Origin of the sequence: Corynebacterium ureicelerivorans, assembly GCF_000747315.1 — a bacterium.
Lineage (GTDB): Bacteria > Actinomycetota > Actinomycetes > Mycobacteriales > Mycobacteriaceae > Corynebacterium > Corynebacterium mucifaciens.
The window spans coordinates 727,341-783,642 of record NZ_CP009215.1; the positions used below are offsets into that span (position 1 = coordinate 727,341).

At 66.7% G+C, this 56,302-nt stretch carries 51 protein-coding genes and 2 pseudogenes (1 of these 53 running past the window's edge); 26 read left to right on the forward strand and 27 right to left on the reverse strand.

The window, feature by feature from the left end; all coding sequences use genetic code 11:
- The first annotated feature begins 36 nt into the window (after positions 1-36).
- The 9 genes and pseudogenes from CUREI_RS03730 (at position 37) to CUREI_RS03770 (ending at position 9,530) form a co-directional block, all read left to right on the forward strand.
- A complete protein-coding gene (locus tag CUREI_RS03730) occupies positions 37-1,218 on the forward strand; it encodes a resuscitation-promoting factor (RefSeq protein ID WP_038610572.1) in 1,182 nt (393 codons plus the stop codon).
- The gene (rsmA, locus tag CUREI_RS03735; RefSeq protein WP_038610575.1) at positions 1,219-2,073 is read left to right on the forward strand and encodes a 16S rRNA (adenine(1518)-N(6)/adenine(1519)-N(6))-dimethyltransferase RsmA; all 855 of its coding nucleotides are present in this window, start codon (positions 1,219-1,221) and stop codon (positions 2,071-2,073) included.
- The gene (locus CUREI_RS03740; RefSeq protein ID WP_038610578.1) at positions 2,063-3,010 is read left to right on the forward strand and encodes a 4-(cytidine 5'-diphospho)-2-C-methyl-D-erythritol kinase; all 948 of its coding nucleotides are present in this window, start codon (positions 2,063-2,065) and stop codon (positions 3,008-3,010) included. The genes rsmA and CUREI_RS03740 overlap by 11 nt, the downstream gene beginning before the upstream one ends.
- Positions 3,011-3,052: 42 nt before the next feature.
- Positions 3,053-4,153, forward strand: coding sequence for an exonuclease domain-containing protein (locus CUREI_RS11920; protein WP_084768153.1), 1,101 nt, complete (start codon positions 3,053-3,055; stop codon positions 4,151-4,153).
- A gap of 14 nt (positions 4,154-4,167) precedes the next feature.
- A complete protein-coding gene (locus CUREI_RS03750) occupies positions 4,168-5,958 on the forward strand; it encodes an ABC-F family ATP-binding cassette domain-containing protein (RefSeq protein WP_038610581.1) in 1,791 nt (596 codons plus the stop codon).
- Between the two features lie 19 nt (positions 5,959-5,977).
- Positions 5,978-6,301: a putative quinol monooxygenase gene (locus CUREI_RS03755; RefSeq protein WP_038610584.1), complete on the forward strand. Its 324-nt coding sequence runs from the start codon at positions 5,978-5,980 to the stop codon at positions 6,299-6,301.
- 180 nt (positions 6,302-6,481) lie between these two features.
- Entirely contained in the window at positions 6,482-7,651 is a 1,170-nt protein-coding gene (locus CUREI_RS03760) for an NRAMP family divalent metal transporter (RefSeq protein ID WP_038613896.1), read from the forward strand.
- Between the two features lie 37 nt (positions 7,652-7,688).
- Positions 7,689-8,360, forward strand: a pseudogene (locus CUREI_RS03765) (putative hydro-lyase).
- Positions 8,361-8,462: 102 nt separating this feature from the next.
- Complete coding sequence (locus tag CUREI_RS03770) at positions 8,463-9,530, forward strand: HNH endonuclease signature motif containing protein (protein ID WP_051952186.1); 1,068 nt, start codon at positions 8,463-8,465, stop codon at positions 9,528-9,530.
- On the opposite strand, the gene CUREI_RS03775 is transcribed toward CUREI_RS03770, so the two are convergent.
- Genes CUREI_RS03775 through CUREI_RS03785 form a run of 3 tightly spaced genes read right to left on the reverse strand, consistent with a single transcriptional unit; the run spans position 9,527 to position 13,589 of the window.
- A complete protein-coding gene (locus CUREI_RS03775) occupies positions 9,527-11,281 on the reverse strand; it encodes an acetyl/propionyl/methylcrotonyl-CoA carboxylase subunit alpha (protein ID WP_038610587.1) in 1,755 nt (584 codons plus the stop codon). The two genes, CUREI_RS03770 and CUREI_RS03775, sit on opposite strands and share 4 nt — an antisense overlap.
- A 2-nt stretch (positions 11,282-11,283) precedes the next feature.
- Positions 11,284-12,837, reverse strand: a complete 1,554-nt coding sequence (locus tag CUREI_RS03780) for a 5-oxoprolinase subunit B/C family protein (RefSeq protein WP_038610590.1) — start codon at positions 12,835-12,837, stop codon at positions 11,284-11,286.
- Complete coding sequence (locus CUREI_RS03785; protein ID WP_038610593.1) at positions 12,834-13,589, reverse strand: LamB/YcsF family protein; 756 nt, start codon at positions 13,587-13,589, stop codon at positions 12,834-12,836. Before CUREI_RS03785 ends, CUREI_RS03780 begins: the two co-directional genes overlap by 4 nt.
- Before the next feature lie 93 nt (positions 13,590-13,682).
- On the opposite strand from CUREI_RS03785, the gene ppk2 reads away from it, so the two are divergent.
- Entirely contained in the window at positions 13,683-14,519 is an 837-nt protein-coding gene (gene ppk2, locus CUREI_RS03790) for a polyphosphate kinase 2 (RefSeq protein WP_038610596.1), read from the forward strand.
- 1 nt (position 14,520) lies between these two features.
- Here the strand turns inward: ppk2 and CUREI_RS03795 are convergent, their stop codons facing one another.
- Both CUREI_RS03795 and CUREI_RS03800 read right to left on the reverse strand, forming a co-directional pair.
- Positions 14,521-15,087, reverse strand: a complete 567-nt coding sequence (locus tag CUREI_RS03795; protein ID WP_038610599.1) for a DNA-3-methyladenine glycosylase — start codon at positions 15,085-15,087, stop codon at positions 14,521-14,523.
- The gene (locus CUREI_RS03800) at positions 15,084-15,860 is read right to left on the reverse strand and encodes an HAD family hydrolase (RefSeq protein WP_038610603.1); all 777 of its coding nucleotides are present in this window, start codon (positions 15,858-15,860) and stop codon (positions 15,084-15,086) included. Before CUREI_RS03800 ends, CUREI_RS03795 begins: the two co-directional genes overlap by 4 nt.
- Positions 15,861-15,878: 18 nt before the next feature.
- Here CUREI_RS03800 and CUREI_RS03805 point away from each other — a divergent pair, with 18 nt between their 5' ends.
- Positions 15,879-16,859, forward strand: a complete 981-nt coding sequence (locus CUREI_RS03805) for a 3-hydroxyisobutyryl-CoA hydrolase (RefSeq protein ID WP_038610606.1) — start codon at positions 15,879-15,881, stop codon at positions 16,857-16,859.
- Here CUREI_RS03805 and CUREI_RS03810 read toward each other — a convergent pair.
- On the reverse strand, positions 16,851-18,428 hold the full coding sequence (locus tag CUREI_RS03810) for a histidine-type phosphatase (RefSeq protein ID WP_051952187.1): 1,578 nt from the start codon (positions 18,426-18,428) through the stop codon (positions 16,851-16,853). The two genes, CUREI_RS03805 and CUREI_RS03810, sit on opposite strands and share 9 nt — an antisense overlap.
- 191 nt (positions 18,429-18,619) lie before the next feature.
- On the opposite strand from CUREI_RS03810, the gene CUREI_RS03815 reads away from it, so the two are divergent.
- A complete protein-coding gene (locus tag CUREI_RS03815) occupies positions 18,620-20,059 on the forward strand; it encodes a glyceraldehyde-3-phosphate dehydrogenase (protein ID WP_038610609.1) in 1,440 nt (479 codons plus the stop codon).
- 2 nt (positions 20,060-20,061) lie between these two features.
- Entirely contained in the window at positions 20,062-20,511 is a 450-nt protein-coding gene (locus tag CUREI_RS03820) for a hypothetical protein (protein ID WP_038610612.1), read from the forward strand.
- Here the strand turns inward: CUREI_RS03820 and CUREI_RS03825 are convergent.
- Both CUREI_RS03825 and CUREI_RS03830 read right to left on the reverse strand, forming a co-directional pair.
- The gene (locus CUREI_RS03825; RefSeq protein ID WP_038610617.1) at positions 20,489-21,619 is read right to left on the reverse strand and encodes a glycosyltransferase family 4 protein; all 1,131 of its coding nucleotides are present in this window, start codon (positions 21,617-21,619) and stop codon (positions 20,489-20,491) included. The genes CUREI_RS03820 and CUREI_RS03825 overlap by 23 nt on opposite strands.
- A complete protein-coding gene (locus CUREI_RS03830; protein WP_038610620.1) occupies positions 21,620-22,816 on the reverse strand; it encodes an NAD-dependent epimerase/dehydratase family protein in 1,197 nt (398 codons plus the stop codon). It lies immediately after the preceding gene.
- 217 nt (positions 22,817-23,033) lie between these two features.
- Here CUREI_RS03830 and CUREI_RS12215 point away from each other — a divergent pair.
- A pseudogene (locus CUREI_RS12215) lies at positions 23,034-23,153 on the forward strand (NAD(P)-dependent alcohol dehydrogenase); the annotation flags it as partial.
- Positions 23,154-23,215: 62 nt separating this feature from the next.
- Here the strand turns inward: CUREI_RS12215 and CUREI_RS03835 are convergent.
- Entirely contained in the window at positions 23,216-23,983 is a 768-nt protein-coding gene (locus CUREI_RS03835) for a hypothetical protein (RefSeq protein WP_038610624.1), read from the reverse strand.
- 149 nt (positions 23,984-24,132) lie between these two features.
- Here CUREI_RS03835 and CUREI_RS03840 point away from each other — a divergent pair, with 149 nt between their 5' ends.
- The gene (locus CUREI_RS03840; RefSeq protein ID WP_038610627.1) at positions 24,133-24,492 is read left to right on the forward strand and encodes a DUF2200 family protein; all 360 of its coding nucleotides are present in this window, start codon (positions 24,133-24,135) and stop codon (positions 24,490-24,492) included.
- Here CUREI_RS03840 and CUREI_RS03845 read toward each other — a convergent pair.
- From CUREI_RS03845 to CUREI_RS03855, 3 genes are all read right to left on the reverse strand, one after another.
- Entirely contained in the window at positions 24,489-25,076 is a 588-nt protein-coding gene (locus CUREI_RS03845; RefSeq protein WP_084768154.1) for a TetR/AcrR family transcriptional regulator, read from the reverse strand. The two genes, CUREI_RS03840 and CUREI_RS03845, sit on opposite strands and share 4 nt — an antisense overlap.
- 2 nt (positions 25,077-25,078) lie before the next feature.
- Positions 25,079-27,436, reverse strand: coding sequence for an MMPL family transporter (locus CUREI_RS03850; RefSeq protein WP_038610630.1), 2,358 nt, complete (start codon positions 27,434-27,436; stop codon positions 25,079-25,081).
- A 117-nt stretch (positions 27,437-27,553) separates the two neighbouring features.
- Entirely contained in the window at positions 27,554-27,739 is a 186-nt protein-coding gene (locus CUREI_RS03855) for a hypothetical protein (RefSeq protein WP_144242408.1), read from the reverse strand.
- Between the two features lie 123 nt (positions 27,740-27,862).
- Here CUREI_RS03855 and CUREI_RS03860 point away from each other — a divergent pair, with 123 nt between their 5' ends.
- The gene (locus tag CUREI_RS03860) at positions 27,863-29,368 is read left to right on the forward strand and encodes an SLC13 family permease (protein WP_144242409.1); all 1,506 of its coding nucleotides are present in this window, start codon (positions 27,863-27,865) and stop codon (positions 29,366-29,368) included.
- Here the strand turns inward: CUREI_RS03860 and CUREI_RS03865 are convergent.
- Positions 29,365-29,757, reverse strand: coding sequence for a hypothetical protein (locus CUREI_RS03865; RefSeq protein WP_038610648.1), 393 nt, complete (start codon positions 29,755-29,757; stop codon positions 29,365-29,367). The two genes, CUREI_RS03860 and CUREI_RS03865, sit on opposite strands and share 4 nt — an antisense overlap.
- Positions 29,758-29,784: 27 nt before the next feature.
- Here CUREI_RS03865 and CUREI_RS03870 point away from each other — a divergent pair, with 27 nt between their 5' ends.
- From CUREI_RS03870 to CUREI_RS03890, 5 genes are all read left to right on the forward strand, one after another.
- Positions 29,785-30,894: a YihY/virulence factor BrkB family protein gene (locus CUREI_RS03870; protein ID WP_038610651.1), complete on the forward strand. Its 1,110-nt coding sequence runs from the start codon at positions 29,785-29,787 to the stop codon at positions 30,892-30,894.
- A 27-nt stretch (positions 30,895-30,921) separates the two neighbouring features.
- Positions 30,922-31,806, forward strand: a complete 885-nt coding sequence (locus CUREI_RS03875) for an SDR family oxidoreductase (RefSeq protein ID WP_038610654.1) — start codon at positions 30,922-30,924, stop codon at positions 31,804-31,806.
- Positions 31,807-31,867: 61 nt separating this feature from the next.
- Positions 31,868-33,145, forward strand: coding sequence for an adenosylmethionine--8-amino-7-oxononanoate transaminase (locus tag CUREI_RS03880; RefSeq protein ID WP_038610657.1), 1,278 nt, complete (start codon positions 31,868-31,870; stop codon positions 33,143-33,145).
- The gene (bioD, locus tag CUREI_RS03885; RefSeq protein ID WP_038610660.1) at positions 33,142-33,825 is read left to right on the forward strand and encodes a dethiobiotin synthase; all 684 of its coding nucleotides are present in this window, start codon (positions 33,142-33,144) and stop codon (positions 33,823-33,825) included. Before CUREI_RS03880 ends, bioD begins: the two co-directional genes overlap by 4 nt.
- Entirely contained in the window at positions 33,822-34,700 is an 879-nt protein-coding gene (locus tag CUREI_RS03890; protein WP_038610663.1) for a patatin-like phospholipase family protein, read from the forward strand. Before bioD ends, CUREI_RS03890 begins: the two co-directional genes overlap by 4 nt.
- Here CUREI_RS03890 and CUREI_RS03895 read toward each other — a convergent pair.
- A complete protein-coding gene (locus tag CUREI_RS03895; protein ID WP_038610676.1) occupies positions 34,697-36,337 on the reverse strand; it encodes a peptide chain release factor 3 in 1,641 nt (546 codons plus the stop codon). The two genes, CUREI_RS03890 and CUREI_RS03895, sit on opposite strands and share 4 nt — an antisense overlap.
- Before the next feature lie 47 nt (positions 36,338-36,384).
- Between CUREI_RS03895 and CUREI_RS03900 the strand changes: the two genes are divergently transcribed.
- Positions 36,385-36,924 carry an NADPH-dependent FMN reductase gene (locus tag CUREI_RS03900; RefSeq protein WP_038610679.1) on the forward strand — a complete coding sequence of 180 codons (540 nt, stop codon included), beginning with the start codon at positions 36,385-36,387 and terminating at the stop codon, positions 36,922-36,924.
- On the opposite strand, the gene pth (CUREI_RS03905) is transcribed toward CUREI_RS03900, so the two are convergent.
- Entirely contained in the window at positions 36,921-37,499 is a 579-nt protein-coding gene (gene pth / locus CUREI_RS03905; RefSeq protein ID WP_144242410.1) for an aminoacyl-tRNA hydrolase, read from the reverse strand. The two genes, CUREI_RS03900 and pth (CUREI_RS03905), sit on opposite strands and share 4 nt — an antisense overlap.
- Here pth (CUREI_RS03905) and CUREI_RS03910 point away from each other — a divergent pair.
- A complete protein-coding gene (locus CUREI_RS03910; protein WP_038613908.1) occupies positions 37,498-38,388 on the forward strand; it encodes an NAD(P)H-dependent flavin oxidoreductase in 891 nt (296 codons plus the stop codon). The genes pth (CUREI_RS03905) and CUREI_RS03910 overlap by 2 nt on opposite strands.
- A 12-nt stretch (positions 38,389-38,400) precedes the next feature.
- Here CUREI_RS03910 and CUREI_RS03915 read toward each other — a convergent pair whose 3' ends face one another.
- The 10 genes from CUREI_RS03915 to CUREI_RS03960 all read right to left on the reverse strand — a co-directional run bounded on the left by CUREI_RS03915 (position 38,401) and on the right by CUREI_RS03960 (position 48,477).
- Positions 38,401-39,195, reverse strand: coding sequence for a fumarylacetoacetate hydrolase family protein (locus tag CUREI_RS03915; protein ID WP_038610682.1), 795 nt, complete (start codon positions 39,193-39,195; stop codon positions 38,401-38,403).
- A 5-nt stretch (positions 39,196-39,200) separates the two neighbouring features.
- The gene (pth, locus tag CUREI_RS03920) at positions 39,201-39,773 is read right to left on the reverse strand and encodes an aminoacyl-tRNA hydrolase (RefSeq protein WP_038610685.1); all 573 of its coding nucleotides are present in this window, start codon (positions 39,771-39,773) and stop codon (positions 39,201-39,203) included.
- Positions 39,774-39,825: 52 nt separating this feature from the next.
- Positions 39,826-40,497, reverse strand: coding sequence for a 50S ribosomal protein L25/general stress protein Ctc (locus CUREI_RS03925; RefSeq protein ID WP_038610687.1), 672 nt, complete (start codon positions 40,495-40,497; stop codon positions 39,826-39,828).
- Between the two features lie 132 nt (positions 40,498-40,629).
- On the reverse strand, positions 40,630-41,967 hold the full coding sequence (locus CUREI_RS03930) for an MFS transporter (protein ID WP_038610690.1): 1,338 nt from the start codon (positions 41,965-41,967) through the stop codon (positions 40,630-40,632).
- Positions 41,957-42,970, reverse strand: a complete 1,014-nt coding sequence (gene hisC / locus CUREI_RS03935) for a histidinol-phosphate transaminase (protein ID WP_038610693.1) — start codon at positions 42,968-42,970, stop codon at positions 41,957-41,959. The genes CUREI_RS03930 and hisC overlap by 11 nt, the downstream gene beginning before the upstream one ends.
- A complete protein-coding gene (locus CUREI_RS03940; protein WP_038610696.1) occupies positions 42,967-44,307 on the reverse strand; it encodes an amino acid permease in 1,341 nt (446 codons plus the stop codon). The genes hisC and CUREI_RS03940 overlap by 4 nt, the downstream gene beginning before the upstream one ends.
- 1 nt (position 44,308) lies before the next feature.
- Entirely contained in the window at positions 44,309-44,755 is a 447-nt protein-coding gene (locus CUREI_RS03945) for a hotdog fold thioesterase (RefSeq protein ID WP_051952189.1), read from the reverse strand.
- Between the two features lie 23 nt (positions 44,756-44,778).
- A complete protein-coding gene (locus CUREI_RS03950) occupies positions 44,779-45,756 on the reverse strand; it encodes a ribose-phosphate diphosphokinase (RefSeq protein WP_038610699.1) in 978 nt (325 codons plus the stop codon).
- 3 nt (positions 45,757-45,759) lie between these two features.
- The gene (gene glmU, locus CUREI_RS03955; protein WP_038610702.1) at positions 45,760-47,211 is read right to left on the reverse strand and encodes a bifunctional UDP-N-acetylglucosamine diphosphorylase/glucosamine-1-phosphate N-acetyltransferase GlmU; all 1,452 of its coding nucleotides are present in this window, start codon (positions 47,209-47,211) and stop codon (positions 45,760-45,762) included.
- 48 nt (positions 47,212-47,259) lie between these two features.
- On the reverse strand, positions 47,260-48,477 hold the full coding sequence (locus CUREI_RS03960; RefSeq protein WP_038610705.1) for an MFS transporter: 1,218 nt from the start codon (positions 48,475-48,477) through the stop codon (positions 47,260-47,262).
- Between the two features lie 56 nt (positions 48,478-48,533).
- On the opposite strand from CUREI_RS03960, the gene CUREI_RS03965 reads away from it, so the two are divergent.
- The gene (locus tag CUREI_RS03965) at positions 48,534-50,018 is read left to right on the forward strand and encodes a multicopper oxidase family protein (protein WP_084768156.1); all 1,485 of its coding nucleotides are present in this window, start codon (positions 48,534-48,536) and stop codon (positions 50,016-50,018) included.
- A 42-nt stretch (positions 50,019-50,060) separates the two neighbouring features.
- Here CUREI_RS03965 and CUREI_RS03970 read toward each other — a convergent pair whose 3' ends face one another.
- Both CUREI_RS03970 and CUREI_RS03975 read right to left on the reverse strand, forming a co-directional pair.
- Positions 50,061-51,857, reverse strand: a complete 1,797-nt coding sequence (locus tag CUREI_RS03970) for a hypothetical protein (protein WP_038610711.1) — start codon at positions 51,855-51,857, stop codon at positions 50,061-50,063.
- Positions 51,858-52,097: 240 nt separating this feature from the next.
- Complete coding sequence (locus tag CUREI_RS03975) at positions 52,098-52,742, reverse strand: DUF3558 family protein (protein ID WP_084768158.1); 645 nt, start codon at positions 52,740-52,742, stop codon at positions 52,098-52,100.
- A 169-nt stretch (positions 52,743-52,911) separates the two neighbouring features.
- Here CUREI_RS03975 and CUREI_RS03980 point away from each other — a divergent pair, with 169 nt between their 5' ends.
- Positions 52,912-53,586: a TetR/AcrR family transcriptional regulator gene (locus CUREI_RS03980; RefSeq protein WP_051952190.1), complete on the forward strand. Its 675-nt coding sequence runs from the start codon at positions 52,912-52,914 to the stop codon at positions 53,584-53,586.
- 6 nt (positions 53,587-53,592) lie between these two features.
- Positions 53,593-56,302: the 5' portion of a transcription-repair coupling factor gene (gene mfd, locus CUREI_RS03985; RefSeq protein ID WP_038610717.1), read on the forward strand. The gene runs 923 nt beyond the window's last position; 2,710 of the gene's 3,633 nt are visible here — the first part of the coding sequence; its start codon is at positions 53,593-53,595; its stop codon lies off the right edge, out of view.

Sequence of the window (56,302 nt, forward strand, 5' to 3'; positions counted from 1 at the left end):
GAGGAGTTGCAGTCGAGCCCACCTGTGAGGAAGCACATGTCCCGTCAGACGAAACGGATCACCCCGAAAAAGACCGCCACCAAACGCGCAGTCGCCGGCAGTATCGCCGGCGCCGTACTTGTGGGCGGCGCGGGCACCGCGCTCGCGACCCAGAAGCAGATCACTGTCGATGTCAACGGTGAGCAGACCAATGTGCGCACCTACGCCTCGGACGTCGCCGGCGCCTTGCAGGCCGCGGACGTAGAGGTCGCGCCGGCGGACTTGGTGTATCCGGCGCCGGGCGAGAAGATCGACAGTGGCGACACGGTCACCGTGCGCACCGCGAAGCCGGTCGCCGTGGTCATCGACGGCGTGGCGCAGCAGATCACCTCCACCGCCAGCACGGTCGGCGAGCTGATCGACCAGGCGGGCGTGGCGGGTGCGGCCGCTGTGGACGCCGACCGCGACCAGCCGGTCACCGAGGGCATGAACCTCGACGTGACCACCCCGAAAATCGTCGCGCTGCGTGACGGCGGTGAGCTGACCTACATCTCCGCCGCCGCGAAGACGGTGGGCGAGCTGCTGTCGGCCCGCGGAACGGCGTTCGACTCGGACGACCGCCTCAACGTTGCGCTGTCTGAGCCCGTCGTGGCCGGCATGGAGATCGTGCTGGACCGGGTGAGCACCGTTGACCGCCCGGAGACCGTCACGGTGGAGGCTCCCGCCGAGTACGTCGAGGACGCGACCCTCGAGGAGGGCACCGAGAAGGTCCGGGAAAAGGGCGAGCAGGGCGAATCCAAGATCATCCACCGCACGGTCACCGTCAACGGCGTGGTGGAGTCGGCAAACATCGCCGAGGAAAAGGTGGTGAAGAAGGCGAAGCCGGCCGTCATCGCGCGCGGCACCAAGAAGCCCGCACCCGCAGCGAGCGCTCCTGCGACGACGACTGCCCGCGCTGCAACCTCAACCACGGCCGCGCCGGCGGTTGCCGGCGGTAGCGTGTGGGACTCCATCGCGCAGTGCGAGTCCGGCGGCAACTGGGCCATCAACACCGGCAACGGCTACCAGGGCGGCCTGCAGTTCTCGCCGTCCACCTGGGCGGGTTACGGCGGCACCGAGTACGCCGCCACCGCGGACCAGGCCACCCGCGAGCAGCAGATCGCCGTCGCCGAGCGTGTCCAGGCCGCACAGGGCTGGGGCGCGTGGCCGGCCTGCACCGCCCGCCTGGGTATCCGCTAGATGGGTCAAGCAAGGCTCCTCGGTCCCGCGGAAATCCGCGAGCTTGCGGCAGAGCTGGACGTCACGCCGACGAAGAAGCTGGGGCAGAACTTTCTGCACGACCCCAACACCGTGCGTCGCATCGTCGCCGCTGCGGGCGTCTCTCCGGACGACCACGTCGTTGAGGTGGGCCCCGGGCTGGGTTCCCTCACCCTGGGGCTGGTGGACACCGTAGCGAGCGTGACCGCGCTGGAGATCGACCCACGTTTGGCCGGACGTCTACCCGCCACTGTCAGCGAGTTCGCGCCGGAGTTCGCTGGGCGCCTCACCGTCATCAACACCGACGCGTTGCAGGTCACGCGCGACGACTTTGTGGAAGCGCCTACCGCGCTGGTGGCCAACCTGCCCTACAACGTCTCGGTGCCGGTGCTGCTGCATTTGTTGGCGGAGCTGCCGTCGATACGCAGGGTGCTGGTGATGGTGCAGAAGGAAGTTGCGGACCGCCTCGCCGCGCAGCCCGGGTCGAAGATCTACGGGGTGCCCAGCGTCAAGGCCGCGTTCTATGGCGACGTCTCGCGTGCGGGCACGATTGGCAAACACGTGTTTTGGCCGGCGCCGAACATCGAGTCGGGGCTCGTGCGCATCGACGTCGCACCCGATGCACCCCGCGACCTGCGCGAGACCGTCTTTCCGTTGGTCGACGCCGCCTTCGCGCAGCGCCGCAAGACGCTGCGCTCGACGTTGTCGGGTGTGTACGGCTCCGCTGCGACCGCCGAGGCGGCCCTGCGCGAGGCCGGCATCGACCCGGGGCTGCGCGGCGAGAAGCTCACCGTGGACGACTTCATCCGCTTGGGTAAGGCGCGCCATGCCGCGTGAGATTGTCGCGTCCGCCCCGGGCAAGGTGAACCTGCACCTCGGCGTGGGGGAGGCCCGCGCTGACGGCTACCACGACTTGGTCAGCGTCTTCCACGCCGTGGACCGGCGAGAGGTGGTGCGGCTCCTTATCGACGGCGAACCCGTAGACGGGCCGGTAGTGGCTTCCATGCGCACCACGTTTTTCGTGGACCAGCCGGGCGAGGACATCGACGGCCCGGGCAACCTCGCGTGGCGGGCTGTTGAGGCGGTGGTCGCGCGCGCCGGCGTCGCCGTGCCCCGCGTGCACATCGAGGTGGACAAGCACGTCTTCGTCGCCGGAGGGATGGCTGGCGGTTCCGCGGATGCGGCAGCCGCGCTCGTCGCCGCGAACGCGCTGGTGGCAGAGTACGGCGACCCGCTGACCACCGAGGCGCTGCACAACCTCGCCGTGCAGCTCGGCGCCGACGTGCCGTTTTCGCTCATGGGCGGCACCGCGCTCGGCACCGGCCGCGGCGATGAGCTGGTGGAGATGCTGTCCCGCGGCCGCCTGCACTGGGTGTTTGTGAACCCCAAGATTGGCATCCCCACTGGCAGGGCGTTCTCGCTTCTCGACGACCTCCGGCACGGCAACCCCGCCCTTGTCCCGCACCTCAACCCGACGGCGCTGTCCCAGGCAATCACGTCCGACGACGTCGCACGCGTGGCCGCTGCGCTGCACAACGACCTCGAGCCAGCCGCCATGACCATGCGCCCGGTGCTCAAGCGCGTTTTGGAAGCAGCAGGTCGGACGTGCCGCCGCGCGCTGGTCTCCGGCTCCGGTCCCACCGTGGCCGTGCTGTGCGACAACGCCGACGCCGCCCACGCCGCCGCCGGCCAGTTGGCGGAGCAGTTCGACGGCTACGAGGTGTTCGTCGCTGAAGGGCCGGATCGCGGGGCCGTCGTCGAACGCGTGAGCTAATGCCGCGGCCCATGCGTCGACGCGCGCTGTAGCGTGCCGGGCATGCCGCTTATCGACGCCACACGCAACTACCTCGACGGCAACACCTCCAGCGTGGAGACTCGCCTGGGAGATGTCGCCGCCGCCGGCCCGCCCACCGTGAAAGGGCGGCCGATCTGGGAGCACCTACCCCGGGTGAGCCAGCTCAAGCGCGACGGCCAGCCGAGGGCCGCGCTCGTGCTGGCGGAAACCCTCATGGTGGCCATGCAGGATGCCTCGCGCCAGGACCCGGCGTGGGCGTTGGATCTCTACGTCGCCGAGGCGGCGGCGCTCCACAGCGCGCTGGGCCAGTACGCCGCGTGTGCCGACGTCATCCGCGGCTGGATCGCGTCCGCGCCGCGAGCCCGCCACGCGGACGCCCGGGTGAACCTGGAAAAGCGGCTGGCCAAGGCGCAAGAGCGCAACGCCCGTCGCGAGGGGCGCGACCCTGCACCCCACAAGGCCGCGTGGCAGGCCAAGGTGGCCGAGGAAAAGGTGCTTCCCACAACACCGCGCGCGGAGCTGACCGGAAAGGCACGGGCACCGAAGAAGGTGGCGACGGCGAAGTGGATACCGTCGAGAAGCGAGCTGCTTAAAGACGAGTTCGTGACCGTCGACTTTGAAACCGCCAACCGCCTCTCCGGCGCCTCGGCGTGCCAGGTGGCGCTGGTGAAGGTCGCCAGTGGGGAAGTGGTGGACCAGATGTGCACGTACCTGCGTCCGCCCGAGGAGTACATCCGGTTCGAGTTCAGCCACATCCACGGCATTTATCGCGGCGATATCGAGGACGCACCCTCCTGGTTCGACATCGCCGACGAGATCGTGCGCTTCGTCGGCGGCGCACCTGTCTACGCGCACAACGCCACCTTCGACGCGTCGGTGTGGCGTGGGCTGGACCGTTACTACTTCACCGGCACGTACCCGGAGCAGTTCTACTGCACCTGCCGCATGGCGAGGCGCCTGCTTCCGCACCTGGCAGACCACCGCCTGCCCACCGTCGCGGAGTATTGCGCGCCAGGGTTTGCGCTGGAGCACCACCGGGCGGATTCGGACGCGTTGGCGTGCGCGCACATCGTCGCACAGCTGCAGCGCAGCCGAGGACTGCACGCGTTGCTCCCCGCGTAAACTACACACCCGATATGGCTAACCTGATCAACCTGGAAAATGTCTCGAAGACTTGGGGGCTGAAAACGCTGCTAGACGGCGTCTCGCTCGGTGTGCAGACAGGCGAGCGCATCGGCATCGTCGGCGTCAACGGCGGCGGCAAGACCACGCTGCTCGAGGTGCTCACTGGCATCGAGCCGCCGGACAGCGGCCGCGTCTCGCACACCTCTGACCTGCGCATGGCGGTGGTCACGCAGCGCTTTTCGCTTGACGACGCCCTGACGGTGGGCCAAGCCGTCGTCGAGCCGCTCGGCCTGCAGACCTTCGAATGGGCATCCAACGCCAAGGTGCGCGAGGTGCTGCAGGGCACTGGCGTGGCTGAGCTGGGCCTCGACACCCCGGTCGGGCAGCTGTCCGGCGGTGAGCGCCGCCGCGTCAACCTCGCCGCGGCGCTTGTTCAGGACCTCGACCTCGTGGTGCTGGACGAGCCGACGAACCACTTGGACGTCGAGGGCGTGCAATGGCTCGCCGACCACCTGCTGTCGCGCAAGGTCGCCGTCGTGGTGGTCACGCACGACCGCTGGTTCTTAGACACCGTGGCCACGCTGACCTGGGAGGTCCACGACGGGACGGTGGACGTCTACGAGGGCGGCTACAACGACTGGACGTTCGCGCGCGCGGAGCGGGCTCGCCAGGCCGACGCGATCGAGCAACGCCGGCAAAACCTGGCCCGCAAGGAGCTGGCTTGGCTGCGCCGCGGCGCGCCCGCCCGCACCTCCAAGCCGCGCTACCGCATCGAGGCCGCGGAAGCGCTGATCAAAGACGTGCCGCCGCCGCGCGACACCGTGGAACTCATGGCGTTTTCCAAGCAGCGGCAGGGACGCGTAGTCATCGAGCTCGAGGACGCGCGCATCGATGCCCCCGACGGGCGCACGCTCGTCGACCGCCTCACCTGGCGGCTCGCCCCGGGCGAGCGCATCGGCCTGGTTGGCGTGAACGGCTCCGGCAAAACCACGCTGCTGCGCACCCTGGCAGGGGAGTACCCGCTCGCAGCCGGCAAACGGATCGAGGGGCAGACCACCCGCATCGGCTGGCTGCGCCAAGAGCTCGACGATCTCGATCCGGAGCGCCGCGTCATCGACGCCATCGAGGACGTGGCCACCTACATCTCGTTCGGCAAAGGCGAACTGTCCGCCTCGCAACTGGCGGAGCGGCTCGGATTTTCCCGCAAGCGGCAGCGCACCCCGGTGCGGGACCTCTCCGGCGGCGAGCGGCGGCGCCTGCAGCTCACACGCGTGCTCATGGCCGAGCCGAACGTGCTGCTTCTCGACGAGCCAACCAACGACTTGGACATCGACACCCTCCAGGAGCTGGAGAACCTCCTGGACTCCTGGCCGGGCACCCTCGTGGTGATCTCGCACGACCGCTACCTCATCGAGCGTATCGCCGATTCCACCTACGCCCTGTTCGGCGACGGCGAACTGACCAACCTCCCCGGCGGCATCCAGCAGTACCTGGATACCCGCGCCGCGCAGGCCCGTACCGCCGGGACGCTGGATCTGGGCGAGGATAAACCGGAGGTCGTCGAGAAGCAGTTGAGCTCCCAGGAGGAGCGCGAACTGCGCAAGAAGATGAACGCGCTGGAGCGAAAGATTGCCAAGGAGGACGAGCGGGCCGCGGCGCTGGAAGCCGACATTGCCGAGCTGAGCGAGACCGGCGACTTCGACGCCATCGGCACCAAGACCAAGGAACTCACCGCTGTGAAAGACGCCCGCGAAGCGCTTGAGCTGGAGTGGCTTGAGCTGGGGGAGACGCTGGAAGGCTGACCCGGCGTAGGGTAGGCACATGATTTTGATCAACGTGCGATTCAAGCCCCTGCCCGAGAACGTGGAGAACTTCCGCGAGCTGGTGAAGGACTTCACCGACGCCTCCCGCGCCGAGGAGGGCAACATCTTCTTCGACTGGTACCGCAACGAGGACAACCCCGACGAGTACCTGCTCATCGAGGCCTTCCAGGACGACGCCGCAGAGGCCCACGTCAACTCCGACCACTTCAAGGCGGCGCAGGAGTTCTTCCCCACGATTCTCAAAGAGACCCCCACCATCATCAACACCCTCATCGAGGGCAAGACGGAGTGGGACGAGATGGCGGAGTTCAAGGTCTCCTAGGGGTAACCCGGGTGGGGCGAATTGTCTGCTGGGACGCAGTGATGCCTTAGTATCTCCCACATCACATTTCCCGTCTTTGAAAGGGGTGTCCCAGTGACCGCTCCAGATCCCACCCTCGGCGGTGCAACCGCAGCCGACGCGACCGCGAAACCGCCGGCTGTGGCCCGGGGCATCGGCCCCATGGTCGGCGCCATCTTCCTCATGGCAACATCCGCCATCGGCCCCGGCTTCCTCACCCAGACGTCCGTGTTCACGGCCCAGATGGGGGCGGCGTTCGCGTTCGCGATTTTGCTGTCGATCCTGGTGGACATCGTCATCCAGCTCAACGTGTGGCGCATCCTCGGCGTGTCCGGTCTGCGCGCGAGCGAGATGGCCAACGCCGTGCTACCCGGCCTCGGCTGGGTGCTGGCCGTTCTCGTGGGTATCGGCGGAATGGTGTTTAACATCGGCAACATCGCCGGCACCGGTCTCGGTGTGCAAGCGTTGACGGACGGCGCAGTCGACCCGAAAGTCGGCGGCGCAATCTCCGCGCTCATCGCGATCGTGGTGTTCCTGTGGAAGCGCGCGGGCGCGGCCCTCGACGTTATCGTCGGCATCCTCGGTGCGTTGATGATTCTGCTCATGCTGTACGTGGCTATCTCGTCGAACCCGCCGGTGGCCGATGCCTTGCGCCAATCCGTCGCGCCGGAAGCGGTGGATTTCAAGGTCATCACCACGCTCATCGGCGGCTCCATCGGCGGCTACATCGTCTTCGCCGGCGTGCACCGCCTCATCGACGCCGGCCACACCGGGCCGGAGAACATGGACTACGTCTCCCGCTCCGCGATCACCGGCATCATCGTCACCGGGATCATGCGCGTGCTGCTGTTCCTCGCGGTGCTCGGCGTGGTCACGACCGGTGTCGCGCTGTCTAAGGACAACACTGCGGCCGACGTTTTCTACCAGGCTGCCGGCGACTTCGGCCGCCGCGCGTTCGGTCTCGTGCTGTGGGCGGCGGGCTTGTCCTCGGTGATCGGCGCGTCGTTCACCTCGATCTCGTTTCTGACCAAGCAGGGCTTCGACCCGAAGAAGCGCGGCTGGCTCACCGTCGGCTTTATCGTGATCTCCACGGTGATTTACCTGTTCGTGGGTTCTGCTCCGCAAAAGCTGCTGATCTTCGCCGGCGCGTTCAACGGCCTGATCCTGCCGATCGGGTTCGCCGTCGTCTTGTTCGTGGGCTTCTTCCGCCGCGACCTGTTGCTCGGCTACAAGCCGCCGATGTGGATGCTCGTGCTCGGTGCCATCACGCTCGTTGGGTGCGCGTGGATGGGCTGGAGCTCTATCGCAACGCTACCGAAGCTGTGGGTATAGGTTCGGTAGCGCAGCACGCAGCAATGACGCCCGCGCGTTGTTCCGCACCACCGGCGCGGCGACGACGGCGGGCTTTTCCGCTGGCTACGCCCAAGCAAACCTCATCGCGCTGCGCAACCCAAGGCGTGCCCGCTCCTGGGGGTGCTGGAGCCGGGCCAGGTGTCCTCGCCGCTGCTCGCCGGCGCGACATCCGCACCGACATCCCGTCCTACCGCGTTTATACGCAGGGCTCGCTTATCGACGAACCTTCGGACGCCACCACCTACCGGACCGACAACACCGTCGCGTTCCTGATCGGCTGTTCCTTCACCTTCGAGCAGGCGCCTCTGGACAACGGCGTGCCTGTCGCCCACATCGACCAAGGCGTGAACGTGCCGATGTACCTCACCAACATCGACTGCGAGCCCGCTGGCGCCTTCTCCGGGAAGATGGTGGTGTCCATGCGCCCCATCCCCGCCGGGTTGGTGGCGGACGCGGTGCGCATCACCTCCCGCTACCCGGCGGTGCACGGCGCGCCGGTGCATGTCGGCGAGCCGGGTCTGATCGGCATCGACGATCTGGGCGCGCCAGACTTCGGCGACGCCGTGGACATCCCGGACGGTACCGTCCCAGTGTTCTGGGCCTGCGGGGTCACCCCGCAGTCGATCGTGATGCACCGGGCGAGATGCTCATCACCGACGCGCGGGATGTGGCTTACCAGGTTCCCTAACGGGTGCCGGTGTGGATAGCTTCCGACGCTTGCAGCCGGGGTTGTCCACAGGTTTGGGTTGAGGGGGTTGTGCCGCGGCGTTTGCTGGATAGTGTGCGGGGCATGAACCCGTTCGAGGCGTACATCGAGGCGCTGACCACCACGTCCATAGAGACGCTGCGGCACTTCAACCTCGATACCGCCCTTACCGCCGGCATGGCGCCACACCGGGCACGGGCATGGGCGGGCATGCAGGGCGTCTACTTCGGGGCGACAAAATTCACCCGCAAACAAGCCCTCGCGGCACACAAAGCCCGCGGGTTCTCGTTGGACGAACTCGCCCTGATCGAACGACGCATCAACGGCATCAACGACGCCGGCGAGCGGTGGCGGCTGCGCCTGGCACTGCTGGGCGTCACCGGCGGCTACCGCGCGATCGAACACGCCGCCCGGGAGCTAGTGCCAGCAGACACGACACCAACAAAGAAACAGGTTGCCTTCTCCGCCCCGAAAAACGGGCGAGCGCGCATCACCATTGACACCACTGACCGCAACGCCGCCGACCTAGAACACCGCCTCACACAAGAGGTAGACCCCACCAAACCCGCAGCCGAGCAGATGGAGGCAGCCTTCTGGAACATCGTGCGCGGTGACACCGGCGGCGTCGCCGCTGCCGCACCCCGGCCAATCGTGATCGTGCCCATCGACACACACGCGCGCATCTTGGCCGGTAACGGCGACGACGTGATACTCACCCTCACCGACGGCACCACCATGACCGGTGCCGAATACCTCGCCGCCGAATTCGGTGAGGCGTTAGGGGTCGCCGCCTTCCACCCAGAAACCGGGGCGGTCAACCTGTACCGGGCAAACCGCTTCGCCAACCAGAAACAACGCGACCTCGCCTCCATGGTGTCCCCGGTGTGCGCGTTCCCCGGCTGCCGCCATGGCGCCTACAGCTGCGAGATGCACCACGTACACCCCTGGAAACACGGCGGGGCGACCAACCTGGACAACCTCGCACCGCTATGCCGCTACCACAACCGCGTCAACGACGACGACCCGTGCACAACCACACGCGGCCGCATCGAAATGATCAGGGGCGCACCCTGGTGGGTATCCCCACACGGGCACCGCATGAAGAACACTCACCGCGGCGCCCTCGACCAGCTCTTCGGGACGCGCCCCTAAGAGATTGTCGCGATGGCGGCGTTGGCTTTGACGCGCTCGCCCTGCTGCGCGGCCAGCGAAATCTGGCCGTCGCGGGGGGCCTTGACCGAGGACTCCATCTTCATCGCCTCAATGGTGGCAATGGCGTCCCCCTTGGACACGATGTCGCCGTCCTCGACGAGCCACTCTACGATGGTCGCTTCGTAGTTCGTGGTCACCGCGCCCGCCGCCTCGCCGGACGGGGCTGCCGCCGCCGAGTCGTTGGACGCGCCGGCGCCGCCGCCAAGGAGCGCGACGGGGAAGCCGATGGTGTGCAGCTTGCCGTCGATTTCGATGACGACGTCGCGGCGCTCGTCGTAAATGTGCTCGATGTCCACGTCGTTGTGCTTCTGCGACGGGGAGTAGTTGTGGTCGACCCAATCGGTGTAGACGTCGAGGCTGTCGCCGGTGAGCTCCTGGGATTCCACCATGTCGCGGTGGAACGGCAGCACGGTGCGCACGCCCTCGATGTGGAACTCGGAAAGCGCCTGTTTCGCGCGGCGCAGTGCGGTCTCGCGGTCGGGGCCCCACACGACGAGTTTGCCCATCAGCGAGTCGTAGTACGGCGGGATCTGGCCGCCGGTGCGAACGCCGGTGTCGATGCGCACGCCCGGGCCGGTCGGCACGTCGAAGCGGGTGACGGTACCCGGGGACGGCGCGAAGCCGTTGGTGACGTCCTCGGCGTTGATGCGGAACTCGAACGCGTGCCCGCTTACCGACGGGTCGATTCCGTCGCCGCCGTGCGTGCCCTTCTCCTCGACGAAGGAGAGGGGGAGCCCGTCTGCGATGCGGAACTGCTCGGCGATGATGTCCACGCCGGTGATCGCCTCGGTGATGGGGTGCTCGACCTGGACGCGGGTGTTGACCTCCAAAAACGACACGGTGCCGTCTTCGGAGACGATGTACTCCACAGTGCCGGCGGACTGGTAGTTCGCCCTGCGGATGATCTCGCGGGCGCCCTCCTCAATGGCGGTGCGCTGCTGGTCGGTGAGGAACGGGGCGGGGGCTTCCTCGATGAGTTTTTGGAACCGGCGCTGGGTGGAGCAGTCGCGGGTGCCGAGGACGGCGACGTTGCCGTGGGCGTCGGCAAGCACCTGCGCCTCGACGTGGCGGGGGTGGGTGAGGAACTTCTCTACGTAGCACTCGCCGCGACCGAACGCCTCGCGCGCCTCGCGGCCGGCGGAGGCGAAACCTTCTTCGATGTCCGCTTCGTCGAAGACGACCTTCAGGCCGCGCCCGCCGCCGCCAAACGCGGCCTTGATGGCGATCGGCATGCCGTGTTCTTCGGCGAAGTCGCGCGCCTCCTCCCAGGTGGACAGGGGCTCGCCGGTGCCCGGTGCGAGCGGGGCGTCGGCCTCGACGGCCAGGGCACGAGCGGAAAGCTTGTCGCCGAGCAGCTCGATGGCGTCCGGCGAGGGCCCGATCCAGGTCAGGCCGGCCTGCTCGACGGTGCGGGCGAATTCGGCGTTTTCGGACAAGAAGCCGTAGCCGGGGTGCAGGCAGTCGGCGCCGGCGCGGTGGGCAATTTCGATGAGCCCCGGGATGTTCATGTACGTCTCGGCCGACGTTTTGCCTGGCAGGAGGTACGCCTCGTCAGCGACCTGCGTGTGCAGCGCGCCGGTGTCGGGCTCGGAGTAGACAGCGATGGAGCGGATGCCAAGGTCGCGGGCGGTGCGCGCGATGCGCACGGCGATCTCGCCGCGGTTGGCAATCAGGACAGCAGAAAGAGTCATCGTTAACCTTCCGGTGTGTAGCGCTCGAAGCGGAGTGTTCCGCCGGGCGGGAGTTGTGCGGCGATGTCGACGTCTTCGTTGATCACGGTGGCGATCACCGGGTACCCGCCGGTGACGGCGTGGTCGCGGAGGAAGAGCACGGGTTGGCCGTTCGGCGGGATCTGCACGGAGCCTGCCACCATGCCCTCGCTGGGCAGCTCGCCGTCGCGCGCGCGGGCCAGCGGAACGTTCGACTCGAGGCGCAGGCCCACGCGGTTGGAGTCGCCCGTGACAGTGAATGTGGTGGAGAAGAACTGCTCCACGGCCGCAGCGTCGAACCAGTCGTCGCGCGGCCCGAGGACGCAGCGCACCACGCCCGTGACACCCGCGCCGTCGCGCTCCACGCGCAGCGGGTTGGACAGCAGCGAGTTCGCGGACTGCGGCGGCGTGAGCGACATGGCGATCGTGTCGCCCGCGGCAAGCGGCTTCGGACCGAGCCCGGAGAGCATGTCGGTTGCGGCAGAGCCGAGCTCGGTGTCCGCAATCAACCCGCCGCGCACGGCGACGTAGGTGCGGAATCCGAGGCGTGCGGGCCCCACCACAACCTCCGCGCCGGCGGGCACGATGGTCGGGGTGGCCAGCGGCGCGGGTCGGCCGCCGACAGTGACCTCCGCGTCCGCGCCGGTGACGCAGATGACGGACTCCACCAGCGCGGTCATGGCCAACCCGCCGACGTTTTCCAGCAGCGTCGCGTTGCGCTTGTTGCCCACGGCCGCGTTGGCGGTGCGGGCGGACGCGCGGTCGGCGGACCCGGACGTGGTCACGCCCAAGTTTCCGTTGCCCTGGCGGCCGAGATCCTGGTACAGCGTTTGCAGGCCAGCATCATCCAGCGCGAACACTGGGCGCCGGGGCGGGGTGGACAGGTGCTTGCGCGCGGGCTGGGAATCCTCCGGCAGTGCCTCGACCGCCCGGTAGCGCACGCGGTCACCCGGCGCGACCAGCGCGGGTGGGGTAGCGGTGGAGTCCCACATCGGCGTGTTCGTGGTGCCGATGAGCTGCCAGCCGCCGGGTGAGGTGCGCGGGTAGACGGCGGAGAACTCGCCGGCGAGCGCGACGGCGCCAGCGGGCACGGCGGTGCGCGGCGAGTCGCGGCGGGGGATCACAAGCGCTCGGGACGCGTCGTCCGGCACGCAGTAGGTGAACCCGGGCGCGAACCCGCCGAAGGCGGCGACCCAGGTGGTGGAGGTGTGCCAGTCGATCAGCTCGTTGCGGGACATGCCGAGCGATGCTGCCAGCGCCTCCACGTCCTCCCCGTCGTAGCGCACGTCGATTTCGATGTCGCGCGGTGAGCCCAAGTCGGCGGTGTCGGGGGAGTAGTTGGCCAAAACGTCGATGGCGTTGGTGGTGGCAGTGGGCGAGTCGAAGGTGACTAATACCGTGCGCGCAGCCGCGACGACGTCGGTTTGGCGCGGCAGCGGGGTCGCAGACAGCGCGGCGTAGAAATCCATGACCGTCTGCAGGTCGGGAAGGTCGACGATAAGCGCGCGGGTGCCCACCCGTTTGATGGAAGCGCTCATAGGACGGCCTCGATGCGGATGCCTTCGTCGTGAAGCGTGCGCGCCACGCGCCGGGTCATCTCGACGGAGCCCGGCGAGTCGCCGTGGACGCAGACCGACTCGGCCCGGACCTTCACCTCGGTGCCGTCGATGGCGGTCACCGAGCCCGTGGCGGCGACCTGCAGCACTCGCTTAGCCACGTCCTCCGGGTCGCGCAATACCGCCCCCGGCTCGCGCCGCGACACGAGCGTGCCGTCGGGGTTGTAACCGCGGTCCGCGAACGCCTCGCGGATCACGCGCAGGCCCGCCCGCTCGGCGATGTCGACGGCGACGCCGCCGGGCAGGAGCATGACGGCCAGTTCGGGGCTGAATGCCGTGAGGCCGTCGATGACGGCCTTGGCGTGGGCCTCGTGGTGGACGATCGTGTTGTACAGCGCGCCGTGCGGCTTGACGTAGCGCACGGCAAGGCCGTGGACGCGGGCCAGCGCGTCGAGGGCGCCGATTTGGTAGAGCGTCTCGTCCGCGAGCTCGGCGGGCGTGTAGTCCATGAAGCGGCGGCCGAAGCCGACCGGGTCGCGGTAGGCCACGTGCGCGCCGATGGTCACGCCGTGGGCGGCGGCGTCGCGCAGGGTCGCGGCGATGGAATGGGGGTCGCCCGCGTGGAAGCCGGTGGCGACATTGGCGCTGGAGACCAGTTCCAGCATCGCTGCGTCGTCCGCCACCGGGTTGCCTGCGGTGGTCTCGCCGAGGTCAGCATTGAGGTCGATGTGCATGGCCTTAGTTATACAGCCCGCTATATGTGACCTGTTACTCCGACGGCCGGGCGCGGCCAGACCCGGCGGGTGCACGCGGGTACGGTTACGCTCATGAGCCACGACACGAAACCGCCGAAACTATCCAAGAAGGCCTACGAGAAGGAGCTTTTGCGCCTCCAGGCCGAACTGGTGGCCATGCAGCAGTGGGTGGTGGCGCGGGGGGAGCGCCTCGTCATTGTGATGGAGGGCCGAGACGCCGCCGGCAAGGGCTCCGCCATCAAGCGCATCACCCAGTACCTGAATCCGCGCACTTGCCGAGTTGAGGCGTTGCCGGCTCCCACCGAGCGCGAGCAGGGCCAGTGGTACTTCCAGCGCTACGTGGAGAAGTTGCCCTCCGCCGGCGAGATCGTCATCTTCGACCGGTCCTGGTACAACCGCGCCGGCGTGGAGCGCGTGATGGGCTTTGCCACTTCGCAGGAGTATCGGCGCTTCCTCCACCAGGCGCCCATCTTCGAGCGCCTCCTGGTCGAAGACGGCATCATGCTGCGGAAGTACTGGTTCTCCGTCTCGGACGAGGAGCAGTACAAGCGGTTCAAGTCACGCCGCGACGACCCGCTGCGGCAGTGGAAGCTCTCGCCGATGGACCTCGAGTCCATCACCAAGTGGGAGGAGTACTCTCGCGCGAAGGACGAGATGTTCGTGCACACCGACATCCCGTCGGCGCCGTGGTACACGGTGGAGAGCGAGGACAAGAAGCGCTCGCGCATCAACGTCATCTCGCACCTTTTGTCCACCGTCCCCTACGAGCACATCACTCCGGAGCTACCGGAGATCCCGGAGCGCCCCGAGATCACGGACTACGAGCGTCCGCCTCGCGACGAGTTCCGCTACGTGCCCGACGTCGCCGCCAAGCTGGAGCGCGGCCACAAGAAGAAGAAAAAGAAGTAGCCTATCGACGCTTCGGGCGCCCCCGCGGGCTGGAGACAGTCTTATCGCCCGGGATCCAAAACCGCAGCGGGGCGTCGGCGTTTTTGGAGATGCCGATGCGCGGGCCGGCCACCCAGTCCGGCTCCTCGTCGCGCTGGGTGAGCTGCACCGGGGTGCCGTTGTCCGGAAGTGTCAGCCCGAGCGCCTGACCGAGGTTGCCGGGGCCGCGCGCCAAGTTTTCAAACGCGATCGGGGCCCGCTCCGGGCGCTGCCTGCGCTCGCACGCGAGGTCCTCGCCAGCGACCACCTCGCCGCCGCGCATGAGGCAACCCTGGCCCTCGCCCTCCGGCGCGCACACGATGTTGCCGTTGTGGTGAATGCCGTAGGAGAAGTACACGTACAACCTGCCGGGAGGGCCGAACATTGCCGCGTTGCGCTCCGTTTTTCCCCGGTAGGTGTGCGCCGCCGAGTCGTTGGAGCCGAGGTAGGCCTCGACCTCGGTGAGGCGCACGCTCACCCCGTTATGCGTGATCACGCAGCCGAGCAGCTGCGGCGCGACGACGTCGGCGGTCTGGGAGAAATCGATCACTGAAGCCACTGTGCCAGCCTAACGACGACCCCGTGCTCCGCGTTCGTCCCCACCACCTCGTCAGCCACCGCCTTGAGGTCGGCGTGCGCGTTACCCATCGCCACGGCGTGCCCCGCAGCCTGCAGCATGCCGTAGTCGTTGAGGTAGTCGCCAAAAGCTGCGGTGTCGGCCATCGGCACGCCCAGCTCGCCGGCGAGTTCCACCAGCGCCTTGCCTTTGTCCGCTTCGGGGTGCATGAGGTCCAGCCAGTGTGCGCCGGACACCACCGCCCGCAGCTCGGGCACGAGTTCCTGCACCCACGGGTAGGCGTCCCGCTCGGCGTCGGATTCGACGTAGAGCGCGAGTTTGACGGTGGGGGTTGGACGCTCCCCTTCGAGCGCGGTGCGCGAGGCGTAGTACTTGTCCACCTCCGCGTCCACGAACGGCGGTAGCGCGGCGGTGGCGGCGACCTCGGGTGCGCACACCACGAGGTGGGCGGTAAAGGGGGCGTCCGGCAGTGCGGCGAGGAGGCGCTGCACTGGGGCGTCGGGGAGCGCTGTCGTGGACACCACGCGCCCGCCGTGCCACACCACTGCACCGTTTTCGGCGATGCATGTGTCGCAGCCGGGGAACATCGCCTGCAGCGTGGCCAGCTGGCGCCCGGATGCTGGGGCGATGGTCACCCCCTGGGCGCGGGCGCTGTCCAGTAGCCCCCAAAACTCGTCCGGCACCCGCCCCGATGGGTCGAGCAGCGTGCCGTCCATGTCCAATGCGATCAACCGAGGCGTCTGCATGTGCAACACTATGGCGGTATGAGCGAGTTTGTAACAACTGAGGTGCGAGGCACCACCGGCGTGATCGCGCTCGACCGCCCCAAAGCGTTGAACTCCTTGAATCCCGGGATGGCCCGCGTCATCGACGCCGCACTCGACGCGTGGCGCGACGACGACGCCGTCGAGCAGGTGGTCATCCACTCCACCGGCAAGCACTTCTGCTCCGGCGGCGATGTCCGCGCCGCCCGCGAGGGCATGCTCGACGGCCGCGAGGCCGAGGTGGACGCGTTTTTCGCCGACGAGTACGCCATGAACCTGAAGATCGCGAACTACCCCAAGCCCTACATCGCCCTGTGCAGCGGCGTGATTATGGGCGGCGGGATGGGCGTCTCCGCTCACGGCTCGCACATGGTGGTTACCGAGGACGCGTTCGCCTCCATGCCGGAGATGAACATCGGCTACATCACCGACGTGGGCATGTCGTGGCTGCTGCAGAACTTGCCGAAGGCGCCGTCGCAAAGCTTGGGCGCATTTCTGGGCCTGACCGGCTACCGCATGTCGCCGGACGACATGCTGGCCACCGGCCTGGCCACGCACAAGGTTGCAACGCTTGACGGGGTGCTCGACGGCATCGTCGCCCAGGGGCCGGGCTACGTGGACACCATCGCGCTGGGCGCGGGGGAGTCGGAGCTTCTGTCGCTTACCGACGACATCGATTCCGCCTTCCACGGACCCTGGGCCGAGATCCAGGAGCGATTAAGCGGGGAGCTGGCGGAGCTCGTCGAGCAGCTGACGGCGCAGGCCTCGCCCTCGTCGCTCGTGGCGGCCGCCGAGCTGTTTGCGGCCAACGTCGCGCAGGACCTGGCGGGCGCGCTAGACAACGAGCGGCGCTTGGGCGCGGTGATGCTGCGCGAGCCCGACTTCGCCGAAGGGGTGCGCGCGGTGCTGGTGGACAAGGACCACGCGCCGCGCTTCGCGCCGCAGCCCGACCCGGCGAAGTACCGCAGCGTCCTACGCTAGCGGCAGCAGCGGGGCGACGAGCTTCGCGCCCAGGCCCAGCAACTCCCACACGGCGAAGACGGCCGCGATCGCAGCGGCGATGACCTCCCGCGCCGACATTCCGGACGAGGCGAGGCGCGCCTGTGCGTGGTCGGACGTCGACCCGAGCGGCAGGCAGGCCTCCAGCTCGTCGAGCGTGTAGAACATCGAGCCGTCCTCGATGGGCACGCATCCGGCGTGGAACGGCACCTCGGCCTCGTTGTAGAGCATCCGCACGATCGTCTCGTCCTTGTCGTTTTGGAACGCGTCCCACTGGATGTTCGCCCCCATCGGCGAGACCGCATCGCCGCGCCACGGCGAGTTGGAGTAGTCCATCACCTCGTCGGCGGGAACACCCTGCTCGGAGCCCGGCAGCTTCAACAGCGCCGCCAACGGGATGATGGTTTCAGCGTGCCCGAACCGGTACTCCGCAGCCGTGGTCCCTCCCTCTGCCCGCTGGCGCACGCCGTCGAGCATGTGGTCGAGCAGCGGCTCAAAGTTGTCGTACGCGACCGTCTGCCCCGCAATGGCCGGGCCCTTCTCGTAGAAGTCCTCCACGTCGAGCAGGTACGCGAAGGTGGGCCCGGAAGCGTCGTCCATGTACTCGTCGAAAAACCAACCTTCCGCGGGCTTAGCTTCCTCCCGCTCCATGGCGGGGGAGATGATGTAGAGGTTGTAGAACTGCAGCGCCGCGTCGACGATGCCCTCGACCGTCTTGTCCGGGTTCTCGGTGCCGGTGAACTGCACGTTGCCCGAATCGATCGCCTCGATGAACTCCGGCGCGAAGATCTTGCGCAGCAGGCCTTCGGCGGCCTCGCGGGACGCAGGTTTGTCGTACGCCTGCTGCACCTTTTCCTTGAGCTCGTCGCTGTCTTTCCACTCGTTGTACCTCTTGTAGCTTTCGGCCTTCTTGTCCTTGTGGGCGTACAGCAGGTCCTGGCGGGTCGCGAGCTCCACGTGGCCGTCGGTGGTGCCGTACGCGAGGTTGTCTGTGAGCTCGTCGCGATCGTCGAGCAGGCCGTGACCGAAGGACCACCCGGATTCGGTTGCGCGGTCCTCGCCGGACGTCAGGAACGATACTGAGAGGTTGTCGCGTTCGATGGTGTCGAGCAGGGACGCGTTGCGCTCGGCGTTCCGCACCCCGATGCCACGCAGCTCTTCGCGTCCGAACGCGGTGAGGTTGCCGTAGCCGCCTTCGCCGGGACCGGTGAGGGCACGGTTCGCTTGGGTCATCGCCTCGACCTGGGGGATGAGGCGCTCGCCGAGCTCAGTGAGTTGACCGCGCTTTTTCGCCTCGGCGAGCATTTGAGCCGCCAGGTCGTCGTACTTGAAGCTGGACAGGCCGCGCGAACCGTGGCGGTTGACGCTACCGGTGTAGATCTGCTGGAAGCCGGCGGGTGCCGCGCTGTAGCTGTCGATCGTGGCGGCGGGGGAGTACGGCTGCTTCGTTGAGTAGTAGGTGGTATCTGCGGCGGCCGTCAGTGGCGCGGCTGCGACAGCAAGCACTGCGGCACTTACCGCAGCGATGCGGCGACGGGATTTGGTGGACACGGGAAGACTCCTAAAAACACAGGTGAGAAGGGGCAAACCGCATGCTAATCGCGGAAGGTGAACGGCAAATAAATGCACAGCGGGAACCGTTACCCGCGCGCTGGAACCAGCCGCTAAGGTAAGGGGGCGATTCCGGGCGAAGAAATTGCCCCCGATTCCCACATGCTGAAGGAGCGACGTTGACCGAAACGATGAACCCCAGGGACGAATGGAACCACAAGCTCACCCTGGCCCAGGAGATGCTGCCGCTGATCAGCCGTCTGCACCGCGAGCACAACGCCGTCACGTCGGTCTACGGCCGCCTGCTCGTGGGTGTCACCGACATCGACATCATCAAGGCGCACCGCTACGCCCGCCGCATCGACGAAAAGGAGCTCGCGCTCGACGAGACGTTGCCGATCCTGCGCGAGCTCGTGGAGATGGATCTGGGCACCGCGTCCATCGACCTCGGCCGCCTGGCCAAGGAGTTCAAGCACTCCGAGGAGCAGGATCTGCGCGCGTTCTTGGACCGCGAGCTTGCCGACGTCATCGGCACCTCCTCGGAGCTCGAAGCCCGCGACGTCGTGCTCTACGGCTTCGGACGCATCGGCCGCCTGCTGGCCCGGATCCTCATCGCGCGCGAAGCGATGTACGGGGGCGTGCGCCTGCGTGCGGTGGTGGTGCGCAAGAAGGGCGACATCGACATCGTCAAGCGCGCGTCGCTGCTGCGCCGCGACTCGGTGCACGGGCCGTTCAACGGCACCATCACCGTCGACGAGGACAACGAGATCATCTGGGCTAACGGCACCCCGATCCAGATGATCTACGCCAACGACCCGTCCGAGATCGACTACACCGCTTACGGCATCAACAACGCCATCGTGGTGGACAACACCGGCGCCTGGCGCAACCGCGAAGGCCTGTCCAAGCACCTCGAGTCCAAGGGCGTGGACCGGGTCCTGCTCACCGCGCCGGGCAAGGGCGACATCCCGAACATCGTCTACGGCATCAACGAGCACATGATCGGTGAGGAGCGCGTCCTGTCCGCCGCGTCCTGCACCACCAACGGCATCACCCCGGTGCTGAAGGTGATCAACGACCGCTATGGCGTCACGCACGGCCACGTGGAGACCGTCCACTCCTACACCAACGACCAGAACCTGGCCGACAACTTCCACAAGGGCGACCGCCGCGGCCGCGCCGCCGGCCTGAACATGGTGCTCACCGAAACCGGCGCCGCAAAGGCCGTGTCTAAGGCCCTTCCGGAGTTCGAGGGCAAGCTCACCGGCAACGCTATCCGCGTGCCCACGCCGGACGTGTCCATGGCGGTGCTCAACCTCGAGCTGGAGCAGGAAGTGGACAAGGACGAGGTGAACAGCTTCCTGCGCCGCGTGTCCACGCACTCCAACCTGCGGCAGCAGATCGACTACGTCAACTCCCCGGAGGTCGTCTCCACCGACCTGCTCGGCACCACCCACGCGTCTGTGGTGGACGGCCTGGCCACGATCGCGTCCGGCAACCACCTCGTGCTCTACGTCTGGTACGACAACGAGTACGGCTACTCCCACCAGGTGGTCCGCGTGGTCGAGGACATCGCCGGTGTGCGCCCGCGCGTGTTCCCGGAGCGCAAGGACCCGGCTGAGATCCAGTAGCCATGGGTGCGTTGCGTAAGTTCAGCCTCGCCGCCGCCAGCGTGTTAGTGCTGGCTGGCTGCGGCGAGCACGGCACCGAGATGGGGCTAGAGGACGCCGCGCTCGCCGGGGATTTCACCGTGGCGGACGTGGCGGGACCGGACGTGGAGCGCGCCTACGTGTTCTGCCCGTACACGGACAAGGCCGAAGCGCAGCGTCTCGGCTTCGACCCGGACGACGTGCCCGGCATCGACGACAACTCCCAGGCCTGGGAGACCGCCTCCGGCATCGGCGTGATCGCCGGCGACCGCGCGGAGATCGAGTGGTTCGACCCACGCGAGGTGGACGCCTGCGGGCCGGGGGTGGAGCCGTACCAGGAGATCGGTCCGGCGGCGACGGTGCACACGGCGACGGAATCCCGCGAGTTCGCGGACGGCGAGACCGCCGAGGTCACCGTCCTGCGCTTCGAATGACCTCGTCGTAGTAGCCCAGCACCGTTTCCGTGGAGGCGCGCCACGTCCAGCGCTCGGCCTCGGCGCGACCGGCGGCGGCCATGCGCTCGCGCAGCTCCGGCTGCGTCAAAATACGCTCGATCGGGTCGGCCCACGCGGTATCGGACGCCCCCGGGTCAACCAGCACGCCGGTTTCTCCGTCCGCCACCACAAACGGCAACCCGCCGGCCTTCGCCGCCACCACCGGCACACCGGACGCAAATGCTTCCAGCGCGGCAAAGCCCAAAGTCTCCGTGGTGGAGGGAAACAACAGCACATCGCCCGACGCGTAGGCCGCATGCAGGTCCGCGCCGGACAAGTACCCGGTGAAGGTGGCCCAGTCGGGCGGGTTGGAGCGGAGCTCGTCGTAAAGCGGGCCCTCGCCCACAATGGCCAGGCGCGCGCTGGGAAGGCGTTGGCGCACCGCGTCGACGATGGGGACGCAGCGGCCCACGGATTTCTCGGCCGAAACGCGGCCGACGAAGAGGACGAGGGGGTCGTCCGGGTGCCCGCCGGTGAGCAGACTGCGCATCTCGCTCGTGCGGGCGGCGGGGTTGAAGTCGTCCGTGTCTACAGCCTTCGGCCACAGGCGCACGCCGCCGATGCCGTATTCGGCGGCCTTGTCCATCATCGGGCCCGAGGTCACCATGTTGATGGCGGCGCGGCCGTGAAAGGTGCGAAGGCCCCACTCGGCGATCGGCTTCACCCACGGGATGCCCAGCTTCAGGCAGTACTCCGGCACGTCCGTGTGAAACGACGCGATGACAGGAAAGCGGCGCGCTACCACGAGCGTGGACCAGCCGGCCGTCCAAATCGGGTTGACCGCATGGACGATGTCGGGGTCGAACTCGCGGAGGCGTCGAAACGCACGCGGCCCCATCATGCCGTGCATGACCTCGGGGTAGACCTTCAGGCTGCGCGACGGGATGGGCACGACCTCGAAGCCCGCGTAGTGCTCCGGCGGGTTGCCGGGGGCGAAGACGAGGACCTCGTGGCCGAGTTCCGCCAGCTGGTCGAGGTGGCGGGTGGTGCGGGTGACCACCCCGTCGATTTTGGGCAGGAAGACCTCGGTGAGCAGCGCGATACGCATCTACTTCTGGCCCTGCGGAACGCCCTCGGATTGCTGCGCCGTCCACAGCGAGCGCGCCGGGATCTTCGAGCGGTCCGCCCGGTCGGCGTACTTCTTCGCCACCTCCTCGACCTCTACAAGCAGGCCCTCTTCCAGCTTGGTCGGCTCGAGGCCCAGATCAAGGAACGCGTCGTTGACCACGTGCAGCTCGTTTTCCGCCGACTCGTTGCGCGGGTTCGGCACCATCTGCACCTGCGCGCCGGTGATGCGGCCGATGAGCTCGGCGAGGTCGCGCACGCGGTGCGTCTCGGTCATCTGGTTGAAAATCTTCACCCGCTCGCCGCGCGCCGGCGGGTTTTCCACGGCCAGCTGGATGCAGCGGGCCATGTCGCGGATGTGAATGAACGCGCGCGTCTGGCCGCCGGTGCCGTGCACGGTGAGGGGGTAGCCGATCGCGGCCTGCATGAGGAAGCGGTTGAGCACGGTGCCGTAGTCGCCGTCGTAGTCGAAGCGGTTGACTAGGCGCTCGTCGCGCAGCGTCTGCGGGGTGTTGGTGCCCCAGATGATGCCCTGGTGCAGGTCCGTGATGCGCAGCTCGTCGTTCTTGGCGTAGTAGGCGAACAGGTGCTGGTCCAGCACCTTCGTCATGTGGTAAATCGAGCCGGGGTTGGTGGGGTAGAGGATCTGCTGCTCAACCGTGCCGTACTCGCCCGCGTCGACCTGCACGTCCAGGTAGCCTTCCGGGATCTTCATGCCGGCGGTGCCGTAGCCGTACACGCCCATCGTGCCCAGGTGCACGACGTGGATGTCCTGGCCGGTCTCCACGATCGCGGCCAGCAGGTTGTGCGTGGCGTTGACGTTGTTGTCCACGGTGTAGCGCTTGTGCGCGGGGCTTTTCATCGAGTACGGCGCAGCGCGCTGCTCTGCGAAGTGGATCACCGTGTCCGGCTGGAACCGCTGGAGGAGGGCCAGCAGCGCGTCGTAATCCTGCGCCACGTCGATGTTTGCAAAGCCGATCTCGTTGCCGGAGACCTCGCGCCAGGCGGCGAGGCGCTCGTCGATAGGCGCGATCGGCGTCAACGAATCCGCACGGAGCTCCTCGTCGATCCGACGGCGCGACAGGTTGTCCACGATGACGACCTCGTGTCCGAGATCAGAAAGGTGGAGGGAGGCAGGCCAGCCGCAGAAACCGTCGCCGCCCAAAACCGCAATTTTCACTGATACTCGCCTTTCTTCAAACGCATTTCCGCGTAGGTTACCGCTGTCTGAGATGCGTCGCTGGGCAAAGCCCGGGACAGCCACCCCCAGGCTGCATACGAACGAGGTGGCAGATTGCCTCTCGACGACCAAAGGAGCCCCCATGAAGGCCATCAACGTTTCCCGAACCCGCTCTGCGCGCCGGCGTCCACGCTCGGCCACGAGGTAGCCGGCTGGGCCGGTGCAGGCCTCCGCCCTCGCCGACGATGGGCTGACCCCGTACCACGCGATCAAGCTGGCGCTGCCGAAGCTGAATACGGCAGGCTCCGCGGCGCTCGTGATCGGCCTGGGCACGCTCCCGGAGCTGCTCGACGGGCAGGTGTCCGGCCGCGCGATTATCGTGCCCTGATCACGGGTGCTTTACGACGCCCGCTCCGCCCACCACCGCTGCAGATACTCCAACGCCTGATCGATGGCGTGGTGGGGGTCCACCGCCTCCACGGAGGGCAGCCCCTCCGAGCGGAACTGCGGCCCCAAGTTCGTGAACGGGCTGATCGTGCGCTCGGCGTGGATGGATGCCAAGATGTCGTTCATCCTGCGGGCCACCAAGTGCTTTTGGGCGCGGTTGAACGTGGGCGGGGCGAACGGGTTGTCGTCGATAAGCATGTGCCCCGACAAGCGCCCAACCCGCGGGTCGAATGCGAACACCGCGACCGGGAACGCGAAGTCGGAGGCGAGGTTCGGCCGGAACTCGATGCAGAACGTGGTGTAGAGCGCGCTGTCTTGCGAGTCCTGCACCATGGCCAGCGTCGCGGTGGACATGTCTTCCGCCTGGAACGTGGCGCCGCGCTTGAGGGCGAACGCCGGGTCCTGCGGCTCAACCACCTGCACGGTGCTGTCGTCTTCAGCAACGAGCACGCGCCCTAGCTCAGCCGCGACATAGGCGGCGTCCTCGGCCGAGTACCAGCCCGGCGCCTGCGGGCTGCCGGGTTGCAGCATGGCAATTTCAACTTCGTGCGTGCGCAGATCGTGGACGATCACGCAGACGCGCACGCCGTTGTCGATGACGTACTCGCTGTCGAGTTCGTAGGCGACGTCGTCCTCGTCGTAGTCGAAATCCTCGATAAGGTCTGCGGCCTCCTGGTCGTACGTGTCCAGGTAGTACAGCTCATAGGTGGTAAAGGTCATTGCTCGTCCCCCCCCAGGGTGTTGTCCGGGAGCCCCCTGCTCCCGCGTATCTGCGACAGTAAAGCGCCCACCCGCCGCGCTCAAGCGTGAGCGCGTACACGTCAATGCGCATCGGCGGCGGGACCGGGGGAGGGGATAGGCTTGCCGCCATGGATGAACAGGCGAAACTCGTGCGCGTCTTCAACTACCAGTTCGGCGACATTTACAGCAACTACCTGGCAAAAGTGGAGCGCAAAGGGCACTCCCGTGAGGAGCTCGACGACGTTTTGGGCTGGTTTACCGGCCTCGACGCGGCGGCGCTGCAGCAGGCTGCGAACTCGGAGCTGACGCTGCGCGATTTTTTCGGCACCGTCACGCTCACCACCGACGCCGAGCTGATCACCGGCAAGGTGTGCGGGGTGCGCGTCGAAGAGGTTGACGACGATCTCATGCGCTCCATCCGCCAGATGGATCTGCTTGTCGACGAGCTGGCCCGCGGCAAGAAGATCGCCAACATCAAACGCGGCTAGCGCATGTCGCGCAGCACCTCGAATGCCCGGCGAACCAGGGCCCGCCCCGCATCGGGGTCGCGGGGCTCGGGCAGCGCGAGGTACGCCTTGACCGCGGTAGCCCCCGCGATGCCGTACGCGTTGAGCAGCACCTCGGCGTCAAACGGCGTGGCCCCGGGGGTGCGGCCCCGAACGCTCGCCACGAGCGGCTCCGCGATTTCGCGCACGGTCTCCTCCGCAGGCGGCGCGGCGGCTTCTACGCGGGCTCGGTCCCCGAGGAGCACGAGTGTGGAGGCGGAGTACAGCTCGAAGCCGTCCTCGTTGAGCGCGTCGATGATGATCGCCTCGATCGCTTCCGCCACGGAAAGCTCCGCCGGTAGCGCTGCCAGCTGCTCAGCGATGGCGGAGAACACCTTGCGCAGGAATGCCTCCAGTGCCTCGTCGATGTCCGCGAAGTAATTGTGGAAGGTTCTGGTAGACACGCCTGCGCGCTCCGAGACCCGTGCGACGGTGGTGGCGGCCGTGCCCTCTTCAAGCAGCAAGGCCGCGGTTGCCTCCGAGATCGCGCACCGGGTCGCCGCCTTTTTCTCTTCGCGCAGACTCATGGCTACACCGTAACTGGCTCGGTCGTCTGCGAATGCCCGCGGTGGAGCTTCTCCCCCTCGATGTCCAGGTTCGGCAGCGCCTTATCTAGCCACCCCGGAATCTTCCAGGCACGGTCGCCCAGCAGGTACATGGTGGCGGGGATGAGCGTCATGCGCACCGCGAATGCGTCGATGAGCACGCCGGCCGCGAGTGCGAAGCCCATGGCCTTGATGAACGGCTCGTCCATGAGGACGAACGCGGCGAACACCGAGATCATGATCAGCGCGGCCGCGGTGACCACGCGGGCACCGTGTTTGAAGCCGTTGGCCACCGCGTTGCCGGCGGTCTTGCCGCGGGAGACGTAGCCTTCGCGCATGCGCGTGACCAGGAACACCTGGTAATCCATGGCCAGGCCGAAGGTCAGGCCGATGAGCATGATGGGCAAGAAGGACAACAGCGGCTGCGGGTCCTCGATAAGCCCGAACATGCCCTCCTGGAAGATCGCCACGGTCACGCCGAACGTTGCCGCCATGGACAGGCCGAAGCCCAGCGCGGCGATGAGCGGCACCCAGATGGAGCGGAACACCAGCATGAGCACGATGAACGCGAGCCCCAGGACGATCGCGATGTACGGAACGAGCACGTCGGAAAGCATCTGCGAGATGTCGTCGAAGATTGGTGTGATGCCGGTGATGCCGAACGTGGCGCCGGTTTCGTCTTCGAACGGTTGCTTGAACTCGCGCAGGCGCTCCATCGTGTCCGTGGTGGCCTGGTCGGTGGCGCCGGAATCCGGCGTGATCAGGATTTGGGCGGCGTCGAAGTTGTCCGTGGTGCGCACGATCTGCGCGTTGACCACGCCTTCCGTGCTAGCGAAGTCCTGTAGCAGCGCTTGGTAGGAGCCCATGCGGTCCTGCTCGGCCACGTCGGCGGCGTCCACGTACGCGATCATCGGTGCGTTGCGGCCGGGGCCGAAGGCGTCGTTCACGATCTCGTACGCCTCACGCTGCGGGGAGCCCAGCTTCGCGGTGCCGTCGGTCGGCATCGCCAAGCGCAGGTTCGCGGCAGGGATGGCGAGGATGCCAAGCAGCACGACACCGGCGATGAGGTTCAGCCACGGACGGGCGCGGATCTGGCGCGCCCACAGCAGGCCCATGGTCGGCTTCTCGTCCTCGGGGTCGGGGACTCTCGGGCCCGGGATGCGGATAGCGAATGCCCGGGTGCCCAGCAAACCAAGCAGCGAGGGGAGGAAGGTGAGCGCAACAAGCACGGCGATCGCGACGGTCGCAGCCGCGGCGAGCGCCATGGTGGTTAGGAACGGAATGCGGATGATCGACAACGCGGCAAGCGCGATGAGCACCGTCGTGCCCGCGAAGACCACAGAGCCACCCGCTGTGCCGAGCGCCATACCCATGGCGTGGGCACGCTGCTCCTTGTCCATCTTCTTCAATGCCTGCGCCAGCTCCTTCGGCGACAGGTTGTTCAGGCCGGAGGAGGAGATCAGCTCGTTGCGGAAGCGGGCCACGATGAACAGGGAGTAGTCGATGCCCACGGCGAGGCCGATCATGGACGCGAGCGTCGGCGTCATGTCGGAGATCGAGTCGGTGAACAGCGTGCCCATCTGCACGCCGAGGATGCCCACGCCCACGCCGATGATGGCGGCGATCAGCGGCAGGCCAGCGGCGACCAGGGAGCCGAAGGTGACCAGCAGCACGATCGCGGCAACGGCCATACCGATGATTTCCGAGGTGCCGTTCATTTCGCCGGCACCGCTGAACGCGTTGCCGCTGTATTTCACGGTGAGATCGGTGGCGTCGTAACGCTCGAGGATGCTTTCGACGTCGCCGAGGGTCTCCTCGGGGATGTCCATGATGTTGTCCTCGGTGAACGTGACGGACACGGTTCCGGTGCGCCCGTCGGGGCTCAGCGGCGACAGTGCAGCGAGGTCAGCGTCGATCTGCTCCTGCGGCATGCCCTGCGCAGCCTTGGCTTCACCCATCTGCTGCGCCATGCCGGCGGCGGCGAGTACGGGGTTGACAATCGCCTCGGGCTCGCGGAAGTCGCCGGTGGCTTTGAGTTCGTCGAGCATGGCATCGACCTCGGCCATCACCTGCGGGTCTTGGAGCGTTGTCCCCTCCGGCGCCTGGATCACGACGGTGCCGCTGGGCACGCTCATCGCGTCCTCGTCGCTGCCGAAGCGCTCGTTCATCTCCTCCTGCGTCACGGTGGAGTCCATGTCCGGCATGGAGAACGTCGGGCTGGGGGATTTTGCAAAATTCACGGCGCCGAAACCGAGGGCGCCCAAAAGGATTAACCAGACGGCCAAAAACGGCCACACTTTTTTGTATGACCAGCTGCCTAGCCGGTAAAGAAATTCAGACATGTTGCACACGATATGCAAACTTGCATAACGCGTGCAACATGTCGCTGATAGAAAAAGGGAGGCGCGGCGCCTCCCCGGAAGCGTCTGCGACGCGGCGGTGCCGAATTAGGTGCCGAATTAGAGGAGCAACGAGACGACGCGGACGATCGAATCCCACAGCCCCACCACCGAGTAGCTGAGGTCGCGCAGTGAGTCCTGCCAGGACTGGGGGAGGAAGTTGTTGACAAAGTCGGTCGTCAACACGATGCGCAGATCCTCTGCGCCGTGGTGCATGTTGTAGGTCAGCTGAGAGCTCAGATTCATGCCCACGATGGTACGCCGACCCGGTGCTCGGCCCGGCGAAAACCGTACGCATATTCCATTTTGCAGGGGTTATAGGCCGGGTTATGGTCGGTAGTAGGACAATCGAATCAGAGGAGGAGCATCGTGACCTCGCCAGCCTCGCCCACGGCGGCCACTCACCAGAAACCAGCGGAGACCGAGCACGCCACCGGCAAGGTCGTCGCGTTCATCGCGGCCTTCGCCGCGTTGGCCGCGGTCGTGCTCATCCCGATCGGCGGGCTGGCCATGCCGGCGAAAATCGCGTTGGGCATGCTGGCGTTCGCTGTGATCATGTGGGTGACCGAGGCCGTCACCTACCCTGTCAGCGCGGTGATGATCGTGGGGCTGATCGCGATCATGCTCACCTTCGCAACGGACCCCGAGACGGGGGAGGCTGTCGGGGCGTCGCAAGGCCTGAGCACCGCAATGAGCGGCTTTTCCTCGTCCGCCGTTGCCCTCGTTGCGGCGGCGCTGGCGCTGGCCACAGCCATGCAGGCGACGGGGCTGCACCGCAGGCTCGCACTCTACGTGCTGAAGCTGGCGGGGGAGAAGGTCTCCAACATCGTCATCGGCGCGATTGTCATCTCGATCATTCTGGCCTTTTTCGTCCCGTCCGCTACCGCGCGCGCCGGCGCGGTGGTGCCGATCCTCATGGGCATGGTGGCCGCGTTCGGCCTGGAAAAAGAATCGAAACTCGCCGCGCTCCTGGTCATCACCGCGACGCAGGCCGTGTCCATCTGGAACGTGGGTATTAAGACGGCTGCGGCGCAAAACCTCGTGGCCGTCGGCTTCATCGAAGACCAGCTGGGCCAGACCGTGTCGTGGGGTCAGTGGTTCCTCTGGGCGGCACCGTGGTCGGTGCTCATGTCCGTCGCGCTGTACTTCATCATGCGCTGGGTGATTAAACCGGAGACCGACGCGATTGCGGGCGGGCGTGAGCTCGTCGAGAAGCAGCTTGCGGACATGGGGCCCATGACTGGCGCGGAAAAGCGACTCACCGCGGTCGCCGTCGCGCTGCTGCTGTTTTGGGCCACCGAGGGCCTGCTGCACCCGATCAGTTCCGCGACCATCACCATCGTTGCCGTCGGCATCATGCTCACGCCCCGCATCGGCGTGATGGATTGGAAGTACGCGCAGGAACACATCAACTGGGGCACCCTCGTGGTGTTCGCGGCCGGTATTTCGCTGGGCAAGTTCCTGCTGGATACTGGCGCGGCGTCCTGGCTGTCGGAATCCACCTTTGGCGCCATCGGTCTCGCCTCCATGCCGATCCTGGCGGCGATCGCGCTGGTGAGCCTGTTCAATATCCTGATCCACCTGGGATTCGCATCGGCGACCTCGCTGGCGTCCGCGCTCATCCCGGTGTTCATCGCGCTCGCGGCAACCTTGGATGCGCCGAACGGCGGTATCGGGTTTGTGATCATCCAGCAGTTCGTCATCTGCTTCGGCTTCCTGCTGCCGGTCTCCGCCCCGCAAAACATGCTCGCCTACGGCACGGGCGCGTTTACGTCCAAGCAGTTCCTGCGCACGGGTATCCCGCTGACAGTCGTGGGCTACCTGCTGATCCTCATTCTTTCGGCAACGTACTGGAGTTGGATCGGGCTGGTCTAAACCAGGATGAGGCCCAGGTGCAGCGCGTGCAGCTCGTGTTCGCCTGGGCCTTTCGGCAGCGCGGCGATCTCGTCCGCCGTGGCCGGGGTGACGGGAATGATCCATCCGAGCTTCGGGTCCAGCACCGGCACAGAATCGCGGCCCACCGGCACAAACGTCACGTCGCGCGCCCCCGGGTGCCGCAGCTGCACAGCGTCGCCGGTGGCGAGGAAATCGAGCGCGTCCGCCGACGTGGTCACAATCACCATCTTCTCCTCCGTGTCCGGGGAGAGTTTCGCGGTGTGCACCTGCAGCCTCTCCACGTCCAACGGTGTGAACCGATCCGGCACATCCACGAGGGGAGTGTGCCCGAGGCCGAGCAGCTGACGCGCGCGACTGAGAAGTCCCATGGTGGGCGAGTGTATAAGCTGCCGGACATGGCAGAAAACGGCACGACGTACCGCGCAGAGCTGATCATGCCGTACGGCACCGGAGACGTGGTGGTCACCCCGCACGACTACGAGTCCCCGCTTCGGCGCGACAACCGGCTGACCAAGGCGGGTTGGCGGTCGGTGCTGCGGCGCATCGTCACCGACTTCTCCAATGACGGCGTGGTCGACCGCGCAGCGGCCATGACTTACTACTCCCTGCTATCCGTCGCGCCGATGCTCCTCGCCGCGTACTCCATGTTCAGCCTGCTCATGCCGCGCAAGGAGGACGCGCCCGACTCGCTTCTGGCGGACCTCATCCAGACCTACGTGCCGCCGGAGCTGCAGGATGACGCGCTGAGGTTGCTGCTCACGATTGTCGGAACGCCGTCGCAAAGCACGATCGCGCTGGTGGTTTCGGGGGTGTTCTCGCTCTGGTCGGCCTCGGGGTACGTGCGCTCGTTCTCGCGCACTGCGAACCTGATGTACGGGCGCACCGAAGGGCGTCCGATCGCCGTGACGTGGATAACGATGTGGCTGGTCACCCTCGTGCTGGTGGTCGGCGCGGTGGTGATCATCCTGGGGGCGTTGCTTACCGACGGCATCGTGACCGCCGTGCTCGGCCCGGTCGCCCGCCCGCTGCAGCTAGAGAGCGAGCTGGAATACCTCACCTCGATCTTCCTGCCCGTGTGGGACTACCTCCGCGGACCGGTCATCGCGGTGGTGGCGGTGGCGCTGGTCAGCGTGCTGTACCACTTCACCCCGAATGTGCGCCCCGGGCGCTTCCGAGTGCTCACCCTCGGCTCCACACTGGCGCTCGCGACGGCGAGTGCGCTCTGGGTCGGTTTCGGCTGGTACCTGCGCTACGTCGGCGTGCGCAGCACGTACGGGGCGTTCGGAACCGTCTTGGCGGTGCTGGTGCTGGTGTGGGCCATGAACGTCGTGCTGCTCATGGGGGTGAAGGTCGATGCCGAGGTGCTGCGGGCAAAGGAGCTGCAGGCTGGGTTCGACTCGCGCCGGTGCATCCAGGCACCGCCGCGGTCCAACAGCGGCGCGGCCTGGCGGCTGCAGATGCGGCGGTGGACCGACCGCGCGGGCGAAGAAATCCTGGACGGCTGATCAGCTCAGGGCCGGTAGGGTGGCGCCATGGCACTTATCGATCCCCGCACAAAGTACCCCTCCGATTTCCCCTCCGAGCCGCGCCAGGACAACCCCGGCCTTGAAACCAAGATGGCAACCGCGCCCGATCTGGGCCAAGACTCCTACGTCGGCTCCGGCAAGCTCGAGGGCCGTCGCGCCCTGATCACCGGCGGCGACTCCGGCATTGGCGCCGCCACCGCCATCGCGTTTGCCCGCGAGGGCGCGGACGTGGCCATCGCCTACCTGCCGGAAGAGCAGGAAGACGCAGACCGCATTGTGAAGCTCATCGAGGACGCGGGCCGCAAGGCCGTCGCCATTCCCGGCGACCTGAAAGAGCTGGACAACTGTGTGGCCGCGGTAGAAAAGACCGTCGAGGGCCTCGGCGGCATCGACCTCCTGGTCAACAACGCTTCGCGCCAGGTGTGGAACGACGGGTTGCTCAACGTCTCCGACGAGGACTTCGACGCAACTATGAGGACCAACCTGTACTCCGCGTTCCGCGTGACCAAAGAGGCGGTCAAGCACATGGAGCCGGGTTCCTCCATCATTTTCACTACCTCCGTCCAGGCATACAGCCCGTCGAAGGAGCTGCTGGATTACGCGATGACCAAGGCCGCCTTCAACAACCTTGCCAAGGGCCTCTCGGGCGAGCTGCTGGCGTCCAAGGGCATCCGCGTCAACGCCGTCGCACCGGGCCCGATCTGGACCGTGATCCAGCCGGCGGAGGGCCAGCCGGAAGAGGTCGTGGACAACTTCGCGCAGGATTCCGACATCGGACGTCCGGGCCAGCCTGCGGAGCTCGCCGGCGCGTACGTCTTCCTCGCCTCGGAGGCCGCCTCCTACATCTCCGGCGAGACGCTCGCAGTCACCGGTGGGGCGCTGACGCCGTAGCGGTTGAACACTGTTCAAAAACGGCTATGAACAGTGACGGGCGGTGCTAGGGTCCTCTCCCATGGACCCTAGCGAAATCGCCGCAATCGACGCCGCCCACATCTGGCACCCATACGCGGAGCCGGGGCAGTTCACGTACCCCGTCGAAAGCGCGTCCGGCCCGCGCATCACGCTCCACGACGGCCGCGTGCTCATCGACGCGATGTCGTCCTGGTGGTCCGCCATCCACGGCCACCGCAACCCGCGCCTCGTCGCGGCGGCTGAAGCGCAGCTGGCGAAAATGAGCCACGTCATGTTTGGCGGCCTCACCCACCAACCAGCAGCGCTGCTGACCAAGCGGCTGCTCGACATCACCGGCGGCGCATTCAGCCAGGTGTTCTACTCCGACTCCGGATCCGTGTCGGTGGAGGTGGCGATGAAGATGGCGCTGCAGTACGCCATCGGGCAGGGCCATCCCGAGCGCACCACATTTCTTACCTGGCGCTCCGGCTACCACGGCGACACGTTCGCCACCATGAGCGTGTGCGACCCGGAGGGCGGGATGCACGCCATGTGGGGTGACGCCCTCAAACCCCAGGTATTCGCGCCGGCGCCGCCCGTGCGCGGCGCCTCCGAAGCGCAGCGCTCGGCCTACCTGGAGCAGTTCGCCTCGCTGATCACAGTCGACATCGCCGGGGTCATCATCGAACCCGTCGTCCAAGGCGCGGGCGGCATGCGCTTCCACGACCCCGAACTCGTGCAAGGACTGCGCCAGCTTTGCGACGCCTCCGGTATCCCGCTCATCGCCGACGAGATCGCCACCGGCTTCGGCCGCTCCGGCGACCTGTTCACGACCCTGGACAACGGCGTGGTGCCCGACATCATGTGCGTGGGCAAGGCCATGACCGGCGGGTTCATGACACTGGCTGCGACCCTGGCCACCGAAAAGATTGCGTCCGGCATGGCGCCGAAAGCGCTCATGCATGGCCCGACGTTCATGGCCAACCCCTTGGCGTGCGCGGTGGCGGCGGAATCCGTCGCCATGGTGGCCGAGGGGCAGTGGCACGAACAGGTGGCCAGGATCGAAGCCGGGCTTGAGCAAGGCCTGCGCCCGCTGGCTAACACGCCGGGCGTGGCAGATGTCCGCGTCCTCGGGGCCATCGGCGTGGTGGAGATGGAAGACGACGTGCCGATGCGCGAGACCACTGAGGCGGCGATGGCGCAGGGCGTGTGGGTCCGCCCATTCGGACGGCTCATCTACACCATGCCCCCGTACGTCTGCACCGATGACGAGGTGGCGCAGATTTGCCGGGGCATCACACAGGCGGCGTACACCGCAGCGAAGGAGAACGGGAAATGATTATCGCGATTACTGGCACCAATACGGATGTGGGCAAGACCGTCGCCACTGCAGCCATCGCGAGCGTTTTGCAGCGCCGCGGCATCGACGTCGTGGCGGCGAAACCCATTCAGACCGGCGAGGCGCCTGGGCAGGGCGATGCGTCAGCCGTCGCCAAGCTGGCAGGTGTGCGCACGCTTGAGCGGTGGCGTTACCCGGAGCCACTCGCGCCGAACTTGGCGGCGCGGCGGGCGGGGATTGCGACACCGCCGCTTGCGGAGGTCGCGGAGTGGGTGCGCAGCCTCGACGCACCCGGCCGTGTCGTGCTGGTGGAGGGCGCCGGCGGATTGCTTGTCCGTCTGGCGGACGACTACACGCTCGTGGACATCGCTAAGGCCGTCGACGCCCCGCTGGTGGTCGTGACCTCCCTCGGCCTGGGCAGCCTGAACCTCGCAGAGCTGACGTGCGTGCAGACGCGCGCGGCGGGGCTGGAAGTGCTGGGGCTCATCGGCGGCAGCATGCCGGACGACCCGGATCTGCCCACGCGCCTGAACGTGGCGGAGCTGCCAGAAGTCACCGGAGCGGAGTACTTCGGCCACCTGCCCGACGGGTGCGGCAAACTTGGCACCGAGGCATTCGCGGAGGTTGCGTGGGAGGCTATCGGGGAGGCAGTGGCCGCGCGCGTAGGCTCGCGGGCATGATTGACGCCCGCGACACCGCCCTCATTTTCGAAGGCGGAGGCACCCGTAACTCGTACACCGCCCCCGTGGTGGAAAAGCTCATCGCTGAGGACGTGCAATTCGGCTGGGTCGGCGGCATTTCCGCCGGCTCGGTCCACGCGCTGAACTTCGCCTCCCGCGACACGTGGCGCTCTGAAAACGCGTTCACGGAGTTCGTGGGCAACCCCAAATTCGGCGGCTGGCGCTCCGTCGTGCGGGGCAAGGGCCTGATCAACGGCGAGTGGGCGTACGAGCAATCCGAGGACGTCCTGCCGTTCGACTTCGACGCGTTTTCGCGGACCACCGAGGAGGTCCACGTTGAGGCGGTGCGCGCCGACACGGGGGAGACGGTGGCGTTTAACCGCGAGGACCTGCGCACCCTGAACGACGTGGCTCTAGCCGCCCGAACGTCGTCGACGCTGCCGATCCTGATGAAAATGCGAGAGATCGACGGTGTGCCCTACGTCGACGGTGCGCTCGGCACCTCGGGCGGTCTGCTTATCGACGCCGCTCGCGCCGCCGGCTACACCCGTTTCCTCGCGGTGCTCACCCGCCCGCGTGATTACGTTAAGGGGCCGCAAAAGCGCGAGCGCGCCGTGCGCCGCATCCTGCGCAGCACCCCGAAGGTCGCCGACGCCATGGTGGCCCGGCCAGGCATCTACAACGCTGCGAAGCAGTCGCTTATCGACGAAGCTGACGCCGGCAACGCGTACATTTTCTTCCCCGAAGCGATGGGGGTCGAATCCACCGAGCTCGACGCGGAGAAGCTGCGGGCCAACTACGCGGCCGGGCAGGAGCAGATCGAGCGCGAGTGGCCCGCCATGCGCGAGTTCCTCACCCGCGACAGGGGGCGCTAGTCCGCGATCAGCGGCTCGATGGTCAGCTCCGGGTGCTCCTTCTCCACAAACGCGAGCTTCCACTTATCGCCGAAGAGCGCGATGAGCTCGCCGTCCGTGCGGGTGAAAATCTCCACGCCGCGCTGCCGCCCCAGCTCGGGGGCGGACTCGGCGTCGGTGCGCCGCGCCACGGAATAGGGGATGGGCTCCGTGACGGTCTCCACGTTGTACTCGTTTTCCATGCGGGCCTGCATGACCTCGAACTGCATGGGGCCCACCGCCGCCATGACGGGGGCGGCGTCGCCGCGCAGGTCGTTGCGCAGAACCTGCACGACGCCTTCGGCATCGAGCTGATCCAGCGCCTTGCGGAACTGCTTGTACTTGCCCAGGGACTTCGCGCGCAGCGTGCGGAAGTGCTCCGGGGCGAATTGCGGCATGGGCGGGAACTGGACCTTCTTGCCGGCGTAGATCGTGTCGCCCGGGGCGAGCGCGCCAGCGTTGACGAGACCGATGATGTCGCCTGGGAACGCGGTGTCCACCGTGTCGCGGCTGCGGCCGAAGACCGTCAGCGCGTACTTGGTGGAGAAGCTGCGTCCAGACTGCGCGTGCGTGACCTGCATGCCGCGGTCGAACTCGCCGGAGACCACGCGCATGAACGCAAGCGTGTCCCGGTGGTTCTTGTCCATGCCGGCCTGCACTTTGAACACCACGCCGGAGAAGTCGTCGCCCACCTCGCGCTGCTCGTCCATCGCGGCCGTGGACGCCTCGACGGCCTTCGGGTCGGAGGTGCGGCCTTCCGGCGCCGGGGCGATGGCGCACAGCGTGTCCAGGATCTGGTGCACGCCGAAGTTCAGCATCGCGGAGGCGAAGATGATCGGGGAGGTGACGCACTGCTCGAAGAGCTGCTGGTCGTGCACCGCGCCGTCTTCAAGCAGAAGCTCAGCTTCCTCCACCGCGGTGTTCCACACGTCGCCCTCCTTCGCCGCTGCTTCGGCCACCGTGTAGTGCTCCTCGGGCGCGATGGTGGAGCCGCCGGCAGTGCGCGTGAAATGGACGTAGCCGTCGATGGAGCCGGCGGCATCGACATGGGCGAGGCCCCGGAAGTCGCCCGCTTCGCCCACCGGCCAGTACAGGGGCGTGGGTTGGAGGTCGATCTCGGTGACAATCTCGTCCACAAGCTCGAGCGGCTCGCGGCCCACGCGGTCCCACTTGTTAATCACGGTGACAATGGGCAGCCCGCGCGCCTTGCACACGCGGAAGAGTTTCAGGGTTTGGGGCTCGAGGCCCTTGGCTGCGTCGATAAGCATGACGGCCGCGTCGACGGCGGAGAGCACGCGGTAGGTGTCCTCCGAGAAGTCCGCGTGGCCGGGCGTGTCCACCAAGTTGATCACGTACGGCTCACCCTCGAACCCGTCCGGCGCGTACTCGAACTGCAGGGCGGAAGAGGCGACGGAGATGCCGCGCTCCTTTTCCATTTCCATCCAGTCCGAGACCGTGGCCTTGCGATTGCCCTTGCCGTGCACCGCGCCGGCCTCCGAGATCACGTGCGCGTGCAGCGCGAGCGCCTCCGTGATGGTCGACTTACCGGCGTCCGGGTGGGCGATGACGGCGAATGTGCGGCGGCGCGCGGCCTCAGAAACGGTGCTCGAAGGGCTCATGGGCAGCTAGCTTATCGACGCACCTTCGGCCAAGTACAGTCGTGTCTATGACAACAATCGGAGTATTTCTTGGATCGGTACGACGCGGCCGCATCGGCGAGCAGGTGGCCAACTGGGTGATGGATGCCGCGGGCGAGCGCGACGCCGAGTACCGCCTGCTGGACCTGGCGGAATTCGACGTGCCCCACTTGGTGGCGGAGGTCGTGCCGGGCGCGGCCAACAAACAGTACGACGACCCGGCGGTGACCCGCTGGTCCGAGGCTGTGGACGCGCGCGACGGCTACGTCTTTGTCACTGCCGAGTACAACCACTCTGTGCCGGGGACGATGAAGAACGCCTTCGACTCCCTGTTCGGGGAGTGGGCGGGCAAGCCCGTGGCCTTTGTCAGCTACGGCGCGGACGGCGGCGTGCGCGCGGTGGAGCACTGGCGCCAGATCGTGGGCAACCTGTCCATGACAGACATCCGCAACCAGGTTGCCCTGAACATTTACGGCGAGGACGCCGAGGGCGCGGATCTCGCCCCGCGCGAGCACAAGCAGGCCGCACTCGTGCGCGCGCTCAGCGATCTCGAGGACGCAACTGCCTAACGCGCGTGGATCGCGTTCTGCGCCTTCTGCAGCCCCTCTGAGGTGAGCAGGCGCACTGCGTCCACCGCATCCCCTGTGGCGGCCGCCCGCACCTCTTCGCCTGCGGGGCCGAGCACCCAATCGGGCACCGCCACGCCACTGGGCGGGCGCCCGATGCCCACGCGCACGCGGAGGTAGTCACGGGTGCCCAGGTGCTCGGTGATGGACTTCAACCCGTTGTGGCCGTTCTCGTTGCCGCTGAACTTCAGGCGCACGGTTCCGGCGGGAAGGTCCAGCTCGTCGTGGATGACAATCACCCGCTCCGGGGCCACGCCGAACTGCGCCGTCAGGGGGCCGACGGCCTCGCCGGTGGTGTTCATGTACGTGGTGGACCGGGCGTAGGCGACACCGTCGCGTACCTGCGCCAGCGCCTTGACCCCGGGCACCGGAGCGAGGTTGCCAGCGAGCTGAGCCAGCGCCATGTAGCCCACGTTATGCCTGGTACCGGCGTATTTATCCCCGGGGTTGCCCAGTCCCACAACGAGCCAATCCGCGTCCAGCGGTGGCGGGGGTGTGCGCCTGAAGAATCCGAGCATGACGCATACTCTAGCCATGGAGTTTCCCAGTGTGATCGCAGCACCCATGGCGGGCGGGCCGTCCACGCCCGCGCTGGTCAACGCCGTGACGTTCGGGTTCATCGCGCTCGGCACCTGCACCGTCGAGCAGGCCCGGGCCTGGCTTAACGCGTGCGAGCCCCCGTTCGGCGCAAATCTTTTTGTGCCTCAGCCAGCTCCCGCACCTGCGGACGTCCGTTCGGTGGCCCGCCGCCTCGGCCAGCCGGCCCCCGCAGTGCGGTCCAACTACGCGGAGAAGTTCGCGCTCGTCCTCGACGCCGCCCCCGCCGTCGTCTCCTCTACGTTCGGATGTTTCACGCGCAGCGAGATCGCGCAGTTGCACGCGGTCGGCTCGGAGGCGTGGGCAACGGTGACCAGCCCCGCCGAGATCGCAGAAGCCGCGCGCCGGGGCGTCGACGGCATGATCGTCCAGGGCCCGAGAGCCGGCGGCCACCGTGCCACTTGGAGCCAGCACGACGACCCCGCGCAAGACTCGCTTGAAGCGCTGCTCACACTTGTCGACGGACCTGTCATTGCGGCAGGAGGGGTGCGCGGGCCGGAGGACGTGGCAAGGGCAGGCGTGCCTGTCGCGTGCGGCACCGCGTTCCTGCTTGCAGACGAAGCCGGCACGAGCCCGCGCAACCGCGAGCTGCTTCGGTCAGACGCGCCGGCAGTGGTGACGCGGGCGTTCTCAGGGCGGTGGGCGAGCGGGGTGGAAACCGCGTTTACGCGAGCCCACCCGGACCTCCCGCCGACGTACCCATACCTGCGCCCGATGACCAGCACCAACGACTACTGCCTCGTCGGCGCAGACCGCGGCGAGCTCCTCACCGCGCCGGCAGGGGAGATCGAACGGATGCTCACCGGCTAGCGGCGTGCTGGCCTAGTACACGCGCATGGTGTTCTCGATGGCGCCAAGGCCCTCGATTTCCACCCGCACCGTGTCGCCGTCGCGCAAGTACCGCTTCGGGTCGCGCGCGTGGCCCACGCCGGCCGGCGTGCCGGTGGCTATGACGTCGCCCGGCTCAAGCGGGTAGAGGTGCGAAATGAACTCCACCAGCTTGGCGGGCGTGAACACGAGGTCGTCGGTGGGGGCGTGCTGCATCACCTCACCGTTGAGCGTGGTGGTGATGGCTGGCCCCGGCTGCCACTCGGTGTCCAGCCACGGCCCGAACCCTGCCGTCTTCTCCAGCGACTTGCCCTGGTGCCACTGCTTCGTGCGGTTTTGGTACTCGCGCTGGGAGCAATCGTTGATCACGCTGTAGCCCGCGATGTGCTTCGCCCCGTCAGTGGCGTGGCGTGCGCGGGATCCAATGATGACCGCCAGCTCGCCTTCGAAGTCGAGGGCGTCGGCGTTGAAGTCGGGCACCTCGGCGACGTCGTGAGCACCGATGAGTGCCTCGGGGAACTTGATGAACAAGGTGGGCACGTCCGGCTGCTCGTGGCCCATCTCCGCGATGTGCTTGGCGTAGTTCAGGCCCACGCAAATGATCTTCCCCGGGCGCGGGATGACCGGGGCGAGATCTGCCGGGGCGAAGGTAAACTCCTCGCCTTCCTCGTACGCCCCGGTGCGCAGAACCGCGCCGACGTCGTTGGCGCCGAGGGCGACCGCCCGCCCGTCGCCGACAATGCGGGCTGCGGTGGTGGTGTCACCGGTTCTGATTGTTGCGAGTTTCATGCGGGTTAGCCTATCGCGCGCATGATCTCGTCTGCCGCGTCCGCGGCGGCGATGGCGAGGTCGACCTGCTCTTTCGCGCTGAATGGTTTGAGCACGTAATCTGCGGGCGCCATGCGGCCGGGCGGGCGACCGATGCCGACCGCGACCTTGTTGTACGGCTTGCCGCCGAGGGATTTGGTGATGGATTTCAGGCCGTTGTGCCCGTGGTCGCCGCCGCCGAGGCGCAGCTTCACCTCGCCGAGCTCCAAGTCCAGCTCGTCGTGGACCACGTACAGGTCTTCTGGCTTCACGCTGAAATAGTCCATCAGCGCTTTCACCGGGCCGCCCGAGACGTTCATGAAGGACCGGGTGCGGGCGAGGACCGTATGGTCGTCGGCAAGCAAGCGCCCCTTCGCCAGCTCCGCGATCTCCGTGTTGGTGCGCTTGTGCACGGCCAGCTGTGCCGGCATCGGCGTGGCGCGCCCGAGCAGCTCCTCAACGACGAACACACCGGCGTTGTGCCGCGTGCCGGCGTACTGCGGGCCCGGATTGCCCAGGCCGACGATCAAGATAGTCACGCGGACGAGGATAACCGGCATAAAACAACGGCCACAGGTGAGGCACCTGTGGCCGTTGGGAGAGGCGGGGGATTTACTGGTTTGCGCCTTCGTCGCCCTCGCCGCCGTCGGCGATCTCGACGGTTTCGTCGGCGTCAGCGCCAGCCTCAGCGCCGCCCTCTTCGGCTTCTGCGGCGGCAGCCTCGAGCTCTTCGTCGACCTCCTGGTAGGTGACGTTGACCAGCAGGGTCTCCGGGTCGGAGATGAGCTCCGCGCCGGCCGGCAGCTGGAGGTCGGACGCGTACAGCGTGTCGCCGATCTCCTTGCCCTCGATGGAGATGGTCAGCTCGTCCGGGATGGACAGGGCGTCGATTTCGATCTCCACCACGTCGGCCTCCTGCAGCACCACTGCATCCGGCGCAGCCTCGCCCTCGGTGACAACCGGAACCTCGACGGTGACCTTCTCGCCGCGCTTGATGCCGAACAGATCGATGTGGTCGATGTCCAGGGTGAGCACGTTCTGGTCGACGTGCTTGACCATGGCCAGCAGCTTCTCGCCGTCGAGCTCGAGCTCGACGATGGCGTTGGTGCCGTCGTTGCGCACGACTGCGGTCATCTCGATGCGGTCCACGGCGAAGTGGACGTTGTCGATGCCCTTTTCGTACAGAACGCCCGGGATTTTGCCGTCGCGGCGCAGGCGGCGTGCGGAGCCCTTGCCGAACTCCTCGCGGCGCTCGCCCTTGATGACGGTGGGGGTAATAGCCATGATGTACTCCTTCTTCGTGGAAGGGCCACAGGCCTCGCCTGCGACCACTGAACGGGTATGTGCTCGTCGAGTGATCGCAAAAGGATCTTCATCGCGTCGATAACGGCCCCACGTGGGCCCTCGCCGAGACTGCTACAGGGTAGCAGGGCGGTCCTGCCACACAAAATGCCCGCTCGCCTGGAGCGCTTCATGTTCGTGGCCAAGCGGGATGCCGCGCCGGTCGCGCACCAGGAGCGAGACGACGAGCCCGGTTAGCGTCGCCGCCATCAAGTACGCCGTGATCGCCGCCGTGCCGCCCGTTGCCTCGCGCAGCGCCGCCGCGATAGTGGGGGCGAACGCGCCGCCGAGGATCGCGCCCAGCGCGTACGAGATGGAGGCCCCGGAAGCGCGCACAGAAGCGGGGAAGAGCTCGGCGTAGAACGCACCGATCTCGCCGTACGTCAACCCTAGGCCGACGGTGAGGAAGATCAGCGCCGCGGTAATTGTCGCCACCGAGCCGGTGTTAACCAGCGGGAACAGCGCGGCCACGCCGGCGGCCTGCACGATAAAGCCGATGACGAGCGTCCGCCTGCGCCCGATGTAGTCCGACACCCAGCCGGCGAACGCGGTGGTGCAAAGCCAGACCGCGGCCGAAGCCGTGACGGCCCAAAGGATGTCGCCGCGCTCCACCGCGAGCCCGTCTGGGTCGGTGACGTAGTTCTGGATGTAGCCGCCCGTGGTCATGTACCCGACCGTGCCGTTAGCGGCGAAGATCAATGCGGCGGCGACGACCACACCGGCGTGGCGCTTGAACAGCGAGCCGACGGGGTTGTGGGCCCCGACTTCGCGCATCTCTTCCACCACGGGGGATTCGTCAACGCCGGTACGGATCCACCATCCAAGCAGCGTCAGGCCGATGGAAAGAAGAAACGGCACGCGCCAGCCCCACTGCATGAACGCATCTCCGGGAGCGATGACGGTCATCAGCGCCAACACGCCGGACGATAAGAGCAGACCCGCCGGCACGCCGACCTGCGGGCCCGCGCCGTAGAGACCGCGCTTATCTGACGGCGCGTGCTCCACCGCCAGCAGCACCGCGGAGCCCCACTCGCCGCCGGCGGACGTGCCCTGCAGAATGCGCAGGACCACCAGCGCGGCGGGCGCGAACCACCCCGCGGTCTCATACGTGGGCAGCAGGCCGATCAGCGCCGTCGCGGTGCCCATGGTGAACAGCGTGACCATGAGCACGCCGCGGCGCCCCAGCCGGTCGCCGAAGTGGCCCGCCAACACCGCGCCCAGCGGTCGAAATAAGAAGGACAGTCCCACGGTGAGGAAGCTGGCGATGGTCGCTGCTGCCGGACCAAGCGGGCCGAACATCACTTTGTTGAAGACCAGGCCGGCGACCGCGGCGTAGAGGAAGTAGTCGTACCACTCAACTGCGGTGCCGATAGTTGTAGCCGCGATGACGCGGCGCCGTTCATTACGCACGATTCCATGCCTCCAATAGCACGTCGGTTTCTTTTGAGTTGGTCACTGTCATGCGGATTCCCTCGGGGAACACCCGCACAAGTATGCCTTCAGCGGCGAGGCGGTCCGCGAGCGCTTGGCCCGCGCCGGGCAGCCACACGAAGTTCGCCTGTGACGGGGCGAGTTCGAGCTTCTCGACGACACGTTCCCGCTCCGCCACGGTGCTGTCGATCCGCGCACGCAGCTCATCGGTCGCCGCGAGCGACGCGAGCGCCGCCACCTGCCCGATCGAACTGACAGAAAACGGCACCGCGACCTTGTTCAGGGCCTCGATGACGGTCCGCGGGCCGAAGGCGTAGCCGACGCGCACCCCGGCGAGACCGTACGCCTTGGAGAAGGTGCGCAGTCCCACAACGTTGGGGTAACGGGTGATTGCCTCGGTGGCCACGGGTGTGTCGGCGGCCCGGTTGTACTCGAAGTAGGCCTCGTCCAGCGCAACCACGACGTCTGTCGGCACTGCGTCCATGAAGGCGGCGAACTCGGCGTCGGTGACGGTCGTGCCGGTGGGGTTGTTCGGGTTGCACACGAAGATGAGCCTCGTGCGGTCGTTTACCGCGGCGGCGAGCGCGGGCAGGTCCACGCGGTGGTCATCGGTCAGCGGGACCGGCACCGGGGTGGCCCCGGCGATCTGGGCGAAGATCGGATAGGCCTCGAAGCTGCGCCAAGGAAAGACCACCTCGTCGCCGGGCCCCGCGACCGCGGTGACCAGCTGCTGGCACAGGGCGGACGAGCCGGTGCCCACCGCAACTTGCTCCGCAGCAACGCCGAGATGCTCGGCGAGCGCCGCGCGCAGCTGCACCGCGCCCATGTCCGGGTAGCGGTTGACGCCACCGAGCGCCGCCCGCATCGCCTCGATCACGCTCGGCAGCGGTTCCTCGGCGCTCTCGTTGGAAGACAGCTTGATAGCGCGCTCGTCGCGCACGCCCGGGACGTACGCGGGCAGCGAATCAAGGTCGGGGCGGATCATGCGTGGCGGCTCCTTGGGGTGGTCAGCGAAATCAGGCCCAGCACGATAATCCAGCCGGTCAGCGTGGCAAGGCCCAGACGGTATTCAGGCAGAATACCCATCAGCACGAGCACGGTGGCGAAGAAGGCGATGCACACCCAGTTGGCCACAGGGTAGAACGGCGCGGGGAACGTCTCGCTCGTTTCGTGTTTGCGGAAGTTCAGGTGGGAGATGCAAATGCCCGCCCACGTGATCAACTCGGTGCCCACAATGATGGCCAAAAGGGCCGCGAAGATTTTCCCTTCGAAGAAATAGTTCAGGATGACCACGATGCCCATAAGCGCTGCGTCGAACAGCAGCGCCCTCGTGGGAAGCCCCTTCGCGCTGGTCGCGGCGAAGGCCCGTGGTGCTTGGCCGTTGCGGGCCAGGTCGCGCAGCATCCGCGCGCCGGAATACGTCATGGTGTTGAGCACGGAGAACACCGCCACCACGATCACGACGTTGAGGGCCGTGGCGGCGGGGCCGAAGCCCACGCCGGTGAGTACGCGGATGAACGGGCTTACGTTACTCTCCTGTTCGTTCCACGGCGCAAGCAGCACAATCGTGCCGATGCCGCCCAGGTAGAACACGAGGATGCGCCACACCACCGACTTCACCGCGCGCGGAATAGCAGTAGTCGGGTTGTCCGCCTCACCCGCCGCGGTGCCCACGGACATGATGCCGCCGAAGGTAAACGTCACCGCTACCAGCGCGAAGAGTACGCCGGTCACGCCGTTGGGCATGAACCCCCCGTGCTCGGTGATGTTGGCCAGCCCGATGGCCGGTTCGGGCCCAATGCCCACGACAAGTACAAACCCGAGCACGATCATGAGCACCAGCGCGACCACCTTGACCAGGGACAACCAGTACTCCGTTTCCGCGAACACCCGCACGTTCAGCAGGTTCAGCCCCACCACCAATAGCAGCGTAATCAGCGCGGTGAGCCAATGCGGCAGGCCCGGGAACCAGTAATCCATGAACGTGCCCATCGCGGTCAGCTCCAGCATGCCCACCACGACGGTGGTAAACCACCAGTTCCAGCCGGTGATGAAGCCGGCGGCGGGTGAGATGTACTCGCGAGAGTAGGCCGCAAACGAGCCGGATACTGGGTGCTCGACGGCCATCTCCCCGAGCATGCGCATGAGGAGGTACACGATCGCGCCGACGATGGCGAAGGAGATCAGCACCGCCGGCCCGGCGTACTGGATCGAGCCCGCGGAGCCCAAAAACAGGCCCGTGCCTATCGACGAGCCGAAGGCAATCATCATTAACTGGCGGCTTTTCACGCCCCGCTTGAGGCCCTGGTCTGTAAGGCTCACGTTATTTTCCTGTCGGGGGTCGGGAGGTGATGCGGGACATGCCGCGGTACTCGGCGATCACGGTATCGCCGTCGTACAGCGTGACGTCGGACAAGCCGTTGCGGCCCCACGTGTGGCGCTCCCGCGCCACCCCGCGGATGGTGCGGCCAATCTTCGCCGGAGCGAGGTACACCATCTCCGACTGGGCCGTGACCGTCGGGTCCGTGCGCCTGGAGTTTGCCGCCCCGCCGAACAACGCGTCAGCGAAGGTGAACAGGATGCCGCCCTGGCACACGCCGAACCCGTTGGCGTGGCGCGGCTCCACAGTGAACTCGCCCTCTGCCAGGCCCGGCTCGAGGCGCGTGATGGTGGCGCCTAGGAACTCCAGGGTGGCGTCGTTGTCGTACATGGCCTTCGTGTGCTCCAGGTCGGGGGTGAAGTCCACCGACGGCGCGTAGCGGTTGTACATGTAAATCCTTCCGGCCTGGCGGCCTAGGCCTGGCCCTCGAAGAGGGTGGTCACAGAGCCGTTTTCGAAGATTTCGTGGATGGTCTTGGCCAGCAGCGGCGCGATGGATAGCACCGTCAGGTTGTTCCAGCCCTCGGTGTCCTGCGGCAGGGTGTCGGTGGTGATGATCTCCTCCGCACCGCAGTCGTTGAGGCGCTCGCGGGCCGGGTCGGAGAACACGCCGTGGGTGCAGGCAATGACGACGGACTTCGCGCCGGCCTCCTTCAGCACCCCGACGGCGCCGGCGATGGTGCCGCCGGTGTCGATCATGTCGTCGAGCAGGACGCAATCCTTGCCCTGGACGTCGCCGACGACGCGGTTAGACACGACCTTGTTCGCCGCATCGATGTCACGGGTCTTGTGCACGAACGCCATGGGCGCGTCGCCGAGCATGTTGGCCCACTTTTCCGCCGTCTTCACGCGTCCGGCGTCCGGAGAGACCACGACGAGGTTGTCCATGGAGTACCGGGACTTGATGTAGTCCACCAGAATCGGCATGGCGTGCATGTGGTCCACCGGGCCGTCGAAGAAGCCCTGGATCTGGTCGGTGTGCAGGTCGACGGACACGATGCGGTCGGCCCCGGCCGCGGTGAGCAGGTCCGCGATCAGGCGGGCGGAAATCGGCTCGCGGCCGCGGTGCTTCTTGTCCTGGCGGGCATAGGGGTAAAACGGCAGGATCGCCGTGATGCGCTTGGCGGAGCCGCGCTTGAGCGCGTCGATCATAATGAGCTGCTCCATCAGCCACTTGTTCAGCGGCTGGGCGTGGGACTGCATGACAAAGCAGTCAGCGCCGCGGACGGATTCTTCGAAGCGGATGAAGATTTCGCCGTTGGCAAAGTCGCGCGCGGTCGTGGGCACGAGCTCGATGCCGAGCTCCTTGGCCACGGCTTCTGCCAGCTGCGGGTGAGCGCGGCCGGTGAAGACCTTGAGGTCCTTATGATTTTCGGTGGTGTAACCAGTCATGAATTAACCCTCTCGCTTCGCGTTCTTCGCGGCTTTCGCTGCCTCGGCCGCGTCGGTGCCCGGGCGGCGGTTTTCCACCCAGCCTTCAATGTTGCGCTGGCGGCCCTCCTTGATGGCGAGCGCCCCCGGCGGCACATCTTCGGTGACTACAGTACCCGCGCCCGTGTAGGCGCCATCACCGATGGTCACCGGCGCGACAAACATGGTGTCGGAGCCGGTACGGCAGTAGTCGCCGATGGTGGTGTGGTGCTTGTTGATGCCGTCGTAGTTGGCAAACACGGAGCTCGCGCCGATGTTGGAGTGCTTGCCCACCGTGGCGTCGCCAATGTAGGTCAGGTGCGGCACCTTAGAGCCCTCGCCGATTGTGGCGTTCTTCGCCTCCACAAAGCCGCCGAGCTTGCCGCTGGCGCCCAGCTCCGTGCCAGGGCGGATGTAGGTGAACGGCCCGACGGTCGCGTCTTCGCCGATGACGCCGAGCTCACCCTGAGTCCGCACGACGGTGGCGCGGGCACCGACCTCCATGTCGGTCAGGGTCGTGTCGGGGCCGATTTCGGCGCCGTCGCCGATAACGGTGGAGCCCCACAGCTGGGTGTTGGGGTGGATGACCACGTCCCGGCCGATTTCCACCTCCACGCCGATCCAGGTGGTGGCGGGGTCAATCACGGTCGCGCCGTTGCGCATCGCCTTCTCGACGAGCCTCCGGTTGAGCTCCTTGCCGGCCTCCGCCAGCTGCACCCGGTCGTTCACGCCTGCCAGCTCGCGGGCGTCCGGGGCGGTCAGCGCGGTGACCCGGAGGCCGTCGCCCCGCGCGATGCCCAGCACGTCGGTGATGTAGAACTCGCCCTGGGCGTTGTCGGGGGTCACGCGCTCGAGCGCGTCACGCAGCACCGCGCCGTCGAACGCGAATACGCCGGAGTTGACCTCGCGCACCTTGCGCTGCTCGTCCGTGGCGTCCTTTTCTTCCACGATGGCAACCACGTCGCCCGCCTCGCCCCGGATGATGCGGCCGTAGCCGGTGGGGTTGTCAAACTCGAGCGAGAGCACCGTCACCGCCGCGCGCTCCGCCTCGTGCTTGTCCACGAGCGCCTGCAGCGTGTCGGGCGTGAGCAGCGGCACGTCGCCGTTGGTCACCACCACCGTTCCCTCAAAGTCGGGGATGGCGGACAGGCCTACCTGCACCGCATGCCCCGTGCCGTTCTGCTCCTCCTGGACAGCCTGGCGGATTTCCACCTGCATCTGTTCGGCGATCCGCTCTACCGCGGGTGCGACCTGGTCGCGCTGGTGGCCGACCACGGCAACAAGGTGCTCGGGGTGTACGCCGGCGGCGGCGTGGAGCGAGTGGGACAGCAGGCTGCGACCGCCGATCTCGTGCAGCGTCTTCTGGCGGTCGGACTTCATGCGGGTTCCTGCACCGGCCGCGAGCACGACAACGGCACGTTCGGAGTGGTTAGGCACTCGAAAGCTCCTTGGAAATTGCGGATTTGTCGGCCACAAGCATAACGGTTAGGCGGAGGCGGAAGAGACTTCTTTCAGGTTCCGCGCGCCAACGACGCCGGCGTAACCCACCACGGCCAGGAAGAGCAGCGCGGCCTGGGGGCCGAGCACTGAAATGGCCGAGGAAATCGCACCGACAACAAGAAGCACCACGCCCATCACCGTGTTGGACGCGCCGGTGATCATCGTGCGCTTATCGCCGTCCGCCATGTCCACCAGGTATGTCTTGCGGCTCACGCGTACGGCCGTGTGCGCGAGGTTGACCAGGAAAAATCCGAGCGGCATGACCCACGCGTTGACGCCTCTGGGCGCCATCCGGGCGCTGAGCACGAGCAGCACGATCACTGTGGAAGCCACCCCAGCAGCCCACGCCATCGTGTTTTTGGACGACTTATCGGACAACCTGCCCGAAATCCTTCCCCCCAGCAGCGAGGCGCCGCCGGAGGCGATGATGAACGCGCCGAGGCCGGTGAGGTCCGCGCCCTCGTCGCCGGCCAGGACAACGATGAACGGGGTGGACAGCGCGGTCACCAGCATGAGCGAGCGCACAAGCAGGAACCGCTGCAGATCCCGGTCGCCTTTCACCAGCGCCCACATGTCGCCGGCGCTTTGCCCGCTTGTGTCCTCCGGTTCGGCCTCGGGCTCGTCGATGCCTGCGAAGACTAACGATGCCAGCGCCCACGTTGACGCGCCTCCCGCGAGCAGCGCGGCAATCGCCCACTGCGGCAGTTCGTTGGGCAGGAAGGTGAGTATCAAACCGATTGCGAGGGTGAACCCGCCGGCGAGGGCGGTGGCGCGGCCGGTGATGTCCCCGCGACGGCCCTTCGAAATGGTGCGACCCTGCACATCCTTGCCCGCCAGAGAACACAGCGAGCGGAACAGCGCATGCGCGGCGAGGAGCACGATGATTGCGGCGCCGAGCGGAACGCCGTCAAGAAGCAGAGCGCTGACCGCGATCAGCATCGCGGCGAGCGCCTGCCCCCATGAACCGATGAGCCACACCCGTTTGCGGGATCGTTGCGAGGTCACCCACGGGCTGAGGAACGCCTGGGGGAGCATTGAGCCGGACTCGCGGATGGGGACGAGGAACGAGGTGAGTACCGCCGGGACCCCGGCCGCGTTGAACAGCCACGGCAGCACCGTTTTCGGCGCCACGATCTGGTCGCCGATGTTTTGCAAACCGTTGGACCAGATGAACCGGCGGGCGTTCGCTTCCTCGTTACGCATACCTGCGGATAGTAGGATCATTGTGGCAAATCGGCGAACCTGGAGGCGAAATGAGGATGAGCAGGCGAACGTTTTTCAAAGGCGCTGTCGTGGCTACAGCGATGGCGGCCACGGCTTCGGGGGCGGCCGCGTGCTCGGACCAGCCGACGCCGCGCGGGGCGGACGCTGACGCGCGCCCGCTGCGCATCCCGCCGCTGTACGAGGGCACGCTCGACGGCAATGTTCGCAGCTTCGAACTCGCCGCCCAAGAGGGCGAGTTTGAGATGGTCCCCGGCACCATGACCAAGACCTGGGGTTTCAACGGTCCGTACCAGGGACCGACGCTGTTCATGCGGCGCGGCGAGCGCATCGACATGACAGTGCGTAACGAGCTCCCGGAGGCGACGGTGGTGCACTGGCACGGCCTGCACCTGCCTGCATCCGCCGATGGGGGACCTGCACTGATGTTCCCGCCGGGGGAATCGTGGTCGCCGTCTTGGACCGTGGACCAGCCAGCCGCAACCTGTTGGTACCACCCGCACCCGCGCGGGAAATCCGCGGTGCACGCCTACCGCGGGCTCGCCGGGGCCATTGTGCTTGACGACGACGATTCCGCCTTCCCCGGCCTGCCCAATGATTACGGCGTGGACGACATCCCCGTCATCATCACCGACGCGAACTTCACCGAAGACGGCCAGCTGGACGCCGAACACGGCTGGGTCGGCGACACCGTGCTAGTCAACGGCATGACGAAGACCCGCTTCGAGGCCACCACGCGCCGCCTGCGCCTGCGCGTGCTCAACGGTGCAACGATGCGCTTCCACCACCTGTCCCTGGGGGTGCCGTTCCACATCGTCGCCACCGATCAGGGGTTCTTGGATGCCCCAGTGAAAGTCGACGGCGTGCTGCTTAGCCCCGGCGAGCGCGTGGAGATCGTGGTCGACCTCAAACCCGGCAAGGACCTCAAGCTGCGAAGCGACGGGGTGCCGAACCTCGGCGGCTTGCCGGATAAGGACACCGCGCAGATGTTCGGCCTGACCGACAAATTCGATTTGCTCGAGATCGCCGCACCGCCCGAGGATGCGCCCGCCTACCCGGCCCTGCCCGGCGCGCTCGTGCCGGTGGATGCGCCGAGCCCCGACACCGTCACCATCGAGCGCGAGTTCCGCATGAAGAACATGGAAATCAACGGCAAGACGATGGACATGCTCCGCGTGGACGAGGTGGTGGACCACAACGGCCCGGAAATCTGGCACGTGTCCAACGACAACGAGGACATGATGCACAACTTCCATATCCACGACGCGCGGTTTGCCGTCGTCGGGGTGGACAACGGGGAACTGGAGTTCACCTCGGGCTGGCACGACACCATTACGGTGCCTCCGCTCGCCACAGTGAGCCTGCTCGTAGAAATCGGCTACTACCCGGACCCGACGCTGCCGTACATGTACCACTGCCACATGCTCAACCACGAGGACCAGGGCATGATGGGCCAGTTCGTGGTGGTTGAGCCCGGCCAACAGCCGGATCTTGCCAAGCCCAGCCCCTACGCCATGCACTAGCTGCACCCGGCACCGCTCGCCGGGTTCGGCTTTGGGGTTGGTTTAGCCTTTCACGTTGTGGCCGATGATGGAGGGCAGCAGCAGTGGGGCATCGCCCAGCAGCGCTTTCAGATTCCCGTCTCGCTCGACCGCACTGGTGACAGTGCGGACCTTTGCGCTGTTTTTCTCCCGGCTGCGGCTGTGATTGCTCGCTGCACCCGCTGGGCCGGCAGCTACCGCAGCGCCCCGCCCGCCCTGGTTGTGCTGGGTAGCGCCGCCGCCGGAGCCGGCGGCGGCGTATGTGTTGTTTGTGTTGTAAGCGCCCGGCCCGGCACCGGGGCTACCCGCGCCAGTAGCGGCGCCGCTGCCGAAGCTACCAGCACCGGTGCCCATACCCGTCCCGCCGCCGGTGCCGAGACTAGCGCCTGGGCCGAAACCGGGGCGTAGGCCGGTGCTTGCTGCCCCGGCGGACATTCCTGACCCGAGTAGCGCACCTGCGCGCTGGCCACCTGGGCTCCCTGGTGCTCCGGTTGCCCCGACGCGCGCGTTGCTCATCGGCGCCCCTGCGCCGCCATTGCCGCTGGTCCCGCGGCCTGCTTGCCCGGCCGCGGCGAGACCGTTAAGCGCCCCGGCACCAACCCGGGTACCACCACCGGTGTTTAAGCCGTGCCGTGGGGCTGTGCCCGCGTTCCGCGCCCTGGAATTGATGCTTGCGCCACCGGCTCCTCCCGCGGCCGCGGTTCGGGTGCCGCCAGCGCCGCCGAGGCTAGTGGCTGCGGCCGCGCCGGGCATACCGGTGCCACCCGCCGACTGGCCAAATCCACCAATAGTCGCGGGCGTCAACGGGTTAGTGGGGGTGGCGGTGCCGCCCGTCACGACACCGCCTGCCGCCGCGGGGTTCGGTGGTGGTGCGAGGACTGCAGTCGCCGCGTGTGTGGGCGCAGAGCCAGCCGCGATGCGTTCAAACGTCTCCGGCGTTGGACGGCCGTACTGCTGGATGACCTCGGCCGGGGACGTTGCGTGAGCCAAATCGCTTAACCCACGGCTAGTCAACGTCTCGCGCAAGCCCTGCGGCAACGTTGTCGGCGTGTAAGACGGTGCGGCCGGAGCAGCGACGTCGGTGCTGGCGTAGGGGAGCGTAGGCAGATTGCCAGCCTCTGGCAGGAGGCGGTTGAACGCCGGGATTGCCGGGCGTAGCCCCTCCGTCATACGGCCAGAATAAGAACGCAGATACTCCGACTCGATCTGCTGCTTCATCTCGGGGGTTTCGGCCGCCAGATACGCCGCGGTCGCTGCCGAAGCGAGGATGCTTTCAGCGTCTGCCGCCATACCGAGTGCCTCGGTGTGGGTGGCGAGGGAGCGGGAGTTCGCCACATATTCCAATCCAGCGTTTTGAATCTGGGTGACCTTTTTCATCGCCTCCGCGATCCAGACCGTCTCGGCGGATGAGCTCAGCGAGTGGTGCACACCATTGAGCTCATCCATCGCATCCTCGATGAGCTTGGCGTTGGAATTCCAGAAGTCCGACGCGGAGTACGCCAGAGATGTGTTGGTGCCGACCAGCTTGGACTCAGCGGACAACAGCGACGACTCAGACGCTGAAGCAACTGCGGAATTATCGAACGTATTCGTCTTCGGGTCTGCGGGCCCGAGCTGCTGAAACCCCTTTGCGTACAACGACGTAAGCGCAGCTGCATGGACTGGCAGGGGCGAGAGTACCGAACCCAATAGCCCGGAGAACGATTCGTCGGTTTGCATCGTGTTCGTTAGAGCGAGCCACAGGCTGTCGGCAGTCTGCTTCAGATACAGCGCGATCGCCTGGTTAGCTTCCGGGGCGCGCTCGTCGCCGATTGGGCTCAAGCGACCACCCGCTTCGTCCAAGCCACTGGCGCGGGAGAAGGAATAAAGTGATCTCAAGCTTTCGGCTCGAAATCCTCGCGACAACCGATTGGAAACCTCTCGCAGCTGCTCTACGGCACGCAATACGGCATCAGAATCAAGTGATAGTTGCATGTGACCCCCAAAAGTTGTTTCTCTGGGATCAACGCTATCTGAGGTGGCACGTCGCGCAAAGGGTTTGTCTACTTAAATGAACAAGACTCACTTTGAGTGCGTCAAGTAAAGAGATTCGAGATTCCTAACTGCGACGCCACAGGTGCGGTCTTGATTGTCATAACCATCCCATCCTGCTACCTGGGAAACGATCCCGCCCCTTTTGGTGTCTAGCTGCGCGTAGCAACTTGTGCTGACGCCGCTTTCGGGCCCGAAAACGAAGATTTCCGGAACCCTTTCCGAGCGGTATCGGTCTAGCAAAACGGTTTCGGATTGAATAAGTCCCCGGTTCGCGTTGTTATTGCTAAATCCTTCACTTGGAACGCCTTCGTTCTTTATTACGTCGCAAACGCTCAGCCCCTTCGCCAGCCCCGCATACTCCTCCGGCAGCGGCTCCACGTTGTCAAAGCCGGCGGCCGCGAACTCCTCGGGGGAGATTTCGGTGCACGGGTCGAAGATGTTGTCGCCGAGGGTGTAGGGGTCGAAGTCGCCGATCTCCAAGACGCCGCTCTTGAAGTGGAACGCGGCGGGGGCGTGAGCAGCGTCGGAAGGCGAGCTGCTGGAGGGGGCGGGGGCTGAATCGTTTTGGTTTGGGGCTGGGGTGGGGGCCGAAGGTTCGTCGATAGGCGGGGGCGTAGCACCGCACCCCGCCAACAAGCCGCACGACAAAAGCCAGGCAATGTGGCGTTTCATCTACCCCTCCAATGAAAAAGCTTCCCCACCAGGACTCGAACCTAGAATGACGGTACCAAAAACCGTAGTGTTGCCGATTACACCATGGGGAATAGCAACGATGATTGTAGACCAGACTCGTCTGCTGCCAAAGACGGGGTGTCCGGGGAGAGGCTCTAAGCTAGGTCGCATGGCTCGAACGCGGATGACAGCACCCCAGCGCAGGGACCAACTGGTCGGAGTGGGGCGCCAGGCGTTCGCGGAGCGCGGTTTCGACGGCGTGAGCATGGAAGAGATCGCTGCCCGCGCTGGTGTGTCTAAGCCGGTGGTGTACGAGCACTTTGGCAGCAAAGAGGGGCTCTACCAGGAAGTTGTGCATCGCGAGATGGCGCGCCTGGAGGAGACGATTACCTCATCCATCCAGACCGGTCGCTGGCGTGAACGAATCGAACGCGGCGTGCTGGCGCTTCTGACGTACGTGGAGGAGGACACGGACGGGTTTGTCATCCTCGCTCACGGCCAGTTGCCGGGGGAGGGGCGGACGTATTCGACCATCCTCAACAGGGTCACGGCGGAGGTGTCCCACCTATTGGTGGAGGCGTTCAAGCACCGCGGGCTCGACGAGGCGATGGCGGGGCTGTACGGTCAGGCGCTTGTCGGTACCGTCTCCAACTCCGCGCTGTGGTGGTTAGACGAGCGCATTCCGGACAAACACACTGTGGCAGCGCACATCTCCAACCTGTGCTGGAACGGGTTGCGGGGGATGGAAGCGCAGCCGCGGGTGTACACAGGCGATGCCGCGGAGCAGGAAGAAGATGCGGCGGTGACTGCTGCGGATGCAACCGTCGAGGAAAAGGAAGCGTAAAGGAACATGACTGAAAGCACCCCTCCCGTTCTCGGCGGATTGCTTACCGCTGCGCTGACAGATTCCAAGCTCAAGGGGCTTGTCACCCACGTGGGCGAGGATGCGCTGCACATCACTGGCATTGACCAGACCCGCTCGTGGGCCGCGGGTGCCATCGCGCGCGAGACCCCGCTGCTGTTGGTCACGGCAACCGGCCACGAGGCGGAAGATCTCGCCGCGGAGCTCAAGGCGATCCTTGGCGAGGAAAAGGTGGCGCAGTTCCCGGCGTACGAGACGTTGCCGCACGAGCGACTCTCCCCGGCCGCGGACATTGTGGGCCGCCGCTCGAAGGTGCTGTGGGACATGCCGCGCGTGGTGGTGGCCGCGGCGCGTGCGGTGTGCCAGCCGGTGCTGCCTGCGGTGGAGCCCGTGCGCATTGAGGTGGACCAGGAGCACGACTTCGCGGCCCTGACCGAGAAGCTCGTCCACTTTGCGTACAACCATGTGGACATGGTCGCGGCGCGCGGCGAATTTGCCACTCGCGGCGGCATCATTGACGTCTTCCCAACGACCGCGCTTAACCCCGTGCGCATCGAGTTCTGGGGCGACGAAGTGACGGACATCCGCTCCTTCGCCGTTGCGGACCAGCGCACCATCGAGGAGGTGCGCTCCGTCGAGCTGCACCCCGCAAGGCAGCTGCTTATCGACGACGCCGTGGCAGCCAAAGCCGACGAACTCGCGCGAAAGTTCCCCTCCAACCCGACGCTGACGTCGCTGCTCACCCGCATCGCGGAGAAACAGCCGGCGGACGGCATGGAGGCGCTCATCCCGGCGCTGACACAGGAGCAGTACGCCGTGCTCCCGGAACTCATGCCGTCCGGCTCGGTGGTGCTGGTGACGAACCCGGAGAAGGTCCGCGCCCGCATCGCCGACTTGGAGGCCACGGACCGCGAGTTTCTCGAGGCCGGTTGGGAGGCCGCCGCGATGGGCGCGGAGGGTCCCGTTGCGGTGGAGGGGCTGGACGTCTCCGCGTCGTCGTACCGCTCCTACGAGTCGCTCGAAATCTCCGCGCGAAAGGCAGGCAACGCCTGGTGGACCTTCGCCCCGCCGGGCATGTTCGCCGCAGACGACGCCGCGACGCTGCCCCTGGAGTTCGAAGCGGCGCCCGCACCGAAGGGCGACCCCAAGGCGATCGAGCAGTTCTACGCCACGCTGAAGCTGCACATCGGGCGAAACCACGGCAAGGTGGCGTTCGTGGCGCCGGCAAAGGGCACGATCGACCGCATGGCGGATCGCCTGCGGGAACACGGCATCTCCGCGCGCGTGGCCACGCCGGGCCTCGAGCCCGTGGACGGGGCGGTCACCCTCTACCAGGCGTTGTCCCACGCTGGCCTCGTGTTCGGCGGCCCAAACCTTGTGGTGGTCACGGAAACCGACGTCACGGGCAACCGCGTGGGCGACATCGCGGGTGCTAAGCGACGAGCTCCGCGCCGCCGCAACCGCGTCGATCCGCTGGCGCTGCAGCCGGGGGATTTCGTGGTGCACGACACCCACGGCATCGGCAAATTCGTGAAAATGGCCGAGCGCACTGTCAAAGCCGGCGACGAGGATTCTCGCCGCGAGTACATCGTGCTGGAGTACCAGCCCGCCAAACGCGGCCAGCCCGGCGATCAACTGTGGGTCCCCATGGAGTCGTTGGATCTGCTGAGCAAGTACACCGGGGGCGAGAAGCCCAGCTTAAGCAAAATGGGCGGCTCGGACTGGAAGTCCACCAAGCGCAAGGCGCGCGCGGCGGTGCGCGAGATCGCCGGTGAGTTGGTGGAGCTGTACGCCAAGCGCCAGGCTGCCCCAGGCCACGCGTTCGCACCGGACACCCCGTGGCAGCACGAGATGGAAGACGCCTTCCCGTTCGTGGAGACGGAAGACCAGCTCACCGCTATCGAAGCCGTGAAGGCGGACATGGAAAAGCCCACCCCGATGGACCGGGTAATTGTCGGCGACGTCGGCTTCGGTAAAACCGAGGTTGCGGTGCGCGCCGCGTTCAAGGCAGTCCAGGACGGCAAGCAGGTCGCTGTGCTGGTGCCCACCACGCTTTTGGCCCAGCAACACTTCACCACCTTCAACCAACGTATGGACGGCTTCGGCGTGACCGTGCGGGAGCTTTCCCGCTTCACCACTGCTGCGGACACGAAGAAGATCATGGCTGGTCTTGCAGACGGCTCGGTCGACGTGGTCATCGGCACCCACCGCCTCCTGCAGACGGGCGTGCAGTGGAAGAACCTGGGGCTGATCATCGTCGACGAGGAGCAGCGTTTCGGCGTCGAGCACAAGGAGCACATCAAGGCGCTCAAATCCCACGTGGACGTGCTGACAATGACCGCGACGCCGATCCCGCGCACGCTCGAGATGTCGTTGACCGGCATCCGCGAGATGACCTCGATCACCACCGCGCCGGAAGACCGCCACCCGGTGCTGACGTATGTGGGCCCGCAGGAGGACAAGCAGGTCGCCGCAGCAATCCGGCGCGAGCTGCTTCGCGACGGCCAAGTCTTCTACATCCACAACAAGGTCTCCGACATTGAAAAGACCGCCCGCCAGCTGCGCGAGCTCGTGCCAGAGGCGCGCATCGTCGTCGCCCACGGGCAGATGAGCGAGCAGGTGCTGGAACAAACCGTGCAGGGGTTCTGGAACCGGGACTACGACGTGATGGTGTGCACCACCATCGTGGAAACCGGCC

Excerpts from the sequence above, each read along its gene's own strand:
- CUREI_RS03730 (WP_038610572.1), top strand. The coding sequence starts at position 37 with ATGTCCCGTCAGACGAAACGGATCACCCCGAAAAAGACCGCCACCAAA.
- rsmA (WP_038610575.1), top strand. The coding sequence starts at position 1,219 with ATGGGTCAAGCAAGGCTCCTCGGTCCCGCGGAAATCCGCGAGCTTGCG.
- CUREI_RS03740 (WP_038610578.1), top strand. The coding sequence starts at position 2,063 with ATGCCGCGTGAGATTGTCGCGTCCGCCCCGGGCAAGGTGAACCTGCAC.
- CUREI_RS11920 (WP_084768153.1), top strand. The coding sequence starts at position 3,053 with ATGCCGCTTATCGACGCCACACGCAACTACCTCGACGGCAACACCTCC.
- CUREI_RS03750 (WP_038610581.1), top strand. The coding sequence starts at position 4,168 with ATGGCTAACCTGATCAACCTGGAAAATGTCTCGAAGACTTGGGGGCTG.
- CUREI_RS03755 (WP_038610584.1), top strand. The coding sequence starts at position 5,978 with ATGATTTTGATCAACGTGCGATTCAAGCCCCTGCCCGAGAACGTGGAG.
- CUREI_RS03760 (WP_038613896.1), top strand. The coding sequence starts at position 6,482 with ATGGTCGGCGCCATCTTCCTCATGGCAACATCCGCCATCGGCCCCGGC.
- CUREI_RS03770 (WP_051952186.1), top strand. The coding sequence starts at position 8,463 with ATGAACCCGTTCGAGGCGTACATCGAGGCGCTGACCACCACGTCCATA.
- CUREI_RS03775 (WP_038610587.1), bottom strand. The coding sequence starts at position 11,281 with ATGACTCTTTCTGCTGTCCTGATTGCCAACCGCGGCGAGATCGCCGTG.
- CUREI_RS03780 (WP_038610590.1), bottom strand. The coding sequence starts at position 12,837 with ATGAGCGCTTCCATCAAACGGGTGGGCACCCGCGCGCTTATCGTCGAC.
- CUREI_RS03785 (WP_038610593.1), bottom strand. The coding sequence starts at position 13,589 with ATGCACATCGACCTCAATGCTGACCTCGGCGAGACCACCGCAGGCAAC.
- ppk2 (WP_038610596.1), top strand. The coding sequence starts at position 13,683 with ATGAGCCACGACACGAAACCGCCGAAACTATCCAAGAAGGCCTACGAG.
- CUREI_RS03800 (WP_038610603.1), bottom strand. The coding sequence starts at position 15,860 with ATGCAGACGCCTCGGTTGATCGCATTGGACATGGACGGCACGCTGCTC.
- CUREI_RS03805 (WP_038610606.1), top strand. The coding sequence starts at position 15,879 with ATGAGCGAGTTTGTAACAACTGAGGTGCGAGGCACCACCGGCGTGATC.
- CUREI_RS03815 (WP_038610609.1), top strand. The coding sequence starts at position 18,620 with ATGAACCCCAGGGACGAATGGAACCACAAGCTCACCCTGGCCCAGGAG.
- CUREI_RS03820 (WP_038610612.1), top strand. The coding sequence starts at position 20,062 with ATGGGTGCGTTGCGTAAGTTCAGCCTCGCCGCCGCCAGCGTGTTAGTG.
- CUREI_RS03825 (WP_038610617.1), bottom strand. The coding sequence starts at position 21,619 with ATGCGTATCGCGCTGCTCACCGAGGTCTTCCTGCCCAAAATCGACGGG.
- CUREI_RS03835 (WP_038610624.1), bottom strand. The coding sequence starts at position 23,983 with ATGACCTTTACCACCTATGAGCTGTACTACCTGGACACGTACGACCAG.
- CUREI_RS03840 (WP_038610627.1), top strand. The coding sequence starts at position 24,133 with ATGGATGAACAGGCGAAACTCGTGCGCGTCTTCAACTACCAGTTCGGC.
- CUREI_RS03845 (WP_084768154.1), bottom strand. The coding sequence starts at position 25,076 with ATGAGTCTGCGCGAAGAGAAAAAGGCGGCGACCCGGTGCGCGATCTCG.
- CUREI_RS03850 (WP_038610630.1), bottom strand. The coding sequence starts at position 27,436 with ATGTCTGAATTTCTTTACCGGCTAGGCAGCTGGTCATACAAAAAAGTG.
- CUREI_RS03855 (WP_144242408.1), bottom strand. The coding sequence starts at position 27,739 with ATGAATCTGAGCTCTCAGCTGACCTACAACATGCACCACGGCGCAGAG.
- CUREI_RS03865 (WP_038610648.1), bottom strand. The coding sequence starts at position 29,757 with ATGGGACTTCTCAGTCGCGCGCGTCAGCTGCTCGGCCTCGGGCACACT.
- CUREI_RS03870 (WP_038610651.1), top strand. The coding sequence starts at position 29,785 with ATGGCAGAAAACGGCACGACGTACCGCGCAGAGCTGATCATGCCGTAC.
- CUREI_RS03875 (WP_038610654.1), top strand. The coding sequence starts at position 30,922 with ATGGCACTTATCGATCCCCGCACAAAGTACCCCTCCGATTTCCCCTCC.
- CUREI_RS03880 (WP_038610657.1), top strand. The coding sequence starts at position 31,868 with ATGGACCCTAGCGAAATCGCCGCAATCGACGCCGCCCACATCTGGCAC.
- bioD (WP_038610660.1), top strand. The coding sequence starts at position 33,142 with ATGATTATCGCGATTACTGGCACCAATACGGATGTGGGCAAGACCGTC.
- CUREI_RS03890 (WP_038610663.1), top strand. The coding sequence starts at position 33,822 with ATGATTGACGCCCGCGACACCGCCCTCATTTTCGAAGGCGGAGGCACC.
- CUREI_RS03895 (WP_038610676.1), bottom strand. The coding sequence starts at position 36,337 with ATGAGCCCTTCGAGCACCGTTTCTGAGGCCGCGCGCCGCCGCACATTC.
- CUREI_RS03900 (WP_038610679.1), top strand. The coding sequence starts at position 36,385 with ATGACAACAATCGGAGTATTTCTTGGATCGGTACGACGCGGCCGCATC.
- CUREI_RS03910 (WP_038613908.1), top strand. The coding sequence starts at position 37,498 with ATGACGCATACTCTAGCCATGGAGTTTCCCAGTGTGATCGCAGCACCC.
- pth (WP_144242410.1), bottom strand. The coding sequence starts at position 37,499 with ATGCTCGGATTCTTCAGGCGCACACCCCCGCCACCGCTGGACGCGGAT.
- CUREI_RS03915 (WP_038610682.1), bottom strand. The coding sequence starts at position 39,195 with ATGAAACTCGCAACAATCAGAACCGGTGACACCACCACCGCAGCCCGC.
- pth (WP_038610685.1), bottom strand. The coding sequence starts at position 39,773 with ATGCCGGTTATCCTCGTCCGCGTGACTATCTTGATCGTCGGCCTGGGC.
- CUREI_RS03925 (WP_038610687.1), bottom strand. The coding sequence starts at position 40,497 with ATGGCTATTACCCCCACCGTCATCAAGGGCGAGCGCCGCGAGGAGTTC.
- hisC (WP_038610693.1), bottom strand. The coding sequence starts at position 42,970 with ATGATCCGCCCCGACCTTGATTCGCTGCCCGCGTACGTCCCGGGCGTG.
- CUREI_RS03945 (WP_051952189.1), bottom strand. The coding sequence starts at position 44,755 with ATGTACAACCGCTACGCGCCGTCGGTGGACTTCACCCCCGACCTGGAG.
- CUREI_RS03950 (WP_038610699.1), bottom strand. The coding sequence starts at position 45,756 with ATGACTGGTTACACCACCGAAAATCATAAGGACCTCAAGGTCTTCACC.
- CUREI_RS03960 (WP_038610705.1), bottom strand. The coding sequence starts at position 48,477 with ATGCGTAACGAGGAAGCGAACGCCCGCCGGTTCATCTGGTCCAACGGT.
- CUREI_RS03965 (WP_084768156.1), top strand. The coding sequence starts at position 48,534 with ATGAGCAGGCGAACGTTTTTCAAAGGCGCTGTCGTGGCTACAGCGATG.
- CUREI_RS03975 (WP_084768158.1), bottom strand. The coding sequence starts at position 52,742 with ATGAAACGCCACATTGCCTGGCTTTTGTCGTGCGGCTTGTTGGCGGGG.
- CUREI_RS03980 (WP_051952190.1), top strand. The coding sequence starts at position 52,912 with ATGGCTCGAACGCGGATGACAGCACCCCAGCGCAGGGACCAACTGGTC.